We start from the raw sequence: 57,671 nt of genomic DNA, 5'->3' as shown, positions 1-57,671 counted from the left end.
ACCTCTAATCCAATATGAGGTAAAAATTCAGATACAGCAATATTGGCTATCAGTAATAAAAAAAGCGACACTACCACTGTTTCAAGAAACTCCAACAGCGTTAACTTATTAGCAGAGAAAGCTGCCACCCCAACAACCAAGCTAAAAGCGGCAACCTTGACTACCTCCTTTTCTGAACCTCCAAAAAAAACACCTACTAACAACATATAGAAAAACAAAAATGGAAAAAGAAACACCTTAGGACTTAATACAACTCCTCTAACGAAAACTATAACACCAAAAAACACCAATACAGCAAGCATCAAACTGTATTGCTGCCCAAACGTTAGTATTCTGTCATCAATATCTCCACCGCTTAAAAAAAACCAGCCTCCCAGAAACATTAATACAACATTAATCCCCTTCATTGCACCCTCACTCACTGAGTATTTGATTTTCTGGAAGCTGGTCTTTTAGTACTTTATTAACTATTTAAAAACTTTCTTTTGAGCCTTTCAACAAAACTCATTTTCCACCCTTTACCCCAATGATGTATTAAATAAGTATCTTTCTCTATATAGCTATACATAAGCTGCTTTCTATCGTGCACCTTGGCGTAGGGATTATAGGGATAAAAACACGGCCAGGGTAACAGCTTAATGTCTGATGCATCTTTTTTTACACAGATATTCGCCACTTCTGGCGCTATCAGAAAAGGCTTGTTTTCGCGATGACGACTTTCAATAAGCTCAATAGCATCCTGAAAAAAATGGTGGCCCGCTACACCTCCCAACACGGCGGTATTGAGCCGACCTTCATCTTCATAACCTAAAAAACAGTCATGCTTTAACAGAGGTTCCAAGCTGCGCACGGCTTCAATATCTACGTCGAGGTACACCCCTCCATGGTCACGCAACGCCACCATACGCATATAGTCTGAAAGAAACGCCCACTGTTTTTTTTCCAAGCAGAAAGCGATAAATGGATGACTTCGATCAATCGAATTTTCGTTCCACTCTATGATTTCAAAATCAGGCATAGCAAGGCGCCATGTTTCAACGCATTGTTTATACAACGCAGACATTTCACGCCCACCAAACCAACAAAAATGAATTTTCTTAGGTATCATAAATTACTCAATTTTATTGCCGAACTTGATCAAAAAATAAGGATAGTCGCTAAAGTAGCGCTTAGACAGGCGTCGCGGCTCTTTCAATAGGCGATAGAGCCAACGCAGATGAAATTTATTTATGAACTCAGGATAGTAATCATCGCCCCGCGCTTGCACTAGCTGGTCCAAATACCCACCACATGTAAAGCCCGTACCCTGCCACCCCTTTGCACGTGCACTCAACAATACTTTTTCCTGCTTTCCTGCTCCCATACCAACAATCAGAATATCAGCAGACACCGCCTTATCTATACAATTTTGATAGACATCCTCATTATCAAAATAACCTGGCTCGGCAAGCAGTATTCTTATCCCTGGATACTTGCTCTCAAGCAAATCTTTAGCTTGTTGAATATTTTCTTGCGTTCCTCCGATTAGGGCGATAGATAGATCGTTTTGACAGGCGTGGTGAAAGACAACCGGTGCCAAGGAGGTATCATCAAAACTGGTACGCTTAATGACCCTTTTTTTAAACAATCGGACATAGGCAACAATAGCAATACCATCGGCCAGAAAGTTTATCCTCTGGCACTCTTGATAGATCAGTGACTGACATACCACGCCAAGCGAATATGGGTTAATAAAACTATAATCTTCGCCTAACTGAAAGATGAATTCCTCTTCTAACTTTATCATCAAAGCTTTCCTATCTAAAATTAACGTTGCTGCCTGTTAGACGCCAATATACCTCGCCAATCCACAATTAGAAAACCAAACTCCTTAAACACAATATATACAGACATGAAGTTCTGAATAACTAAACATAAAAGCAGTGAGTATGCGGCGCCTTCTGCGCCAAATCGCGGTATTAAAACAACAGAAGCGAGACCTGCTATCAGCACCGAATAAATGAGAATATTTCTTGCTATTTTTTGATGATCTGTCATTAACAAAAACAAAACAACAGAGCCTGTCATTACGTTAATTAACTGAGCCACGACTAAAATGCGCAGCACATTACCTCCAGACTTATACTCTTCTCCAAAGAAAGACAGCACCCACTCGGGCCACACTAAAAAAAAGATAGAAGGAATAAGTGAAAAACAAAACATCTGCATAGCACTTTTTTGTGCCAAGAGACTTAGAGCTTGTATATTATTTTCATGATGCAAACCTGAAAACCGTGGCCCTAAAATACTATCGTACACCGTTAGAATAAACCCGATGACCATTGCCATTCTTAAGCCAAGACTAAATATCGCCACTTCACTTTCGGTCTCGAACAGACCAAGCACAATGCCTAATCCCCACTGAGTATAGAAAAATATAATACCCACTAACAAAAAGTCAGGCAGACTACTATAAAAACTCTTAGAAAATGTTAGTGTATCTGTAAAGACAAGGCTACTTTTCTTATAAACACCTACTACCAACCCAAGCGCCACTACCAAGTATATAGCCAACACAACCGCCAGCATTAATACCAAATGAATAACATTTAATGAAACACCTAGCAATATTGAACACGCTATAATCACGAGACTAAGCAAAATCGAAATACAGCCTATTTCAAATAAACAAGAAATATTGGCCTTACCCCACCCTTTTAAAATGAAATTACATAGATAAATAATGGTATACAAGGGCGCAATAGCTGCCGTTACCCTCAAGCTTGCCACCCCTAAACCGTGATCAGAGAAGAACCACTCGGATACAGCGGGTGCCAAAAACCACAGCAAAGCAGCCAATAGCACACTAAATACCAAATTTATAATAAAGGCTTGCTTATAAACCCAGTACACTTCATCCCTGCTTTTATTTGAAAGTGCCACACCCATAAATTTCAGTGTTGCCCTATCCGTCCCTATACTGGCAAACACCTGCAAACCAATCATAATAGAAAAACATATCATGAAAGCGCCAAAATCTTGAACGCTCACCTGTGTAGCAAGAACATAAGAGAGCAAAAAAGTGCCGCCTGCAGCAACCCCTCTGGCGGCAAATGTTGTTAATAACTGATTTTTAACTAAGCTCATATACACTCTTTAATGAATTTATTAGCAGGCATTAAACCATACCTTCTCTATATAATATTCTTGCGGGCGTCATATCACGGCCTTTTAGGCTATACACAGCACCCGGCACTTCCTGTCGCTAATAATAAGTAGGAATAATAAACTCTTTCTTACCCCTATGCACGCGATAGAAAACCTCTGCCTCAAAACCCTCACTCAACAACTGCCTTCAAGCTTAGGCTGCTTCGTACAAAGCCGAGCGTATAAACGACCCTAAAGAGCTAATATCTCCCTACGAAATTGATTGTTAGCTACAAAAAAACCGGCCTCACAAGAGGCCGGTTCTATTAGGTCTGCTAGGCAGATTACTCTTAAAGCAAGGTTGTTAAACCAGGCTTAGAAGAAGTAACGAACGCCTGTCAGCCAGTATGCATCATCAGTCAGGTTATCAAACTGCTGACGTGTGCTGTCGTTGCCAGCTTTGGCATCGTTATCGTTAACTTCCACGAACACGTCCATAGCGCTGGAAACTTTGTAGTAACCACCCAGAGACCATGCTTTGCTGCTGTCCTGACCGTCGCGGTTGATGTTGTAGAAATCACCCGTGAATGCCCAAGGACCAGTGGTATAGGTAGCACCTAGACCAACCGTGTTGTAGCCATTTTCGTCTTTCGGGCCCATGCTGTCTTTGTAGCTGTCGCCATTATTGTTTTGGCGATTTTCATAGCCCAGACGCGCAGAGAACTGGTCGGTGAACTGGTATTGACCGATCAGGCCATACATCATTTTACCGTTACCACCGCCGCGACGTACGTCTTCAACAAAACCCAGACCTACCGTAACAGGACCGTTCTCATAACGAACACCACCCTGAGGAGCAATAACGTTGCCCTTCTCAGAAGTCCGCTCTTGACCGTCAAATAGGGGAGCGTTTGGATCCTCAACATAACCACGCTCGCTGTAGTTTTTCAGCTGCAAGAAGGCAGTGAAACCTTCTAGGTCAGGCGTGTAGTAACCAATGGAGTCGCCACGCGACTGCTTAGCATGACCAGCGAATTGAAGGCCATTATTGATGTAAACATCGAACGGGCTGGAAACGAACTGCAGGTAGAAGCTGTCGAAGTTACCCGCTTGGAAGGTACCGTACTGCTGGCTCTGAATACCCAGGTAGCTCTGGCGAAGTTCGTCAAAACCGGTACCAGCGTCTTCCTTGCTGTTGGCTTTGAAGCGCCACTCAAGACGACCAAATGCAGTCATGTCGCTAGTGATCGCCTGGCTCATGCGCAGACCAAGACGCGAACCAACGTTTACAAAATCGCCGCTGCGGTTGATGCGCTGTGCTTGGGTATTACCATCTGCATCTTCATAGGTTTTATCGCTGTACTGAGAGCCGCCGCCTTCAATACCCAGACCGATACGGCCATAGATGTCCAGCTTGGTGCCGTCCTGGTCATATACGGTAGCTGCTTGAGCGGCAGCCGTGGCGCTCAGGGCACCGATGATAGCAGTCGCTAAAAGTGTCTTTTTCATGATATAGGTTCCTTAACTAGCTTACTGTTTCGATCGTAGCTGCCGGGCTTATATGGGCCTTCAGCAGTTGGCTTGCGGGCCGTGCTCGTTTTCTCATCCTCTGGTTTTTCCCAGTGGTATGTGGCACGTCCTCAAACAAACCTTGTTATAGTCCAATGCTCGCACGTCAAACTCTATACCGGGATTTCACTTAACGCAATAAAAAAAACAGTGTTTTTTTATGAAATAAGCAATTTCAAGGAACCCCACCAGCGTAATCAGGTCTCAGCGCGCTTTGAACCTTTGCTGCAGGTCTTTTAATTTATCTTCCATGCTCAACGGCTTCTCTTGTCTAACCTTATCCGCCTCTTCACCCTTGGCCTGGAGGGTTTGCGTCGCTATCGCCGGTGCTGATAGGTGGGCGCTCTTTTTTTCTAAAGGCTTTTTTTGTGGCGTGCGCTGTACACGCTCTGTTGTCTCTAATCCTTTTTGTTTCGCCTTACGTTTCTCCGCAGCGTGCAAAGCTGCCTCTTTATCTACCTTTCCGGCCAACTGGCCATCCAGGTCAATACGCTCCCCACCTTCCCGTACCGATTTTAAATAACGCGGTAAATTCACGTAATTAGCCAAGGCGCGGCGAATCAGCTTTCCTGACCAAGGCTCACGTGCTGCCAGGTCTTGATGAATGCCGACTTTTAAGGGCTTCGTGTGGCCTTTGAAAAAGGTATTCGGGTAACGCTGATACCACTCTTTTAGAAGGGCATGAGGCGACGGAGGCTGCGTTTCATGAGTAGCCAAGGCTTCAGCGGCATCGGCTTCGGGATTTGGTTCAACCGCAGGCTGAGCCAGCGCCACCTGTTCTGTGCCTTCATGCACGCCATCCGTGCTTGCTTGTTGACTCGGCGCACTGGGCTCGTCGAGCGTTTGTTGCAGCGTAACTGCTTGCGCTGCGAGCTGCTCTTTTAACTGCGCGTTCTCCCGCCGCTGGGCTTGCAACTCCCTTTGAGCCTGCTCAAGGCGCGACTCCAGGCTGTCTAATAACTGCATTACACTGGCGGCCATACCTTCTCCTTTGACCTTTTTTAGTCAGCAGTGCGCTCATAAACTACAAAATCGTACGCTGGCTTGCCTTCAGAAGGTGTCCCAGCCACACGCTGTACTTCCCGCCACTCGTCGGCAGCCAATTCGGGGAACGCAGCATCACCTTCCACTTCAACATCCACTTCTGTGATGTAAAGCCGCTGTGCGAATGGTAGCGCTTGGCGGTAGATCTCTCCTCCCCCCATCACCATAATTTCTTCAGCCGCATCAATCGTTGCCTGCTGGTCTGCCAGTGCCAAAGCGGCGGGCAAGTCGTGGCAGACTCGAACACCGTCGGGTGCGAACTCTTTATTATGTGTTACGACTATATTAAGCCGATTCGGCAGCGGCTTGCCAATGGAGGAATACGTTTTGCGCCCCATTACCAGCGGTTTTGCCTGAGTCATACGTTTGAAGAATTTAAGATCTTCCGGAAGATGCCAAGGCAGCTTACCATCCACACCAATAACACGGTTTTTGGACATTGCTACAATCATGGCAACAGGGACTAAAGGTTCAAATTCATTGCTGGTAAGGCTCATACCGCTACCTTGGCTTTTATATGGGGGTGGGCGTCATACGCTTCGATGTGGATATCATCAAAGGTAAATGCAAATAAATCCTTCACCTCAGGATTCAGCACCAACCGTGGCGGTACTTTCGGCTCACGCGTGAGCTGCTCTTCCGCTTGCTCAAAATGGTTGCTATAGAGATGTGCATCCCCCAGCGTATGAATAAACTCTCCCGGCTCAAGCCCCGTTACCTGCGCCACCATCGCCAGCAGTAGCGCGTAGCTTGCAATATTGAACGGTACGCCAAGAAAAATATCGGCACTGCGCTGGTAAAGTTGGCAGGAAAGGCGACCGTTTGCTACATAGAACTGAAACAGACAGTGGCAAGGCGGCAGTTTCATTTCATCAACCTGAGCAGGATTCCAGGCGGAGACTATCAACCGACGCGACTGTGGTGTGGTACGAATTTGCTTCAACACGTTGGCAATTTGGTCGACGTTGCCTCCTTTAGGGTCGGGCCAGCTGCGCCATTGATAGCCATAAACAGGGCCAAGATTGCCGTGTTCATCAGCCCACTCGTCCCAAATGCGTACACCGTTTTGTTGTAAATAGGCAATATTGGTATCGCCTTTCAGAAACCACAAGAGCTCATGGATAATAGAGCGCAAATGCAGCTTTTTCGTCGTTATCAGTGGAAAGCCGCGTGATAAATCAAACCGCATTTGATGACCAAACACCGAGCGTGTGCCCACCCCGGTACGGTCGTTGCGGTCAACGCCATGTTCCAACACAGTGCGCATTAGATCCAAATACGGCTGTTCAAGCGCAGGTTGGGCACCGGCATTCATCGTCATATTTGATGTAGGCGTGGTAACAGTCACAGAGTTTCCAAAATTGCAGGCTATATAGAAGCGTATTCTAGGCCGCTTGGCTGCGAGGGTCTAGCGCGAGGGATTAATGGCTGATGAAGCATTCGCAAGGCGTAAGGAACAACGCCCATTGGTACTCTCTGCATCTTGGCACCGCTGCGCGGTGCTCCCGCGGGTGCGCTGCGCTTACCACGCGCTACAAATTCATCTAACGCTTTGATTATTTAAATGTAGCGCGTGGTAACGCGTCGTGAGGAACGAACGGCAAGGCACCCGCGGGAGGCGGCGGAACGACGCCCATTGGTACCTCACTGCATCTTGGCACCTTTCTGCACTTGGCACCGCTACGCGGTACTCTCGCGGGTGCGCTGCGCTTACCACGCGCTACAAATTCATCTAACGCTTTGATTATTTAAATGTAGCGCGTGGTAACGCGCCGTGAGGGACGAACGGCAAGGCACCCGCGGGAGGCGGCGGTACGGCGCCCGTTGGGCACCTCATTCGCCCTGGCACCGCTGCGCGGTGCTCTCGCGCCGGGCCGCCGCTGCGGGTGCGCTGCGCTTACCACGCGCTACAAATTAGCTAACGTTTTGATTATTTGGATGTAGCGCGTGGTAACGCGTCGTGAGGAACGAACGGCAAGGCACCCGCGGGAGGCGGCGGTACGGCGCCCGTTGGGCACCTCATTCGCCCTGGCACCGCTGCGCGGTGCTCCCGCGGGAGGCGGCGGTACGACGCCCATGGGTACCTCCTGCATCTTGGCACCGCTGCGCGGTGCTCTCGCGGGTGCGCTGCGCTTACCACGCGCTACAAATTCACCTAACGCTTTGATTATTTGGGTGTAACGCGCTGTTGCTTTGGCACTTACTTCACTACTAACGTTTAAACCTTGGCATCCACCGGTTGCGAGCGTGACCATGCCATAAGGACTAATCCTAGTGCGATCATGGGCACCGTCAGCAACATTCCCATGGTGACCCATCCGAATGCAAGGTAGCCAATATGCGCGTCGGGCATGCGGACAAATTCAACCAGGAAGCGGAATGCGCCGTAACCGATTAAAAACAGCCCTGAAATGAACCCTCGCGCGCGGGGTTTGGCAGATACCCACCACAAAATCACAAACAGCACCAACCCCTCAAGTAGGCCTTCGTAAAGCGCTGAGGGATGGCGTGGCTCTGGCCCCATCCCGGGGAACGGCATCCCCCACGGCAACGATGTTACTCGCCCAGGAAGCTCATGGTTAATAAAGTTACCTACTCGACCAGCGCCCAAGCCAATGGGAACCAGCGGGGCAATAAAATCCGTCAGGGTAAAAAAGGCAAGCTGCTTGCGGCGTGCAAACCACCAGGCTGCCAGCAGCACACCGAGCAATCCGCCATGAAAGCTCATGCCGCCGTCCCACACACGGAAGATCCATAGCGGGTCAGCCGACCACTGTCCTAAGCCGTAAAAAAGTGCATACCCCAGCCGTCCACCAGCGACCACACCTATCGCACAGTAGAATATCAGGTCACCAATATCGTCTTTAGTAAGCCCTATCCGAGAAGCTCGCCGACAGCCCAACCACCACGCGGCGATAAACCCCACGACATACATAAGGCCGTACCAATGCACTTGAAGCGGCCCAAGGGAGAACACCACAGGGTCAATTGCTGGGTAATTCATCATTGAAATACTCTAATTACGGAGGAAGAGGAAGAAAGTCACTATGGCCATTACTACATCGGTTAAGCCAAAACGAAGCGTAGACCGACCACAGCCAACAGCAGCGCAAAGCACAACCTTAATACATGCGCAGGTAACACATGGGCCAGGCGAACGCCAACACGCGCAAACGGTACGCTGGTGACGACAATGCCGAAAAAAGCAGGCCACATCACAAACCCGGTAGCCCAGTTAGGCAACAGCGGATGCCCCCACCCCATTACCATAAAGGTAATGGCGCCCACTAATGCGATAGGCAGCCCGCATGCAGCAGAGGTACCTACGGCTTGTGTCATGGTAGCCCCACACCGAGACAACCATGGTACCGTCATTGCGCCGCCGCCGATGCCAAATAAAGCGGATATGGCGCCTACTATACCGCCGGCCACGACCATCGCAAATTTGCCTGGGGCAAGAGAGCCAGGCTTGGGCGATAGACCAAAAACCATCTTGGTTGCTAACAGCAGAACAAAGACGCCAAAGAGCGTGCCCAATACGCCACCCGAGAGACTCCCCGCAATAAACACGCCGCCAATGGCGCCCACCATCAAACCCGGGAGTAGCGCTAAAAACCAGGGGCGATAAACACTTCCTTGACGAAAATGCCCCAACGCAGAGGAGGCCCCGGTGATGACAATAGTGGCCAACGACGTGCCTACGGCAAGATGCATGGTGATCTCTGGCGGTATGTTTTGCAGGCCAAATGCAAAAACCAATACCGGAACAATAATAAGCCCACCACCGACACCAAAAAGCCCCGCCATCGTACCTGCCGCCGCGCCCAAGGCTAAGTAACCCAACAAGATAGTCATCACACTCATTGGCCAGGCGCCTTGTGTGGGCTATCGGGCAGCCATTTGGAAATCATGCCCAGTAATTTTTCAGGTTGATATGGCTTGGTGAGCAAGTCATTCATGCCTGCTTTTTTGCACTCGGCAATGCCTGCGTTGTCCGCATTGGCCGTTAGCGCAATCAGGATACTAGGGCGCTTTCCGCTTGCCTGTTCATACGCCCGCCAGCGCCGGGTGGTTTCCAAGCCATCAAGAGTAGGCATAAAAATATCCATAAAGACTAAATCAAACGAGGTAGATTGTTGGCGCTCAAGCGCTTGCTCGCCACTGCTTACGCCCTCGACCTCTAACTCGTGAACTTCCAGCATTTGCCGCGCCAGCATCAGGTTAACCGGACCATCATCAACCACAAGAACGCGTAAAACGTGGTTTGGTACGGTATTAGCAGGTGTCACGTCGCTCTCATTAACACGTTGATAAACCAGATTGGTCAGCAACGTGCGCACATCAGCCAAGTGCTCGCGGATATCCACGACCTGACGACGACACTGCGAACACTCGTCACTTTCCAGGATGCGTCCTAACTGCTCATCCAGGTCATCAGTTTCACGCTGAAGCAGTGTTAAATAACCTGATTTTAAACGTGACTCTTCTCGCGCCCGGTCACGCCCGGCAACAAGCTGCTTTAGCTGCTGCTGTTGATGATGAATATCATCCAATAGTGCCTGATCTTCTTTTACTTGCTCGGTGGGGTGGTGTGATCGCTGAGCACTTTCAATATAGCGCCCAAGCCCTGAAAACATTGCATTGATTTGGGCCAGGCGTCTCAGCGGTCGAACAGGTGCCCTGTTGAGTTCAGGTACGGTGTGCTTTTTGTCAGGTAACATTTGCAAGACACTAAACCGCAGCGACTCACTATGCCGTGCAAGCTCGTCCAGCTCCTGCATAAAATAGGCTTCTTTCTGTTTTGTACGTACTTTAACCAGCATCAGAAAGGCGGATACATTCATGGAACTGCCCAATAGCAGTGCAAACGCCACCCACAAGGTGGTACTCCATGACGCCTGTATAGGCGACATCCACCAAACGGCGAGCCCAACCAGCATGCACAGCACGACTAGTGCGGCCTGAATAAGTAACATTGGCCAGAGAGTAGGCCAAACGATGACGTTCCAGAAATGCTCTTCGCGATTGCGTTGCATGCGTTCGCGCCTTCCTGATTGGCTAGAGACAATTCACCCCGATGAGATGATGAGTGTTACGTTACTCGCACAAGTGTACGACTATGCCCTTAAGCTGTCATGCTGAGTGTGTCGATAATGACCAATGCTGAGGACTCACTATGTGCTTGATGGCATTCGCTTGGCAACCTGGCACAGCACTGCCCTTACGCTTGGCAGGTAATCGTGATGAATTTCATGTCCGGCCAACGGCGCCTTTAGGCTATTGGGATGACGCCCCCGCCCTTTTAGGCGGGCGTGACCTTGAAGCAGGCGGCTCATGGCTTGCTGCCACACGAGGCGGTAGAGTCGCGGCGCTTACCAATGTACGCGACCTTGCGATGATGACACCTCCCGATGCGCCCAGCCGGGGCGAACTTGTCGCCAATGCGCTCCAGTGCAGCGATATTGGGCAGTGGCTAACCGACCTTGCTCACCATAAAGCTCACCGCTACGCAGGGTTTAATTTGTTAGTCGCCACCACCGACCGGCTTTGGTATCTCCATCATAGCCAGCACGGCATTACGCTCAGCGATGTGCCGCCCGGCGTGCATGGCCTTTCCAATGCGGAATTGAACACTCCCTGGCCAAAAGTGCAAAGCGTGCGAGAAGCACTAGCGCAAAGCTCGCCGGATAACTGGCGCTCCCCGTTGGGCCAAGCGCTGCATAACACTCAACAAGCGCCGGACGCCCAGCTACCCAAGACAGGGGTTGAGCTTGCGCTAGAGCGAAGGCTTTCTGCCGCGTTTATTCTGGGCGAGACTTACGGCACGCGCGCCACGAGCTGGTTAACGCTCGATCACCAAGGCCATATAGACATCACCGAGCAACGCTTCGGGCCCATGGGTCGTTTCAAAGGCGAAACGACCCTGGCCATATCGTGAGGCAGCAGCGTTAATCACGTGGAGGCAACAGGTGCGAAAGCTGCCACTCGTCCATGCGCTTATTGAGATGCTCGTGTACCTGGAAAGGCGTATCTAGGCCCATGATCTCAGCCAGCAGTGCATTGGCATCATGAAGTGTCACGCGCCGAATGGCCGCACGCACTTTGGGTAAACTGGGGGCGTTCATTGAAAGCGCGTTAAATCCCATGGCCATTAATAACAGCGCCCCCGCGGGGTCACCGGCCAGCTCGCCGCATAACGAAATGGGTTTATTAAGCCGCTTGGCATCCTGGGAAAGTTCCTGCAGGGCGCCTAACAGTGCCGGGTGCATTGCATCATAAAGACTGGAAACCCGTGCATTGTTGCGGTCAACCGCCAGCAAATACTGGGTGAGATCATTACTGCCCACAGAGAAAAAGTCGATCCGCTTTGCCAGCGCATCCATTTGATAAATAGTTGCTGGTACCTCAATCATCACGCCCACTTTGGGACGCTTTATGATGATGTCCTCTTCCCCCAGTTCGATAATCGCGCGATCCAATAGTCGCAGCGCCTCATCCACTTCCTCGACATTGGTAATCATCGGGAAAAGCACAGAGAGGTTGTTTAACCCATGAGAAGCCTTCAGCATGGCACGCAGCTGCACCATGAGCACTTCTGGATGATCCAGCGTTACCCGCATCCCGCGCCAGCCTAGAAAAGGGTTGGCCTCATCAATGGGGAAGTAAGGCAGGTCTTTATCGCCCCCAATATCCAGCGTACGCATCACCACGGGCAAGGGCGCAAACCCTTCCAACTGCTCGCGATACATGCGCATCTGCTCTTGTTCGCCGGGGAAGCGCTCCGTAATCATAAACGGCACTTCCGTACGATAAAGCCCAACACCTGCAATACGGCTTTTGAGCAGTGTGGTGGCATCTACCGCCAGCCCCGTATTGACCATCAGCGGCATTTCATGGCCATCCGGGGTGGTACTGGGCAGGTCCTGCTCATGCTCCAGAAGCTCGCTTAACGCTTGTTCATCCGCAATTAAGCTTTCATAACGCGACGTCAGCTCAGCCGATGGACGAACAAACAGCCGCCCACGGTGACCATCCAACACAACCGGTGCGCCACTTAAGCGTGGCAAGGGTAAATCCATCATGCCCAGCACCGTGGGGATCCCCATAGCACGGGCGACAATGGCAACGTGCGATGTACCTGAACCTCGCACAGAAACCAACCCCTTGAGCTTCTCTCGCGGCACTTCGCCCAACATGGCGACACTAATTTCATCGCCCACTAAAATGGCGTTATCGGGGTAGGTTTCAGGCGTTGAAGGCGCCCCCTCTTGCAAATGAGCCAATACCCGGCGGCCTAAATCACGAATATCCGCAGCGCGCTCGCGGAGATAATCGTCATCTACCCGCTCCAGATATTGAACGTGGCGTCGCACTACATCGGCAAGCGCACCCGGCGCCCACTGCCCTTCACGAATACGCTTTTCAACCTCTTCAGAAAGGGCTGCTTCACCCAACATCTGCTGGTAAACATCAAAAAGCGCCAGCTCCTGGGAGGAGATTCGGTTGACTAGACGCTCGGCTGCTGCACGAATTTCATCGCGAGTTTTACCGATCGCCTCTTTTAAACGCGCAATTTCATACGCTTCATTATTGGGGATTAGGTCTGGCACACTATTAAGGTCAGCCGGTGGCGTAATAACGACCACCTCGCCCATGGCAACACCGGGTGACGCTGCGACCCCTTTAAACATGGTCTGCCCGCCCGGCAAGGCAGGCCGCGCAAGGTTACCCGTTGCCAGCGCATGAGCCAGCACGCCTGCCAACTGAGCGGCCATGGTGACCAGGAAGGCTTCATCTTGATCATCATAGCGGCGTTTTTCAGCCTGCTGAACAACCAGCACACCCAGCATATGGCGCTGGTGAATAATCGGCACGCCTAGAAAACTGGAATAGCGTTCTTCACCGGTCGATTCAAAATAGCGAAAATGAGGGTGAAGCCGTGCATCTTCCAGGTTCAATGGCTCGCTGCGCTTGGCCACTTGGCCCACCAGCCCCTCCCCTAACGGCAGCACAACGCGTCCTACCGCTTGAGTACGCAGACCAATCGTTTCCATTAAAACGAGCGACTCAAGCTCTTTATCATAAAGGTAGAATGAGCACACATCGGTCTGCATGGCCTTGCGGATACGACGCACCATCGTCGACAGCGCGGCGTCCAGGTTGCGTGCACCGTTTACTTCCTGAATAACACGACGCAATACCTCAAGCATGGACGTTTTACTTTTCACATTGTTTGCCTCGCTGAGGATCTTTTCGACAGACTTTCACCGCTCATCCAGAGCCGTGGAGCACGTTATTTTTCATCATCTTGTGCCAGGCGCTGAACGCGGGGAGAAAGCTCTCTTAGCGCGCGCCGATACACCTCTCGTTTGAACGGTACCACTTGCCCGAGTGGGTACCAATAGCTCACCCACCGCCAACCATCGAATTCAGGTTTGGGCGTTGCCGTCATACAAATTCGATTTTCCTGACAGCGAATTCTCAGCAAATACCATTTCTGTTTTTGGCCAATACACACTGGCCGTGAATGGGTACGAATCATGCGTCGTGGTAGACGGTAGCGCAGCCATCCCCGGGTACAGGCGATAATATCAACATCATCGGCGGTTAGGCCGATTTCCTCAAAAAGCTCACGAAAAAGAGCCTGTTGCGGTGTTTCGCTTGCGTTAATGCCTCCCTGGGGAAACTGCCACGCATTCTGTCCTACACGACGCGCCCAAAGCAGCTGCCCCTGGCTGTTAGCAATGATAATGCCAACATTGGGGCGAAAGCCGTCAGCGTCGATCACGGACATCACCTTATTAAATTTTCAGTTATCCCCATTTTTCCACAAGGGTGACAAGCGTATCAATACAATATAACGCCAAGTCGTGAACACGTGCGCGGCTCGGGTGGGAAAGAACCAAGGACTCTGCGATAATCCGCCCCTTTGTTTTGCCGTTCATACCTATAACTTTCAAACGATAATCGACCATAAGGGGAGCGCCGTGAGCCTGGCTATTTTCGATCTGGATAATACGCTGATATCCATCGACAGCGATCATGCATGGGGTGAGTTTTTGCTCGAGCAAGGCGCCGTAGACCCCGTCGCCTATCGCGAAGCCAACGAGCGTTTTATGGCCGATTACAAGGCAGGCACGCTGGATATGGCGGCGTTTCTGGAAGTGGCGCTTAAGCCGTTAGCGGATAACACGCCCGAACAGTTAGCGGCTTGGCATCAGCAATTTATGGCCAGCAAGATAGAACCGCATATTCTTTCCAAGGCCGAAGAGTTATTGGCGCGACACCGCACCCGGGGCGACACGCTGCTTATTGTGACCGCGACCAACCATTTTATTACCGCTCCCATTGCTGAGCGCTTGGGCGTTGATTATTTGATCGCGGTTAATCCGGAAATGGAGAATGGTCGCTATACCGGGCGCGTCTCCGGCACCCCCAGTTATCGGGAAGGCAAAATTACCCGTTTGCATGAATGGTTAGAAGACAAGGACTTTACGCTGGACGGCGCCTGGTTCTACAGCGACTCACATAATGACCTGCCACTGCTTGAAGAGGTTGATCACCCGGTAGCCGTTGACCCGGACGACACCCTCCGCCAGATAGCCGAACAGCGCCAATGGCGAATCATGAGCCTTCGTGATTAGCGCTTTAAGAGAATCACCGTCAGGTGGCTGCGCACGCCGCCCCGGCTGCGCCACCGCATTAACCCCGGCACCGCTGCGCGCTGCTCCCGCGGGTGCGCTGCGCTTACCACGCGCTACAAGAATCCCCTCAGATGGCTGCACTCATCGTAGCGCGTGGTAACGCGCCGTGAGGAACGAACGGCAAGGCACCCGCGAATGGCGGCGGCACGACGCCTAGAGGCACAGAATCAACCCCGGCAACGCTGCGCGCTGCTCCCGCGGGTGCGCTGCGCTTACCACGCGCTACAAGAATCTCCTCAGATGGCTACACACATCGTAGCGCGCGGTAACGCGCCGTGAGGAACGAATGGCAAGGCACCCGCGAATGGCGGCGGTACGACGCCCCGGCTGTGCCACCGCATTTCAACCCCGGCACCGCTGCGCGCTGCTCCCGCGCCGGGCCGCCGCTGCGGGTGCGCTGCGCTTACCACGCACTACAAGAATCCCCTCAGATGGCTGCACTCATCGTAGCGCGTGGTAACGCGCCGTGAGGAACGAACGGCAAGGTACCCGCGAATGGCGGCGGTACGACGCCCGGATGCGCCACCGCATTAACCCCGGCACCGCTGCGCGCTGCTCCCGCGGGTGCGCTGCGCTTACCACGCGCTACAAGAATCCCCTCAGATGACTACACACATCGTAGCGCGTGGTAACGCGCCGTGTGGAACGAACGGCAAGGCACCCGCGAATGGCGGCGGTACGACGCCCCGGCTGTGCCACCGCATTTCAACCCCAGCACCGCTACGCGCTGCTCCCGCGGGTGCGCTGCGCTTACCACGCGCTACAAGAATCCCCTCAGATGACTACACACATCGTAGCGCGTGGTAACGCGCCGTGAGGAACGAACGGCAAGGCACCCGCGAATGGCGGCGGTACGACGCCCCGGCTGTGCCACCGCATTTCAACCCCGGCACCGCTGCGCGCTGCTTTTGCGCCGGGCCGCCGCTGCGGGTGCGCTTCGCTTACCACGCACTACGAGCCCCCCAAATGGCCGCGCACATCGTAGCGCGTGGTAACGCGCCGTGAGGAACGAGCGGCAAGGCACCCGCGAATGGCGGCGGTACGTCGCCCCGGCTAAATAACAGCAATAAAAAACCCCGCAAGCAGTGCTTACGAGGTTTGCATTAGCTAGCAGTGCCAGCCGAGCGTTTAGCCGAGCAGGTGCTCAACGGCTGCGCGCTCTTCACGCAGTTCTTTCTCGGTTGCTTTCATCTTCTCTTGGCTGAATTCGTCAAGCTCAAAGCCTTGAACGATTTCATACTTGCCGCCCTGGCAACGCACCGGGTAGGAGTAGATGATACCTTCGGCGATGCCGTAGCTGCCGTCAGACGGAATCGCCATGCTGACGATACCTTTGGAGCCCAGCGCCCAGTCGTGCATGTGGTCGATGGCTGAAGAGGCAGCGGAGGCGGCAGAAGACGCGCCACGTGCCTTGATGATCGCCGCGCCGCGCTGCTGTACCGTCGGAATAAAGTCGTTTTCGTACCAGTCACGTTCAACCAGATCAAACGCCGCTTTACCGTCAACCTTGCACTGAGCGATATCGGGGTACTGGGTCGCGCTGTGGTTGCCCCAGATGATCATGTTTTCAACGTCGGTCACGTGCTTACCGGTTTTCTGGGCCAGCTGCGTCAGGGCGCGGTTATGGTCCAGACGCGTCATGGCAGTGAACTGACCTTTGTCCAGGTCCGGCGCGTTGCACGAAGCAATCAGCGCGTTGGTGTTGGCCGGATTACCCACCACCAGCACTTTAACGTCACGGCTAGCGTGATCGTTCAGCGCTTTACCTTGTACAGAGAAGATCGCGGCGTTGGCTTCCAGCAGATCTTTACGCTCCATACCCGGGCCACGCGGGCGCGCACCGACTAACAAAGCGAAGTCGGCATCTTTAAATGCAACGTTGGCATCGTCAGTGGCAACAATATCTTGTACCAGCGGGAAGGCGCAGTCGTTGACTTCCATTACTACGCCGTTCAGCGCGTCCATTGCTTGCGGAATTTCGAGCAGCTGAAGAATGACAGGCTGATCCGGCCCCAGCATATCGCCAGCGGCGATGCGGAAAATAAGAGAGTAACTGATCTGGCCGGCACCGCCGGTAATCGCAATACGTACTGGATCTTTCATCATTGCTCCTTGGTTGGTTCGCCTTCAAATGGGTCGACAGAACTCAAGATGCCAAGATGTTATGCGCAGTCATGCAAAAACTCAATCATCCATACGGTGACTTTGCCTTCATCGGGCCTGCCAATCACTCGCTGCAAGCCGTTGGTTGCGCTATTGTATCGCTGCACCTTTTTTCTTGTTCGTGTGTCGTTGCACACAGTTGCCAGGGATAGATCCCCCTTTATGCGCAAACTTCCCTCTTCTTATATGCTGGCCAGTTTACTGGTATTGGGTCTGGTCATTTGGTTAGTGCTGGGCGATTTCCAGCGCTTTCAATCCGCGCCTCCCGAGGCACAAAGTAGCTCCGTAAGCGGTCCGCGCGTTGAAGTGATGACACTCGACAGCGTGCCCTACATCCCTCAGCAAATGGTTCAAGGCCAGCTAACCGCCGAGCGTGAGGTCGCCCTGCGCGCCAACGTCGGTGGGTTTGTCGTTGAAAAACCTATTGCCCAAGGGAGCCCTGTTGAGGCCGGGGATACGCTGCTTGTGCTGGATAACGACGCCCTGCCGGAACGCCTGCAGCAAGCCCGCGATGAACTTTCGCTCGCCCAAGCTGAATACTCCGGCGCCCAGAATTTACGTGACCGTCAGCTTATTTCCCAGCCCGAACTGCTACGTTTACAAGCGTCTTTAAGCGCGAGTGCAGCGCAAGTCGCTCAGCTTGAAAAACAACTTGCCGACTCACGCCCTCAAGCCCCATTTAGCGGCACGCTGGACCGTATTGAGGTTGAATTGGGTGATCTCGTTCAACCCGGCGAAGAGTGGGGGCGACTGGTAGATGATCGCCGTTTAACCGGCACCGCTTGGGTGTCTCAGCAACAAGTGGGTGGCCTGGCCGTTGGCCTGCCCGTTACGGCTCGCTTGCTCAATGGCGCTCATCTTGAGGGCGAGCTGAGCTTTATTAGCCGCCGGGCCAATGAAGCGACGCGTACGTTCTATGTCGAAGCGACGTTGGATAACCCTTTGCAGTTGCCCATGTCCGGCGGTAGCGCGGAGCTTACGATTACCCTGCCGCCCCGCTCTGTACACAGCCTCTCGCCTGCTCTACTGTCTCTTGGCCATGAAAATCAGCTGACTATCAAGCATATCAATGCCGATAACGAAGTGATTGAGACGCCGGTGGAACTGGTTAGCGCGACGATTGAAAGTGCCTATGTCAGTGGGCTGCCCGATCAGGTGCGCTTAATCACGCTAGGCGCTGGCCTTGTGAATGCAGGCGAGGTTGTCGAGCCTGTTTCTGTTGACGCTGCATCCGAGGCCCGCTAATGCGCCAGTTGATTGATGCCGCGCTTCACCATACGCGCACCACGCTGTTTCTGCTGGTTAGCCTGCTGCTGGCAGGCGTGGTTGCCTGGCAGGTCATTCCCAAGGAAGCCAACCCCGACGTTACGATTCCGCTGATTTACGTTTCGCTAACGCTGGAGGGCGTGAGCCCGGAGGATGGCGAGCGTCTGCTGATTCGTCCTATGGAGCAGGAACTGCGCGGCATTGCAGGACTGCGCAAGTTCACGGCCCAATCCAACGAAGGCCACGCCTCTATTTCATTGGAGTTTGACCCAGGCTTTGACCCTGACACGGCGCTTTCCGACGTTCGTGACCGCGTTGATATCGCCCGCAGCGACTTACCTTCCGAAGCGGATGAACCACGGGTCATGGAAGTCAATGTGTCGGAATTTCCGGTACTAAGTATTGGCCTTTCCGGGCAGTTGGATACCCGGGAACGAATTACCGTGGCGCGCCGCCTAAAGGAGGAGATTGAAGGCATTGCTGATGTGCTGGAAGTGGATATTGGCGGTGAGCAGGAGGACTTGCTGGAGATCGTGGTCGACCCACTGGTGCTGGAGAGTTACGGCATCGATTTCAATGAGCTGTTTAACATCGTCTCCAATAATAACCGGCTGGTAGCGGCAGGCAGCCTGGATACCGGCGCAGGGCGTATGGCGCTGAAGGTGCCCGGCGTTATCGAGTCGCTTGAAGATGTTATGAACATGCCGGTGAAGGTGGATGAGGATCGCGTTGTTACCTTTGGCGACGTCGCCTGGATTCACCCCACCTTTAAAGACCCCGCAGGCTTTGCGCGTATTGATGACCAGCCCGCCGTAGTACTGGAAATATCCAAACGCGCTGGTGCCAATATTATTGCCACCATTGCTGCGGTGCGCGAAACACTCGACCAGGCAAGTGATTTGTTGCCTGAGCAGTTAAATATCACCACCATTCTCGACCAATCGGTCACGGTTGAGGATATGCTCTCAGAGCTTCTCAATAACGTACTGACCGCCGTAGTACTGGTGCTCATCGTGGTGGTCGCCGTGATGGGTTTGCGCATGGCGCTTCTGGTGGGCCTGACAATTCCTGGCGCCTTTTTAACCGGTATTCTGCTGGTCTGGGCATTTGGGTTCACGCTCAACATTGTGGTGCTCTTCGCCTTGATTCTGGTCGCGGGCATGCTGGTAGATGGGGCGATTGTGGTGAGCGAGCTGGCAGATCGTCATCTGCGCGAGGGGCAATCGCCCCATCAGGCATGGCTGAATGCCGCCTCACGCATGAGCTGGCCGGTGATCGCCTCTACCGCCACGACACTCGCGGTGTTTATCCCCCTGCTGTTTTGGCCCGGTATGGTCGGTCAGTTTATGAAGTATCTGCCGGCAACCGTTATTCTCTGTTTACTGGCGTCGCTGGCCATGGCGCTGATTTTCTTACCCACGCTTGGGCGACTGTTTACCCGCACGGCCACCGAGCCAGCGCAGGGCGGAACTCGCCCCGACCAAAGTACTCGGCTGGGGCGCGCCTACCGGCGCTTACTTTCCCGCCTACTGGCTCGCCCTGGCTGGGTACTTATCATTGCCGTGCTGCTGCTGGCATTAATTTACACAGCCTACGGGCGCCTCAATCACGGGGTCGACTTCTTCCCCAACGTTGAGCCGGACAGCGCCCAGGTGTTGGTACGCGCCCGTGGCGACTTCTCTGCCCTGGAGGCGGATGCCATTGTTCAGCGCGTGGAGGCACGACTCTCAGGAATGAGCGAAGTACAGGCGCTCTATGCGCGCTCGTTTGCCGTTCCCAACGAGCAACTGGGGAACGATGTTATCGGCGTACTCCAGTTTCAGTTTATTGATTGGTATGAACGCCGCCCTTCCCGAGAAATTTTGGCCGACATGGCCGAACGCGCCAGCGACATTCCCGGTATTCGCCTGGAGTTTCAGGAGCAGGAGATGGGGCCAGGAGGCGGAAAGCCTATCGTTCTGGAAGTCAGCGCCATGAATCCAGCCGTTGCCGATGCAGGGGTGGACCAGTTACAAGCCATCATGCATGAGCTAGGGGGCTTCGTTGCCATTCAGGATAACCGTAGCCTGCCAGGCGTGGAGTGGCGGATCAACGTTGATCGCGAAGCGGCCGCGCGCATGGGTACTGATATCACGACCATTGGCAGTGCGGTGCAACTGCTTACCAACGGCTTGCAGGTGGCCAGCTACCGGCCGCCTGACGTTAGTGATGAGGTCGATATTCGAATTCGGTTACCGGAAGGTTGGCGCTCACTCGACCAACTCGGCCGCATGACGATAAACACACCGCGCGGGCAGGTGCCTATTTCTCACTTCGTGGAAATTACTCCGGCACCTAAAGTAGGCACGCTTAATCGTATTAATGGGCGCCGAGCCATTACCGTCGAAGCTGATTTGGCGCCGGGGTATCTGGCAGATGAACGTTTAAGGGCACTGCTTCAGGCAGCGCAAGACAAGCTGCCCGATGATTTGATGGTGAATGTGGCCGGTGAGCAGGAGGACCAACTGGAGGCGATGCAGTTCTTGATCAGTGCGTTCTTTGTCGCTATTGGGCTAATGTCGCTGATCCTGGTGACTCAATTCAACAGCTTCTACCAAGCGATTCTAGTGCTTTCGGCCATCGTCTTCTCGACAGCCGGAATATTGATAGGACTGCTGATCACGGGTCAGGCCTTTGGCATTGTGATGGTCGGTATGGGGGTCATTGCGCTGGCCGGTATCGTGGTAAATAACAATATCGTATTAATCGATACCTATAATGAGCTACGTCTTGAAGGGATGGCACCGGCCGAGGCCGCATTGGAAGCAGGCTGTTTGCGGCTTCGTCCTGTGCTGTTAACGGCAATCACCACGGTACTGGGTTTGATGCCGATGGTACTGGGCATGAACGTCAACCTGTTCGCACCGTCACTTGGGTTCAACGCGCCTTCAGCGCAGTGGTGGACACAGATGTCGAGCGCCATTGCCGGCGGGCTTACCTTCGCGACCGCCCTCACCCTTCTGCTGACGCCCTGTATGCTGGTGCTGGGTGGCAAACTACACCGCCACAAGCCGTAGCCAGCCAGACGAACACAGGGGGCCGTTTGAGCGGCCCCCTTTCTCTTATAAAGACTGGCCCTATAAACGCCAGCCCTGTAAACGTCGGCCCTGTAAACCTGGCTTATTGACTCAAGGCCAGCGTGGCATCTTGCGGGCCATGAACCACGTCCTTGAGTTCAACATGACGGATCTCATCAATATCCGTTAGCTCATCCAGATCGAAATGGATGTAGTTAAGGCTATCGTAAGAGCGCAGGTGAAGCGTCCGCTGCTGGAGGTCAATCAGTGACGTCCAGGAGGTATATTCCGAGGTGTAGACACGGTCATTGTTAACTCCGGGGGCCGCAATATTTTCAATCGAGTCGCGGAATCGGTTGTCGATGGTAATACCGCGTGGCCGGTCAAAGTTATTCATGACATGGGCAAGCGTCGTGATGGCGCTGTCTGCATTTTCTGCTTTTTCAGCAAACTGGGAGTAGTAAATAGCGCGCACAAAGCGCCCAACTGACGTATTCGACGCAGGCAGCCCGGCCGTCGCAATTCCTGAGTCAGGCTGAGCAAGTTTTACCCCGCTCAATTCCAGCTTTGACTGGTCAATGTTACTTAAAAACGTGTAGTTATTCAGGTTGGTCATGTGCCAGGAAAATTCTGGCCCGTTGGTCATAACCCCTAGCGGGTTGTCGATAACATTCTGTTCGTGATTGGCAAACTCAATCACGATGGATTTACCCGTGGCATCGTGCAACGTGTAGTGAAACGGCGTATCCAGCACGCCCATCGGCAGTAGCGACGTCACCATAACAGGTTGCTCTTCTAACGCCTGCTTTACTTCGTCAACGGTAGAAAACTGAGAAAGCGCCCAAGCGCCGAGGTCGATAGCTGCCAGCACCGCCTGCGTATTGTTAACCATATCGGCGGGGCCTTCGGTGCTGGCATACGCCAGCAAGCCAAACGTCAATCCCTTGTCGTTAACGCCTTCAGCTACTTTTAAATCCTTTGATACGGGGTCCGGCACCGTAACGGCAACAAAGGCGTTTTGGCCGGTAAAGTCCAGCACGTGGTGTTTATCAGCCTGCGAGCCAAAGCTAGTGCCGGCTGGAAAGTAGGACACTTTATAAGGTAGCTCCATGGGCAATTCCATGGTGCGGCCCGCATAAAATTTATCATTTGCGTCGCTATAAAGAAGGGAGGTACATGCGGCCACTGTGGGCGCGAGAGCAATACTGATCGCCGATAGGCAAAAACCTGCTAAACAAGGCTTGGAAAAACGTCGCATACTACTCTTCCTCATCTTATTAATAGTTAAACCACACTTCAGGCAAACTATAGCTTATTTATTACTAAATCAACTTATGTAAACGTCTCCTTCATAAAAAGAAACAGTATTAGGAAGCCTCAACCAAGCAGCAAGTATCGCCCCATTAAACCAGGGCGCTTGGGAAGATTAGCCGGAATAAAATTCGACAAAAAGCACCTTCAAGGGTGCTTTTATCTGGCGCACAACAACAAGCAATGAAGAGGAAAGGCTTAGCTGGGGGTATTGGCGGCGTGCAAGCGGGCAATGAGCTGATCTTCTAGCGCAAAACGCTCAGTGAGACCTTTTGCCAAGCGGTCAATCCAGGCGGGTAGGCGCACCAAATGCTGCTGGCAACGCACAGGTGACTCGTAATCCTGGTCGAACTCAAGCACCATTTGCGTAGACATCTCAAGGCGCTCCAGAAGCCGTGATGCGATGTGTAGCGCGCTCTCATCATCAAAGGCTTTCGCTTCTTCCGCAAGTTGGGGGTAAATCTCAAAATGCCCCGCGCTAATATAATCCATGAGCGTTTGGCTAAAGGTATCAATGCGCTCTTTGCTAACGGCTTCTAGTTCAGTGTCGCAGGCTTCCTTTAGCTCGATAAAACTCGCCAAAAGCGTGCGGCGCTGCTCCAGCCAGCGGTCAATCAAGCCATGAACGCCTCCCCAGCGCTCTTGGGCGTTTTTGCAATCTTCGAGCATGGGCTTCTCCTTGCTAATAGCCACCTACAACAGAGTAAGGCTCGCGTTTCCACCTTTCTCTGTCAATCCTGTTAGGGGCCGTTTCCTTGATGCTAACGGCCAGCCAAAACGCTGGCCGCACAAACAGCCATCTATCGCTTGATAGCTAGCCACAATATCCGCAGAGGTACAAGCGCCAGGATAACAAAGCCGAGGAATGTCCAGGCAGGCAGAGAAGCCCCCATGAAGGTAACGTCAATCTCGGCGCACTCGCCAGAGCCCGTCAACACCATGGCAACGACATCCTGCATGGGCAGGATATCCATCATGTAGCCAAGACCAGGGCCACAGGACGGTACCTCGTCAGCCGGGAGGGTTTGCAGCCACACATGGCGACCGGCAATAAACGCGCCGATAGCTACCGCTATCACCCCCAACACACCGTAAATGCCTTTTCCCACACAGCCGTTTGGGTTGTGGATAGCCGCAACCGCAAAGATCACGCCTGCGGCAATGACCGCTACGCGCTGAAAAATGCACAACGGGCAGGGTTCAAGACCCATAATATGCTCGAGGCCAAGCGCGACGGCCATCATCAAGACACAAAATGCCAAGCCTGCAAGGGCCACGGGGCGAAGTGCTATGGGCTTCATTGCCTCTCCTCAAGTAGTAACGCAGACAACGCGCGCGATTCACGCGCCTTGGTAAAGTACGTATCGAGGAAGCCAGCAAAACTCTCCTGGTCTGCCGCTTCTATATCTTTCTGCTGCTGATGCGAGGTCTCAATCAACTGATCAAGCAAGGCTTCACGTGAGCGTAGCATGGGTGTATTTTTAAGCTTTTCGCTCTGCTCCTTGGCCAGCCCAAGCAGCGTATCACTTAACGAACCATTGCCCTCTTTCATAAGCGCCAGAAGCTGAGCCGAGGGCGTCAGCGAAGGATCTTGCAAACGCGGGGCCAGCTCATTGAGTGCTGCCGCGTGAGGCGCATCGTCTTCCACAGCATCCAGCAGGCGGGCAACTTCGTGTAATTCTGCAAAAATCTGCTCGCCCCACTCACTAACCGAGGTGGTCTGGCCATTACGAATCAGCGTTAACTCTGGGTCACGGCCGCGCTCCACCACCCAACGACGGTTATCGTCCAGGCGGTCGCACTCATCATCAGAAATCCACGGGCTATCGCTGAGTAAACACCACATTAGGAAAGTGTCGACAAAGCGCATCTGCGTCTCGGTGACACCCAGCGGGTCAAAGGGATTCAGATCCAAACAGCGCACTTCAATATACTCAACACCGCGCGCTTCCAGCGCCTGGCTAGGCGTTTCGTTATGCTTGGCGACGCGCTTGGGACGAATATCGCTGTAGTACTCGTTCTCTATCTGGAGAATATTGGCATTCAACTGCTGCCAGTTACCCTCCACATTAACGCCGAGTTTTTCATAATCCGGCCACGGCGTTGAGATCGCATGGCGCAACGTGTTCACATAATTGGATAGCGAGTTAAAACAAATTTTAAGCTGAGCCTGGACCTTGTTTTGATAGCCTAGATCCGACATACGCAGCGTTGTAGCGAACGGTGCATAAAACGTATCGTCGTTGAGTGGCTTCAACTTTTCAGGCACATTGCCGTTAGGCAAAAAGCTTTTATCTACCGCAGGCGAAGCGCCAAACAGATAAAGCAGCAGCCAGCTATGACGTCGAAAATTACGGATAAGGCCAAAATAGCGCGTCGAACGATAGTCGTTAAACGGGATATTATTCGCACCTTCCAGCTCGCGCAGCGCGTGCCACATATCATCAGGTAACGAGACGTTGTAGTGTACGCCAGCAATTGCCTGCATGATCCGCCCATAGCGTACGTCCAGCCCTTTACGGTAGACGTGCTTCATGGTGCCGACGTTGGAAGAGCCGTAATCCGCAATGGGCACGCTGGCATTACCTGAAAGCCGTGACGGCATACTCCCCGGCCAGACCCACTCCTGGTCAAGGTGCTGATAGGTAAAGGTGTGCAGATCCGATAAAAAGGCCAAGGCTTCACGCGGCTGCGAATACACCGGGGTAATGTATTCAATCAACGCTTCTGAATAATCAGTGGTGATATGCGGGTGCGTTAGCTTGGAACCCAAAGCTCTTGGGTGCGGGGTTTGCGCAATATGGCCGTTTGCATCAACCCGCAGTCCTTCTTTTTCCAACCCGCGGCGTAAGCGTCCCATGCGGCCCAAGCGCGCGCTGGGCAACAGTCGCTCAACCTGGGAGGTCAGCGAAGATGGCACAGTGAGTGGTTCAGGCAAGGTGAACACTCCTTGTCAGTAAGGCTCGTTTTGGACGAGCCCTGGTGAAATCAGGTGGCATCGCCAGCATATCCATCAATCATAAAAGGCAGGATATGGCGGCAGCCCTTATATTTTCAAGCCACGTATTTTCAAGCCACGCAAGCCTTCAAGTTACGTTAGCACTCAACGTATGCGTCTACTTGCCCTGCTTGGCTTTCAGCAATGCCGCCCCCAGCGCCCCCATTGGCGCCGAAGTTTCCGTGCTCTTACTGGCAGGTCGTTGGCTACGAGGTGACTTTTGCGACCCTTTATTAACGGCTGATGACGCGCGCTCTTGCTCACTCTCCGGCTCATCATTCAGGCGCATGGAAAGCCCCACCCGCTTACGGGCAATATCCACGCTCATCACTTTTACCGACACAATATCACCCGCTTTAACCACGCTGCGTGGGTCGTCAATAAAGCGATCAGACAGTGCAGAGATATGCACCAGGCCATCCTGATGGACGCCAATATCTACAAACGCACCAAAGGGCGTTACGTTCGTCACGGTACCCTCCAGCACCATGCCCAGCTTCAGATCCTTGAGCGTTTCCACGCCCTCGCGGAATTCCGCGGCTTTAAATTCAGGCCGAGGGTCACGACCCGGCTTATCAAGCTCGCTCAGAATGTCGCTGACCGTGGGCACACCAAAGCGCTCATCGGCAAAATCAGCGGGCTTCAACGCTTTCAGCGCAGCGCTATCGCCAATCAAGCCCTTAACATCACGACCACTCTGTTTGGCGATGCGCTCGACCAGGGTATAGGCTTCCGGGTGAACGGCGCTTGCATCCAACGGGTTACCCGCATTGCTGATGCGCAAAAAGCCGGCGCACTGCTCAAAGGTTTTGGGCCCCAAGCGGCTAACATCCAGCAGTGCTTTACGACTTTTAAACGCACCAAGGCTATTGCGCTGGGCCACGATATTCTCAGCGATCGCTGCGCTTAGGCCTGCCACCCGAGAGAGCAAGGCGCTGGACGCCGTGTTAAGGTCAACCCCCACGGCGTTAACACAATCTTCAATGACAGCCTCCAGGCTACGCGATAGCTGCACCTGAGAAACGTCATGCTGATACTGGCCTACGCCAATCGACTTGGGCTCAATTTTAACCAGCTCAGCCAGCGGGTCCTGCAACCGACGAGCAATCGACACCGCACCGCGTATGGTGACATCAAGATCCGGCAGTTCACGAGAAGCGTATTCCGAAGCGGAGTAAACAGACGCCCCAGCTTCCGACACCATCACTTTACTGACCCGATACTCGGGCGCCAGTGCTTTCAGTAGCTCCCCTGCCAGCTTGTCGGTTTCACGGCTGGCGGTGCCGTTCCCAACAGCAACCAGTTGAACGCCATGCTGCTTAACGAGCTTAGCCAGTACGTTGAGCGACTCATCCCAGCGGTTTTGTGGCGCATGCGGGTAAATAGTCGCCTGGTCGATAAACTGCCCGGTTGCGTCAATGACCGCCACCTTGCAACCGGTACGCAAACCAGGATCAAGCGCTAGGGTAATTTTTTGCCCAGCGGGTGCGGCCAGCAGCAGGTCTTTCAGGTTAGCGGCAAATACTTCAATGGCAGTTTGCTCAGCCTGCTCGCGCAAACGCCCCAGCAGTTCGGTTTCCAGCGCTGTATAGAGTTTCACTCGCCATGTCCAACGAACCACCTCGCCCAACCATTTATCAGCAGCGCGGCCCTCATCGCTAATGCCGACGTGTTTGGCAATGGCCACCTGGGCGGGATGAATAGGCGCATCATCTTCACCAGGCAAGCGAATAGCGAGGCTCAGCACGCCTTCATTGCGGCCACGGAACATGGCAAGCGCACGGTGTGAAGGCACTTTGGCAAGCTTTTCATCGTGCTCGAAGTAATCCGCAAACTTAGCGCCTTCTTGCTGCTTGCCCTCCAGCACACGGGCACTCAGCTCACCCTCTTGCCAGAGGCGCTCGCGCAACCGACCGATTAGCTCGGGGTCTTCGGCAAAGCGCTCCATCAGGATTTGTTTAGCGCCGTCCAGCGCCGCTTTGGCATCTTCAACGGCGGGAATATCACCCTCTGCCGGGCGCAGGTAGCCGGCCGCTTCCGCTTCAGGGTCAAGCGCGGGGTTCGCCAACAGCGCATCCGCTAACGGCTCAAGCCCCGCTTCACGCGCGATTTGTGCCTTTGTGCGGCGTTTTTTCTTAAAGGGTAAATAGAGGTCTTCAAGGCGTTGTTTGGTTTCTGCCGCGTCTATGCTCGCCTTGAGCGATGCATCCAACTTGCCCTGCTCATCAATGGCTTCCAGGACAGCGGCACGGCGCTCTTCAAGTTCGCGCAGATAGCGCAACCGCTCATCCAACTGACGCAGTTGGGTATCATCTAATGCCCCGGTAATTTCTTTACGGTAACGGGCAATAAACGGCACGGTGGCACCGCCATCCAAGAGCTCTACCGTAGCCGCTACTTGCTGGGTACGCACACCTAGCTCGTCGGCTAAGCGGGAAATAATTCGCTGATTGACATCCATAAATTGCAACTAACTCATGCAGCATTTTTTAGTGCTGACAAGGTATCACAATCAGCCTACTACCGCTGTATCTGCACAAGACCCCCTTTATAGCAATAGGGATAAAAGACCGTTCAGGTAGTGGCCGCCCCCTTAATTGCCGTGAACAGTAACCTTCTTTCTTCAAGGCATTTACTGGCAAGGAGCCTTGAAGAGATTGAGACCCAGCGATGCCGCAGCAGCCTTGACAGCGGCCTGACCACGAATGCTATTGCCAGCCTCATCCAAGCGAGGAGAAAAAGCGGCTATCGCGAGCTGCCCCGGCATGACAGCGAGAATACCCCCACCAACACCACTCTTCGCGGGCAAGCCTACCTCATAAGCCCAGTCTCCAGAAGCCGTGTAAAGTCCCTCCATCATCATTTCAGCCAATATATAATGGACATAACGCGCATCCATGACCTGTCGCTTGGTTAACGGATTAATACCACCTGCAGCAAGCGTTGCCCCCATCGTGGCAAGATCCTTGCAATTAATCAGGGTAGAGCATTGCCGTGTATAGACATCGACAGTGCGTACCGGGTCGCTATAACACGCACCAGCGCTTTCAAGCAGCCATGCGATAGCCCGATTATGGGCGTTGGTAGACTGCTCAGACGCATTAATCTCGGCACTCATGGCAAGATCTCGTCCCGCAAATTCACGCTGGCACTGGAGAATAGCTTCAAAGCATTCGTCTGCACTCTCCCCGGGCACAAGGCTTACCGTCGCGATAGCGCCGGCATTGACAAGCGGAGAGAGCGGTTTGTCGTTATTTAGCTCCAGTGCGATGATGGAATTGAAGGGCAGTCCCGTTGGGCTATCTCCAATTTTATCGCGAACAGCATCAGGGCCAATATGCTCCATGACCATCGCCAACGTAAATACTTTTGAGATCGACTCAATTGCAAACGCGTAGTCGCAATCCCCTTCGGTATAGACTTGGCCATCAGCCGTTATGATGGCAAGTGAAAACAGCTCAGGATCAACAGAGGCTAGATAGGGGATATAATCAGCGTTCTTACCTCCATGCGCTGCTCGCCCCGCCTCCATGCCTGCCTTTAACGCGCTTTCGATATCCGCTTTCATTCCAGTAGATAGCCCCATTCGCCTGCCTCTTCAATGGCATATTTCATTCAGCTCTGGACAGTTATCATGGAAGCCATTTACCAGCTCTGCTTCCATACTGAAGCATGATCATCATGCCAGAACGGTTGGGCGCAATTAGCTACCGTTGATAGCGTGGCTGCGCCTGATACTACTGCGTTAAACATCAGCTCGGAATACTCTTTCATTCTCTGCAAGTCCCATTTATTCCTTGCTTCTAAGCATTTTTTTAACCAGTAGTCTTTGAAAAACTACGTTTAAAAAAATCCGCTGAAGGATTTTTACAGTTCTCGCTAATACGTTACATCGAACTGATAGAGCACTGTCGTTTAAAAACCCATAGAGGCAATTATCGCCGTACGCTGTCTCCCTGCGCGGTATTTCTCTTTACGTTACTACCTCTAGAGACCATCAACGGCATACTTAACCTTAATCATGATTAACCTTATGTCAACAATACACACTAATGGGCACCCAATGTACAGCGATACCGATAACACAATTGCAGTATTCAGGCATTGTTCAGCAAAGGCTTGCTCTTTACCCCCGTTCATCAACGCAGAAAGCCGCCTCAACGTGAGGCGGCTTTCTGGAAGACGTGCTTTGTACCCTACTTAATATCAACCCAACTGCGGGCCTGCCTTGAGGATCGCTTCGCTCACCCCTTCAAACTTCTTGAAGTTATCCACGAACTTAGTCGCCAGCTCTTGCAGGTGCTGGTCGTAGGCAGCGCGGTCTTGCCAAGTATCGCGTGGGTCAAGCAGGCTGGAATCAACGCCTGGCACGGCGACCGGCACGTCAAGGTTCAAGCCTTCGATATGGCGCGTTTCTACATCGCGCAACACGCCTGACTGAATCGCACTGATAATCGCGCGCGTCGTCGGGATAGAGAAGCGTGAACCGCCTTCCCCAAACGCGCCGCCCGTCCAGCCGGTATTGACCAGGTAAACCTGAGCGTCTTTCTTATCAACACGTTTGATCAGAAGATCCGCGTACTCACGCGCCGGGCGCGGGAAGAACGGGGCACCAAAGCAGGTAGAGAACGTAGCGGCCAAGCCTTCTGAAGAGCCCATTTCGGTAGAGCCAACCTTAGCGGTGTAACCGGAAAGGAAGTGGTACGCTGCGGCTTCTTTAGACAGTACGGACACCGGCGGCAGCACACCCGACATGTCGCAGGTCAAAAAGACGATAGCATTGGGCTCGCCCGCCAGGTTTTCCGGCACGCGCTTTTCAATATGCTCAAGCGGATACGCGGCACGCGAGTTCTGCGTCAGGCTGTCGTCGGCGTAGTCAGGCTCGAGGCGGTCATTGAGCACCACGTTTTCAAGCACCGTGCCGAACTTGATGGCGTTCCAGATAACCGGCTCGTTTTTCTCGGAAAGGTCGATACATTTGGCGTAGCAACCACCTTCCATGTTGAAGACGATACCGTCGCCCCAGGCGTGCTCGTCATCACCGATCAAGTAACGTGCCGGATCAGCGGAAAGCGTGGTTTTACCCGTACCAGAAAGACCGAAGAACAGACAGGTTTCGCCATCTTCACCCACGTTGGCCGAGCAGTGCATCGGCAGCACGTCAGACGCTGGCAGCAGGAAGTTCTGTACCGAGAACATGGCTTTTTTCATTTCGCCTGCGTAACGCATACCGGCGATCAGCACTTTTTTCTCGGCGAAATTGATAATTACGCAGCCATCAGAGTTGGTGCCATCACGGCTCGGCTCGCACTCAAAATTTGCCGCGTTGAGAATGACCCACTCATCTTTACCCGCCGGGTTGTAAGCGCTCGGACGTACAAACATGGTGCGGCCGAAAAGATTCTGCCAAGCGGTTTCAGTGGTCGCACGAACCGGCAGATAGTGGGTGGAATCACTGCCCACGTGCAGCTCAGATACAAAATACTCACGACGGCTTAGATACTCTTCAACCCGCGCCCACAAAGCGTCGAATTTAGCGGCATCAAACGGGCGGTTGACGCTGCCCCAATCAATACTGTCACGCGTTGACGGTTCATCGACAATAAAGCGGTCAGCTGGCGAACGCCCCGTGCGTACGCCAGTATTGATCGCCAGAGCGCCATCTGCCGACAGGCGGCCTTCACCACGGGCCACGGCGCGCTCGATTAATTCGGCGCTGCTAAGATTCACGTGGGCTTGGGGAGCGGCTTGAGTCGTGGTCATTTTGATTCCTGGGCCTTGCGGCCATTCTCTCGTTACCGGGCGCTGTTAACGCCACCAAAAAAAGGTCGTCCCAACAACATTACATTGCGCTGGGTGTGCTGAAGTCAGGCGCATTATTGCAAAAAGAAAGCCCCCGGGAAACGGGGGCTTTGAGCAAACATTTTGTAGTTAAACTACTACAAACACACAATATTTCTTATTGCAGCGCAGTAAGTTTTCAACTGTTTCCAGGGTGAAATCGCTACAACCGTTGTCGCTACTGCCCTTTTACGAGCACACCCCGTTAATCAGCGCCTTGATAAACGACTACATAATCAGTGAATAACCGGCGATGGTGCATCCGGGTTCTCCAATAATGTCTCAACATCAGCCGCAGTGTAGTGATATTTCGTGTGACAGAAGTGGCATTGCGTATCAATAGCGCCTTTTTCACGCACAATATCGCGTAGTTCAGCAGCGCCTAACGTGATCAATCCTCCCGCCATTCGCTCCCGCGAACAGGTACAGCCAAAGCGCAGGGCTTTAGGATCAAAGACCCGAACCGTCTCTTCATGATAAAGGCGATAAAGCACTTCGCGCTGCTCTAACCCCAAAAGCTCCTCAGGTTTGATCGTATCGGCCAACGCGACGCTGCGCTCCCACGCGTCAGTATCCTGATTTTGCGAGGCATCAGGCAAACGCTGCAGCAGCAAGCCACCGGCGCGCTCGCCGTCTGCCGCTAACCACAAGCGAGTAGGCAACTGTTCGGACTTGCCAAAATAGGCTTCCAGACAGCCACTGAGCGTTTCGTGATCCAGCGCGACAATGCCCTGGTAGCGCTTGCCTTCACGCGGGTCGAGCGTAATGACAATTTGACCTTCTCCGACCAATTCACGAAAGTCTGCTCGCTCGCTGGGCAAGTGGCTGTCTTGTGCCACACGCGCAATCGCACGTAGCTCGCCGCCGGGGTTGGACTCCGCCATTAGCAGCGACAGCACGCCCTGGCCACGCACTTCAATACTCAAGGTGCCGTCCAACTTAATGGTATCGGTTAGTAGCGCGACAGCGGCCAGCAGTTCACCCAACAGCTCATTGACGGCGGGCGGATACGCGTGGCGCGTGAGCACTTCGTGGTAGGCAGTGGCTAGCGTTACGATTTCGCCACGCACGTTGGTTTGGTCAAACATAAACCGCTGAATTTGATCAGACATAACAAGGTCCTGCAGTAAAAGGGTACTTAAAGTGGGCGCTTAGCGGGCTAGCCTGCCTTAACGGTGAAGGCAGCCCCAGGCAGGAAACGTCGGCTACTCGCCGGGCTGACGCTGAAAGCGCTGTATATCGCGGCGCTGCTTTTTATCAGGCCGTTTGAGGGGGTGCTGCATGGCTTGATTAGTAAGCCTGCGGGCTTCGGTCTCACGGGCGCGGCGCTCGGCACTTTCGGTGGTCTCTGCATAGAGTTTTCGGGCTTCAGGCGCACCGCGACGCTGGTCAGAAAGCTCAATTACTTCGACCTCGTAAATATCCCACCCCTGAGGCACGCGGATAAGCGCCCCCAGCTCGACATTTTTACTGGTTTTGACACGCGCACCGTCATAATGCACCTTGCCACCTTCAATGGCTTTTTTAGCGAGCGCGCGGGTTTTAAAAAACCGCGCTGCCCATAACCACTTATCCAAGCGAACGGTGTCGCTCATTAACGCTCTCCTTGCTACCCAGGTACGTTTTCTGGCAGCAGTTGGGCAAATCGGTCCAGAGCGATAAACTCCTGCAGCTCTTTTTCTGGGCGCTGGCTGTCTGGCTGTTTAATACCCAGCAAATGCCGGATGCCAAATTCGCGGGCGCTTTCCAGCACGCGGGAGTTATCGTCTATAAACAGGGTACGGGCCGGGTCAAAAGGTTCGATGTCTTGCAGTGCAAACCAAAAAGCCTGCTCCTCTTTCGCTGCCCCTACATCTTCAGAGGAGATGATGGCATCCAGGTAGTTTTCCAACCCTGTTAACGGCAATTTAAGCGATAGACTGGCTCTATCAGCGTTGGTGGCCAATATCACTCGGGGATGGGCCTGCTTTAGCCACGCTAAGAAGTCGAGTGCATCGCTACGTAGACCAATTAAATGCTGCACTTCCCGCTTGAGCGCAACAACGTCGACATTCAGCTCTCGGCTCCAGTACGCCAGGCTGTACCAGTTTAGCGTGCCCTGTTCGCCCATAATGCGCTGCTGGAGTGCATTTTGAGATGCTTCATCAAGTTGATGAAGCTCTCTATAACGGCGCGGGAGATGCTCCAACCAGAAGTGGCTGTCAAAGTGTAGGTCCAGTAGCGTACCGTCCATATCCAGCAGCACGGTATCAATTTCGCGCCAATCAATCATTGCCGCTCCAGTCTAAAAGAGTAAGCGTGCTATTGTAGCCTAACCCTTATTTAGCAGCCATGGAGGCCCTTATGTCAGCATCTGATTCTCCCACCGGCTACCTGCGCAAGCCGCAGATACTGGCCCGTGAGAGCGTAGCCAAAAGCCGCTTGTTTCATATTGAGTCGCTGGATTTACGCTTCTCGAACGGCGAGGAGCGCCAGTTTGAGCGTTTAACCGGCGCCGACCGTGGTGCGGTAATGATTGTGGCCATGCCTGACCCTGACCATGTGTTGCTGATACGCGAGTATGCGGCAGGTTTTGAAGACTACGTATTAACGCTTCCCAAAGGATTGGTGGACCCGGGCGAGGATGTTATTACCGCGGCTAACCGTGAATTGATGGAAGAGTGCGGCTTTGGCGCTCACTGCATCGAGCCTTTAGTTGAGCTTTCACTGGCCCCCAACTATATGCGCCATCGCATGCAGGTATTAATCGCGACCGACCTGTATGCCAAACGGCTGCCGGGCGATGAGCCAGAGCCGCTTATTGTCGAGACCCACCCCATCGAAGAGCTACCTGCCCTTTTGCTACGCGACGATTTTCATGAAGCCCGTGCCATAGCAGCCCTGTATATCGCCCGCGATAAATTACGTGACGAGAAGCGCCAGGACGCTGCTGATTTGTTGTGAGGCAATGTCGGCCCCGCTTTTCGAATCCAGCAAAAACCGTAGCGCGTGGTAACGTTTTGCGAGGAACGAACAAATAAGGCACCCGCGAGTGGCGGCGCAAGCCGCCTTGGCTGTGCCTCCGTGCTTATGCTTTTGTACCTCATCACCCGGCAACGCTTCGTGTTGCTCTCGCGGGTGCGCTGGCGCTTACCACGCGCTACGAATTTGCGCTATTTTCGGATCCAGCGAGAATCGTAGCGCGTGGTAACGTTTTGCGAGGAACGAGCGAATAAGGCACCCGCGAGTGGCGGCGCCAAGCCGCCCTAGCTGTGCCTCCGTGCTTATGCTTTTGTACCTCATCACCCGGCAACGCTTCGCGTTGCTCTCGCGGGTGCGCTGCGTTTACCACGCGCTACGAATTTGCGCTATTTTCGGATTCAACGAGAATCGTAGCGCGTGGTAACATTTTGCGAGGAACGAGTAAATAAGGCACCCGCGAGTGGCGGCGCCAAGCCGCCTTGGCTTGTGCCTCCGTGCTTATGCTTTTGTACCTCATCACCCGGCAACGCTTCGCGTTGCTCCCGCGGGTGCGCTGCGCTTACCACGCGCTACGAATTTGCGCTATTTTCGAATCCAGCAAGAATCGTAGCGCGTGGTAACGTTTTGCGAGGAACGAGTAAATAAGGCACCCGCGGGTGGCGGCGCAAGCCGCCTTGGCGTTGTCGCCGTGCCTGTATCCATACTTTGTAACGCACTACCCGGCAACGCTTCGCGTTGCTCCCGCGGGTGCGCTGGCGCTTACCACGCGCTACGAATTTGCGCTATTTTCGAATCCAGCGAGAATCGTAGCGCGTGGTAACGTTTTGCGAGGAACGAGTAAATAAGGCACCCGCGAGTGGCGGCGTAAACCGCCTTGGCTTGTGCCTCCGTGTTTATGCTTTGCACTTCATCACCCGGCAACGCTTCGCGTTGCTCTCGCGGGTGCGCTGGCGCTTACCACGCGCTACGAATTTGCGCTATTTTCGGATCCAGCGAGAATCGTAGCGCGTGGTAACGTTTTGCGAGGAACGAGTAAATAAGGCACCCGCGGGTGGCGGCGCAAGCCGCCTTGGCATTATCACCGTGCTTATGTCTATGCTTTGCACTTCATCACCTGGCAACGCTTCGCGTTGCTCCCGCGGGTGCGCTGCGCTTACCACGCGCTACGAATTTGCGCTATTTTCGGATCCAGCGAGAATCGTAGCGCGTGGTAACGTTTTGCGAGGAACGAGCAAATAAGGCACCCGCGTGAAGCGGGTGCTGACTTTCATGTTGGGTTAAAAGTGGGGTTTAAGCGCTATCCAGCGGCGTTGGCGGTAGCTATCCTGCCCCGCTTCCAAAAGCGTCATCGAGCGTAGCGCGGCTTCGATATCTACCGGTAGCGCAGCACGGCCTTGAAGAGCCTCGACGATTCCCTGGTAATAGGCCAGGTAGTTACCCGGCTGAGTAGGATGCTCATGGCTTGTCAGTGATGCCTGTTCACCCTGCCCTTCGCGCAGCGTCAACGTGCCTGGGGTATCTTCTCCCCAATTAACAGCAGGCACTTCCCCTGCCTTCAGGCGATCTTCTTGAGGGTCCAGACCGTATTTTACATAGCTGCCTTGCGTGCCATGTATCCGAAAACGTGGTGTCGCTTCGGCCACTAGCGCACTGGCGCTTAACTGAACACGCCGGTCATCGTAGGCCAGTAGCGCGAGAAAATCGTCATCGGCTTGCGCGCCATCGCGGCGTGTGCCCAGCTCCAGCAAAATGGCGTTGGGCATCCCAAACAACTCACATGCCTGATCCAGCAGATGTGGCCCCAGGTCAAACCAGAGACCGCCACCCGCCGTGGCTTTCTCACGCCAGCGGTCGCGTACTTCTGGTTTGAACCTATCAAAGCGCGACTCGAAACCGGTCACACGTCCTAGTGTGCCTGTCTCCAGCAAAGCCTTAACCGTTAAAAAATCGCTATCCCAACGGCGATTATGAAACACCGAGATCAAACGCTCTTTCACCACGGCCAGCGATTTTAACTGCTTGGCTTCTGACAGCGTCACAGTAAACGGTTTATCCACCACCACGTGCTTGCCCGCAGAAAGTGCCATTTTGGCAAGCTGAAAGTGGGTATCGTTGGGGGTAGGAATCACAATAAGGTCAATATCGTAACGCTGGCATAATGCCCGCGCCTCGTTCTCGACCTCTACATCAGGCAAATCCGCCTGCACCTTAGCGGCGTCGCTTGAGGACACCGCGACCAAATCCAGGCCTTCCGTGGCCTGAATGAGCGGTACATGAAACGTTTTACTCGCGAACCCATAACCTACCAGGCCCACATTGATCGTTGCTTTCATAATGCTCCTTGCGAACGTTTAATCGAGCTTGGAAAGATCGCGCACCGCTCCTTTGTCAGCGGACGTCGCTAACAGTGCATAGGCCTTTAGCGCAGGCGTCACTTTTCGGGGACGCTGCTCGACCGGTTTCCAGGCCTCTTTTCCTTTGGCATCCATCGCTTCGCGACGAGCGGTAAGCTCAGCATCGGAAAGCTTGACGTTAATCGTGCGGTTGGGGATATCAATGATAATGGTATCGCCCTGCTCCACCAGGCCGATTGCGCCGCCCGCTGCCGCTTCAGGCGATACGTGACCAATGGACAAACCCGAGGTCCCCCCCGAGAAGCGACCATCGGTCAGTAGCGCGCAGGCTTTGCCCAGCCCTTTGGATTTAAGGTATGAGGTTGGATACAGCATTTCCTGCATGCCGGGACCGCCTTTAGGGCCTTCGTAGCGGATTACCACGACATCACCCTCTTTTACCTTGCCATCCAGTACGTTGGCGACCGCTTGGTCCTGCGACTCCACGACGTGAGCTGTGCCTTCAAACAGTAGAATCGAATCATCAACACCGGCGGTTTTGACCACACAGCCGTCCAGCGCGATGTTGCCATAAAGCACGGCCAAGCCGCCCTGGGTTGAGAATGCGTGCTCCAGGTTACGGATACAGCCAGTCGCTCGGTCGCCGTCCAGGCTCGGCCAGCGCGTGCTTTGCGAGAAGGCCGTCTGGGTGGGCACGCCGCCTGGGCCTGCTTTAAAGAACTCAACCACTTCCGGGCTGGGTGAGCGCATGATGTCCCACTCGTCCAGCGCGATTTTGAGACTATCACCGTAAACCGTGGGCACCGAGGTATCCAGCACGCCCGCGCGATCAAGCTCACCCAAAATCGCCATGATGCCACCCGCCCGGTGTACATCTTCAATGTGGTACTTTTGGGTGTTGGGCGCCACTTTACACAGTTGAGGCACTTCGCGGGAAAGCTGATCGATATCCGACATGGTGAAGTCGACTTCCGCTTCTTGCGCGGCCGCCAGCAGGTGCAAAATGGTATTGGTGGAACCGCCCATGGCGATATCCAGGGTCATCGCGTTACGAAAAGCGGCTTTCGAGCCAATCGCGCGAGGCAGCAGGTGCGCCTCATCACCTTCGTAGTAACGCTTGGCCAGCTCAACAATCTTGTAGCCGGCGTTTTCAAACAGGCGACGACGGTCCGAGTGCGTTGCTAGCACAGTACCGTTACCCGGCAGCGCCAGGCCGAGCGCTTCGGTCAAGCAGTTCATTGAGTTGGCGGTAAACATGCCTGAGCAGCTGCCGCAAGTGGGGCAAGCGCTACGCTCAACTTCGGCCAGCGTTTCATCATCCACGCTGTCGTCAGCTGCCATTACCATGGCGTCTACCAAATCCAGGCCATGATTTAACAGCTTGGTTTTGCCGGCTTCCATGGGCCCGCCTGAGACAAAGACGACCGGAATATTCAGGCGCATGGCAGCCATCAACATGCCAGGGGTGATCTTGTCGCAGTTGGAGATACATACCAACGCATCGGCACAGTGCGCGTTACACATGTACTCAACGCTGTCGGCGATAATGTCGCGGCTGGGCAGCGAGTACAGCATGCCGTCGTGGCCCATCGCAATGCCGTCATCGACGGCAATAGTGTTGAATTCCTTGGCTACGCCACCGGCTTTCTCAATTTCACGCGCAACCAGTTGGCCCATATCTTTCAGGTGGACGTGACCGGGGACAAATTGGGTAAACGAGTTGGCGACCGCGATAATAGGTTTGTGAAAATCGTCATCTTTCATACCCGTGGCACGCCATAAAGCGCGGGCGCCAGCCATATTGCGGCCAGCAGTGGTCGTACGGGAGCGATACTCAGGCATAGTGTCCTCTACATCTTTTTTTTTGGCCCGCTGCCAACTCGGCGGTGGGCAGGTGAATCCAGCGCCCATGATTGTGGCATGAGCGCTGCCCACAGCGCCAGATGTAGTGTCCGACGAGATTAATCCGCTGACGCGTTTCTAAAATGCCACCCTGGAGGGTGGCATCAGGCTGCTGTGCGGCGTTTAATAAGTCCCTATTGATACATAAGAAAATATGTTTTAAATCATCACTCCTCGCTCAGCCCTTCCCTGGCTTCTGTTTCAATTCTTAAAGACAACATTAGCCACGTCTTTATAGCGGTTAGCGAAGTGTACCGTCATACCTTTCTTAAGATAATCAGGGAGCTCTTCGTAATCGCGGCGGTTGGCCTCGGGCAGTATCACCTCAAAAATGTCGCTACGCCGGGCAGCAATCACTTTCTCACGAATGCCGCCAACAGGAAGCACCTGACCGGTCAGGGTGAGCTCTCCCGTCATTGCCAGTGGCCGCGTAATGGGCTGATGCTTGGCGAGCGAGAGTAGCGCGGTGGTCATGGTGACACCCGCCGAAGGGCCATCCTTGGGTGTTGCGCCCTCGGGCACATGCAGGTGAACAAACGCTGAATCAAAGAAGTCAGTATCTGCGCCATACTCCTGCAGGTGGCCCAGGGTGTAGCTGTAGGCAATGTTGGCAGACTCTTTCATGACATCGCCAAGCTTGCCGGTTAGCTTGAATCCCCGGTCCAGCGCGTGAACTTTACCCGCTTCAATGGGCAAGGTTGCCCCGCCCATTGATGTCCAGGCAAGCCCTGTCACCACGCCTTCGCCTTTGAGGGCTTTTTCCTTACGGAAAAGAGGCGCTCCCAAAAACTCCTCCAGGTTGTTGACCGAAATCTTGACGGTTTCGATCTCCTCTTCCAAGAGCTTGACCGCCGCTTTACGTACAATACGGTGAAGCTGCTTTTCGAGTTGCCGAACGCCGGCCTCACGGGCGTAGCCTTCAATAACCTGCTTTAACGCCGCCTCGGTTAAGTTGATACGCTTTTTAGGCATGTTATTGCGCTTAAGAAGCTTCGGCCACAGGTGGTGCTTGGCAATCGCCTGCTTCTCTTCCGCGATATAACCTGAAAGGCGAATTTGCTCCATGCGGTCCAAAAGCGGGCCGGGGATCGAGTCCAGCGTGTTGGCCGTGCAGATAAACAGCACCTTGGAAAGGTCCATCCGGACATCCAGATAGTGGTCCAGGAAGTCGACATTCTGCTCAGGGTCTAACACCTCAAGCAGCGCGGAGGCCGGGTCCCCCTGGAACGACTGCCCCAGTTTGTCGATTTCATCCAGCATAATCACCGGATTCTCGACTTCGACTTCTTTAAATGCCTGCACCAGCTTACCGGGCATGGCGCCCACGTAGGTACGCCGATGGCCTTTAATCTCGGCTTCATCACGCATTCCGCCGACAGAAAAACGATAAAACTCGCGGCCCAGCGCCTCTGCGATAGAGCGGCCAATAGACGTCTTACCAACCCCTGGCGGGCCTACCAGCAGTACAATGGAGCCGCCTACATCGCCTTTAAATGTGCCTTCCGCGAGGAACTCGATAATGCGTTCTTTCACGTCCTGCAAACCATCGTGATCGCGGTTTAACACTTCACGCGCATGGCTTAGATCAAGCTTATCCTGGCTGGTGCCCCCCCAGGGCAATGACGTGAGCCAATCCAGGTAGTTGCGGGTCGTGCCGTACTCGGGTGACCCGGTTTCCAGCACGCTTAGCTTATTAAGCTCATCATCGATACGGCTCTGGACACGCTCAGGAACGACCAGCGACTCCAAACGGCCTTTAAAGGTATCAACGTCGTTTTCGCGGTCATCCTTGGAAATACCCAGCTCACGCTGAATGACCTTTAACTGCTCGCGCAGGAAGAATTCACGCTGCCGATCCTGCATTTGCGCATTAACCTGCTCACTGATCTCGCTTTGCAGTTGCGCGACTTCAATTTCCTTATGCAGCAGTGGCAGCACCTTGTGCATCCGCTCTTCTACCGGCAACGTATTCAGCACATCCTGAAGCTCAGGGCCTTTGGCTGACGTAATCGCGGCGGCAAAATCGGTAAGGGGGCCTGGCTGATGAGGGCTAAAGCGGTTCAGATAGTGCTTTAACTCTTCGCCATACAGCGGATTAATCGGCAGCAGCTCTTTGATGCCGTTAATAATCGCCATGGCATACGCACGCGTCTCCTCGTTTTCCGCATCAACAGGTTCTTTGGGATAGGTAACTTCAACGAGATACGGCGGCTCTTTAGACAGCCAGCGCTTGATTTGAAAACGCTGCACACCTTGGGCAATAAACTGAATCTGCTGGTCCTCGCCCTTTAGTTTATGCACTTTAACGGCGGTGCCAATCTCGGGAAAATCGTCGTGACCTAACGACTCCACACCGCCCTCGCCCACAAAGGCAACGCCCAATGTTTTATGGGGCGTATTGCCCACACGACGCATGGTCTCTTCCCAGCGTTCACGGTTAATGACCAGTGGCTGAACCTGGGCGGGGAAAAAAGGGCGGTTATGAATGGGCAGTAAATAAATGCGTTCAGGCAGCATATCACTGGCAGGAACCAACGAGTTTGTCCGCTCGCCATCGGAGCGATGATGCTCTTCTTCACCTATATGGTCAGTCTCAGCAGATGACGGGACATCTTCTCCCAGCCAGCCGAGATTGTCGTCATCGCGGTCGTACTCCTGGTCGCTCATATACCCTCCGGTAAACAGTGACTAGCGGATATACCGCTTAGCATTGCTTATGGAATGCGGGCAACAGGCTTAAACTTCAACCCTTGGCGCCGTCTATTGCGACCAGAGGTCCGGCATGGGACGACCGTTAACACGCCACTTCCCGCGTATAACGTCAAACTGCAGCTCACGGGTTCCTAACGGCAAGCCCAGCCATAAGGCGACCACCGTCGGTGCATCATGCCAAATAAAATCGCCGTCAAGGCGTTCAAGCCAACGGGCACGCTCTTCCTGCTTATCAAGCAAAGTGACATTGAGCTGATCCAGCTTTCGAGCATCGAAGAAGAGCGCGCCATCAGCGTCAACGCGAATCCCCAACAGCGGGCTATCCGCGTCTACGGTGATAACATCCAATCGCGGAGAGTCACTCAATATTTGCAGCAGGTCAGGTTCAAGCCGGGATAGCAGCCCTTCGGCCATCGGCAAGCTGGCATCTCCCCAAGCAGCTTCCTGGCGCAGCCGACGGATAGCCTGACGTATCGCATCAGCGTTAAGGCGTGATAGCTCCATGACAATATGCCCATTAAGCAGCGCCGTATCGGGTGCCTCCGTAGGCACCATAACGTCGCCCATAATGAGTTCGCCAGTGAGACGCAACTCACTTTCATCCAGCACCATGTAGCTGTGTATATCCAGCGGTGCCAGTTTTACGTCATAGGCTGGGTAGTGAAGTGACAAGGCGTCAACATGCAGATGGTCGCGCTGAGCGAAGTGGTGGGCATCTTCAATATAGGTGTAACGGCTTTCAAGCAGCAACGGTCCCAGGGTTAACTGTGCCGCGCCATCGGTTAGCGCCAACTGGTCCATACGAACGCGTAATCGCCAATCGCCAAACACGCCCTCCAACCGCAACCGCCCTCCACGGACCTCAAGTTCCCGCCCGCTTTGCTGAATAATAAACGGCGCCAGCGCCAGCTGCAGCTCACTATGCCCGCTAAGCGTGTGGTAACGGCCTTTCCAACGTGGTGCGGAGGTGGCAGTCACCTCCCCTACCGCCTGCTGTAACGCCGTATCCAACCGGGGCAGAAAAGTACCTTCAACGTCCGTGCTTAAAATACCGTGACGTGCCCGGTAAGTAAGCTCCAATTGCCAGGGGCGTCCCAGCAGTGGGGAAAGCAGCAGGCGACCCTGAGAACTTAACCACCCCTGGCTGCGCTCGACGCGAGACACGCGCCACTCGCCCCGTGCCTCCAGGTCTTCCAGCGCTTGGCGGAGGCTGCGCTCAAACAGCACGCTGGATAGCAGTTGCCCCACCATCCAAACAATGGCTAATGCGGCCAGAATAGGGACAATTAAGCGTTCCTTGCGCATGCCATCTCCTTGAGCAACCGCACGAATAGGAAGTGAGTGTTGCCCAGTGTCACCTGCGGTTGCGTTTTAGTGCAACCAATACCATAAGTGCATGGTGCTCCAAGCATAGATCCCGGCCATGACATCATCAATCATGATGCCAAAGCCACCAGCCACTCGTCGGTCAGCCCAGCGGATAGGCCAAGGCTTAAACACATCAAAAATACGAAAAACAATAACCCCCCACAGCGCCGCCTCCCAGGAGAAGGGAACGGCAGCCATGGTGATCCAGTAGCCGACAAACTCATCCCACACAATGCCGGAATGATCATGCACCCCTAAATCGTGCGATGTTTTATCACAGAGCCAAACGCCAATCACAAAGGCCACGAACACGATGCCCAAATACCAGCCCAAGGGCAGTTCCGCCATAATCCAGTAGAAAGGAATAGCAGCCAGCGTGCCAAAGGTGCCTGGCGCCCAGGGCACCGTTCCACTGCCTAAACCAAACGCAAAAAAATGCGTTGGGCGACGCCACACACTTGGTGGTGCACGGTTCATGGCGCCCCCTCATTAAAATGCTGCCAGCCAGTCCCCAGGTTCGGTGCAATCCCTTTTACACCCAACGTGTCACTGCATTGGCCAATCACGGTTAAGGGTAGCCCCAGCTTGCCAAGCGCGCGCTGCGCACTGGCAACGTTTTCAGCCGGCAGAGTAACCAACAGTTCATAATCGTCCCCCCCCGAGAGCGCAGCGTTGCAGGCAGCGTCACGGCCAAGACTACTTTCCAGCGCCTCCGCCAGCGGCAGCGATGTCATATCGAGCGTCGCCCCAACACCTGATGCCTTGCGTAGATGACCAAGGTCCGCCAGCAACCCGTCAGAGATATCAATAGCGGCGGAGGCTAGCCCTCGAAGCGCTACACCTGCGGCCAAACGCGGTTCAGGCAGGAGATAACGACGCAGCAAGGGGTGTTGAAGATCACGCTCGCCACGTTGCCAAAGAGCTAGCCCACCCGCCCCGCCGCCCAAGGCGCCAGTCACGGCGATCATATCGCCAGGCGTTGCCCCGGCGCGGGTCAAGGCATGCCCCGTCGGCGCCTCGCCCATCACGGTAACGCCAATCGTAAGCGCACCTGAGGTAACATCGCCACCGGCCAAGGTGGTGGCTTGGCGCTGACAAAGCGTATGAAACCCCCTGGCGAACGCTTCAAGCCAGGCATGAATCGCGTGATCATTGGCAAACGTACGCTGATCAAGCGTGAGCGCCATAAAGCACCAGCGAGGGTCTGCCCCCATGGCCGCCAAATCGCTTAATGCGACGGCGAGCGAGCGATGCCCCACCGCAAAGGCGGGCGCATCCTGCGGGAAGTGAACATCAACGACAGAGCTATCAACGCTCACCGCTAGTTGATGACCCGCTTTAGGCACTAACAGGGCGGCGTCGTCGCCACCACCCAGTGCGACACCATCTGCCGGGAGTGGCGCTTGCGAAGGCATCAGATAACGGCGAATCAAATCAAATTCAGCAAGCACAAAGGCCCCTTAACACAGTACCAGACGGCGCGCCGTTACAGGCGGCGGGCGCTGACTTCGGCACTTCGCAAGCGGTTAGCCAGCTTGTCGAGAATACCGTTTACGTATTTATGGCCGTCGGTTGCGCCAAAGGATTTAGCCAGTTCAACGCCTTCATTAATCACCACGCGATACGGTACTTCCATACGGCGAGAAAGCTCGTAGGCACCCAAGCGTAGAATCGCCAGCTCGACGGCATCCAGATCTTCCAGACGGCGGTCCAGCAACGGTGATATTTCGCGATCCAGCTCGATCTTATAGCGTGCCGTGTTGTGCAAAAGCTCATGAAAGAGTGCCTTGTCGGCAATCTCCATTACCTTAACCCAGTTTTCATGATCTTCCAGGTCGTCATCGGCAAGCTGGCTGCGGAACTCGGCTTCAACGGCGGTGATTGATTTACCCGTCATCTGCCATTGGTAAAGCCCCTGGACGGCTAGCTCACGGGCAGCATGACGGCTCTGCTGGGCAGCAGAGGCCTTACGCTCACGGCGCTCGCTCATTGTGACTCTCCTGCCGGTAACGCGCGCAGCAGTGAGACCATCTCCATCGCCGCCATTGCAGCTTCCGTTCCTTTATTACCCGCTTTGGTGCCCGCACGCTCAATGGCCTGTTCGATGGACTCAACGGTTAAAACGCCATTGGCAACCGGTGTATCAAACTCCAGCTGTAAATGGTTGATAGCCGTATTACAGCCGCCCGCCACGTACTCAAAGTGCGGCGTACCGCCACGAATAACCGCGCCCAGCGCAATCACTGCATCAGGTTTCATGACCTTCAGAACACGCTTCACAGCGAGCGGCAATTCCCAGGCGCCCGGCACGTGAACAAGGTGAATGTTTTCGGCGTCTACGCCATGACGTGTCAAACTATCAATCGCGCCTTCCACAAGGCTATCAACCACATGATGATTGAACCGGCCAACCACAATAACGTAACGACCATCGACGTCGACAAACGTGCCTTCTACTTGAGAGAGGGATTGCATCAATTTATTCCTGCTGAGAAATTGGCTCACACGCGATGTCATCAGGCCCCACAAGCTCGACCACTTCAAGGTCGAAGCCCGAGAGCGCTGAAAACTTCCACGGTGAGCTTAGTAGCCGCATCTTACCTACCCCTAGATGGCGTAGAATCTGCGAGCCAGTACCAATCGTTAAATAGTTGCCTGTGCCATCAGATTCACTGGTGCGCGGGGTGCGCACACGATCCAAAAACACATCCAACTGGTCTTTCAAATCCTGATGTGGGCGGCCATCATCAATAAGCACCAGTACACCGGCGGAAGAACCCGCGACCTCTTCCAGGGCGCGATGGGCGTTCCAGCGCCCCTGATCATCTTTCGCCAAACCAAGCACGTCACGCAGCGTATCGGCTAAATGAACGCGTACGGTCGTAGTCTGCTCGGGCGTGGGCTGCCCTTTCACCAGCGCCAAATGATGTGCGCCCTGAATACGATCACGGAAAACATGCAGCGCCAGCTCGCCCAGGGACGTCATGACCGTTGATGTTTCAACATGGTCAACGGTTTGCTCATGAACAATACGGTAATGAATCAAGTCGGCAATGGTACCGATTTTGATACCATGCTGTAGGGCAAACGCCTCAAGCTCTGGGCGGCGCGCCATACTGCCATCATCGTTCATCACTTCACAAATTACGCCGCTGGGGTCACAGCCCGCCAGCGCAGCCAGATCACAGGCCGCCTCGGTATGGCCTGCACGACGCAACACACCGCCGGGCTCAGCCATTAACGGAAAAATGTGCCCCGGCTGAACAAGGTCGGTCGGTTTGGCATAAGGCGCACAGGCCGCTTGAACCGTCCGCGCCCGGTCTGCCGCAGAAATACCCGTGGTCACGCCTTGGGTTGCTTCAATAGAGAGCGTGAATTTGGTACCAAACCCTGAGCCATTGTCGCGCACCATCAACGGCAAGTTAAGCTGCTCGCACCGTTCGCGCGTCATCGGCATACAAATCAGGCCACGGGCAAACCGCGCCATAAAGTTGATATGCTCGGCCTGCACTTTTTCGGCCGCCATGATGATATCGCCTTCATTTTCGCGACCCTCATCATCCATAAGGATGACCATCTTGCCTTGGCGGATATCGTCTACCAGTTCAGCAATAGAGGCTAAGCCCCCCGAGGAAGAATTCACCATGGAAGCTCCTAAATATGAGTTCGCAGCGTATGCGATGCCGCGCAACACTGGGGCTGCGCACTACGTAACCATCGTACCGCCAACATTGATAACAATAAGCGGGCAACCATCAAAAGCCGATAACAGCACTGAATTACAACACAACTAATTGCAATACGGATAATTGCGACACGATCAATTGCGACAGAGTACCTTGCTATCGCCGCCTGCGCTAGTCGGGCTCTGGCGAGGCAATAATACGCCAATCTCGCCCTATCGCTCGTATATCATGAATGCTTAAACGCCGCTGATCCGCCATTTGTGAAAGCCCAGGTAGCGCAAAGAGCGGTTTTGCCTCACCCCCCAATAACGTGGGTGCCACAAAAAGTTGCAACTCATCCACCAACCTGGCATCCAGCAGCGCACCGGCGAGCGTAGCACCTGTCTCCACCAGCAGCTCGTTGACCTGTTCGTTTTCAGCCAGCCAGCCAAGCAATTCGCCCAGCGGAAGACGCCCATCGCTCCCCGCCTCAAACACATGCACTTCTGCGCCAGCCGCCGTTAACTTGGCGCGTTTTTCTGGCGAGTGTGCGGGCGTGGTCATTATTAAGGTACGGCCAGGCTCACGTAAACAGGCCGCCGCTAAAGGCAGGCGCAAACGCGTATCCACAATAACGCGCAGTGGCTGACGTAACGCCACGATGTCAGCGTTCGCTACTTGCAGTTGATCAGCCCGCAGCGTCAACCGTGAATCATCCATAATGATCGAGTCAACGCCACTCAAAATAGCGCTCGAACGCGCGCGCAGGCACTGAACATGGCTGCGCGCTTCAGGACCCGTTATCCACTGCGATTCACCCGACCCCATCGCTGTACGCCCATCCAAACTCATGGCCATTTTTAGACGCACAAAGGGTCGTTTACGCTGCATACGAGCGATAAAACCAGGATTTAACGCCCGTGCATCTTGTTCTAACAAGCCGATTTGCACGTCGATACCGGCCGCCTTTAGTAGCTCAATTCCTTGCCCACTGACCTGCGGATTAGGGTCGACCATGGCGACCACAACACGTGCCACCTGGGCATTTTTAAGCGCCAACGCACATGGCCCTGTCCGCCCTGTATGAAAACAGGGCTCTAACGTGACGTAAGCCGTTGCCCCTTTGGCCTTGTCACCCGCGGCATTGAGCGCATGAACTTCCGCATGCGGCTCGCCCGCCCGCACATGAAACCCCTCCCCCACAATATGCCCGGGTTGGCCAGGCGGCTGCTGTACAATGACGCAGCCTACGCGCGGATTAGGGTCAGTGGTATAAAGCCCTTGCCTGGCTAATTGCAAGGCACGCGCCATATAGCGGTGGTCAGCGTCGCTAAACGCGGCAACGGTACTCATTACGTATCTTCCTTATCACGCTCCGATGGCAAAGAGGGCTCTTGGGAGAGACGATCAATTTCAGCGCGAAACTCGTCTATGTCCTGGAACTTACGATAGACCGAGGCAAACCGGATATACGCTACCTGATCCAGGTTGCTTAATGCCTGCATCACGGACTCACCAATATCACGCGCATTGATTTCACGATCGCCTCGGGCGCGCAGGGTTTGGCGAATACGCTCAACTGCCGCCTCAATGGCTTCTGCACTGACCGGGCGCTTCTCTAAGGCGCGTAACATTCCGGCGCGTAGTTTTACTTCATTAAAGCTTTCGCGCGAGCCATCCGACTTTACAACTCTTGGCATCAAAAACTCTGCCGTTTCATAGGTAGTAAAGCGCTCCTGGCAACTGGCACACTGTCGGCGCCGACGCACCTGATCACCCTCCGCTACCAAACGCGAATCAGTCACTCGAGTATCATTAGCACCACAAAAAGGGCAATGCATAGCGGTCAACCTGTTGTCAGTCCGTGCTGTAAGCCGCACGAGTAAGCATGTTATAACCTGTTATCACTCACTGTTTTTCAAGACTGTTCTCAAACGCGTTTTCATCCATCAATCGACCCAAACGTTATGTCTGCAGCGTTTAAGCGCGGACCATGATGCAATAACAGCAGTGTCTAGCCCGTCATTGTAACGATTTGACACACACGCTGCATTGGTTCAATACATGGGATTAATGAATCCAGAAAACACAATGCATTGTATGCGCTACCGGCATCAACATGGCCACTTTTTCGTAGCGCGGCGTCTCTGTTTCAAGTGCTATGCCCCAATTCCAACAAACACCCCTCAGAGGTGTTTGTGTATGCTTCGGTGACAGGCTCTGATAGGTTAGCGTCACTTATTATGCTCCTTACGCAAGGATGTTGTGATGCCGCTTACCCTCCGTACGCTTAACGTCTCTTTTAAAAAACGCAATGCTTTTAAAACCTCCACAGCCCTCAGCGGCTTGCTACTGTTCGCAGGCTTCAACATCAGCCACGCTAACGCGCTGCCTGCACCGGTGCAGGCATTGGCCGACCAGGGCTGGGAAATTCACGGCCAGTTTGACGCGCCAGGTGGGCTAAGCGGTTTTGGTGCGAGCGCCCAAGGCCAAGAAATAGCCATTTATTTAACACCCGATGGTGAGCACGCGATTGTCGGCACGCTAACGGATCACCAGGGCGAGAACCTGACGGAAGCCCAACTGGACCAGCATGTCCGCGCAGTATTGGAAGCCGAAACATGGCAACTACTCGAAGATAGTCACTGGATACAGGATGGCAGCACCGAAGCCCCCAGGGTGGTATACACCTTCACGGATGCCAACTGCCCCTACTGTCAGGCATTTTGGAAGAAAACCCGCCCGTGGGTAGAAGCAGGCGAGGTACAGTTACGCCATATCATGGTGGGCATTTTAGCGCCTGATAGCCCTGCCAAAGCCGCCACGCTGCTGGCGGCTGATGACCCAAGTGCCGCCCTCAAGCGTCATGAAGAGGGGGAAGCAATAACAGCCAGCGCACAGCCCCGTGATATTGAAGAGCAGGTGTACACGAATAACCAGCTGTTTGACGCATTAGGACTTTACGCAACGCCCACCAGCGCTTTTCAGCGTGAAGTAGCCAGCGGCGTTATGCGCATTGACCGCATTCAAGGAATGCCGGAGGAAGCACAGCTACTCGAACTGATGGGTAGCCCAGCGCCAGAAACACAATAACTTAAGGGGTCGCATGAAAGTGCCTGAACGGTGAATTGGGGAGACACAGCCGCCCTAGACCTCAGCTAATCCCATAACAAAACGCCGAATAAAGCCTGCGCCTGCCTGAAGATCATGCCAGCCAGTATAAAACTATACATTGGCCTGATGGTCCAGCTGTACGGCATCATGCATTCGGGCCAGCGACAGATCACCAAGGCCACAGGTGTTCACAACAGCACAATTAGTCACGAGATAAAGCGTAACGGGCTGCCCAGTGGCTCTCACCCCAGTTGGCCCAATCGACCAGTAATCAGCACCTACGCACCGCTTGGAAAGTGACGAAGCGACTGTTAGGTCTGGTTCACTGGCCAACCTGGATAAATGGAGTCCTCAGCAAATCAGTAGTTTCATGACCAATGCCAACGAGTTAGCCCTTTCTCAACTAACTCTTTTTCAGAATGTGAATAACAGGTACCTTAACGCCTATCCATAGTGATCACTCGTTATTGGTCACCGAGCAAACGTCTTGCTTCTTTCACAGACAACGTCTGTTTTAATCGTTATTATCAGGCCCTGCAGTATGAAGATATGGAAAGATAAATCAGGTTATTTCAAGAAGAAATCACTACAGTGGGCCAACCAAACACGCCACGAGGATATCGAGCGTGTTTTAGTGATACGCCAATGTGCTTTTGGCGACTATATGGCGGCCCGCCCCTTTCTGGTTGAATTAAAAAGGACCTTTCCCAACGCGCACGTGACGCTGGCAACCACTAGTAAATATCGCTATGCCGTGCCTGAAGACCTGGTCGATGACATTTTCATCCATGACACATCAACCGGCATTCAAGAACAGTACACATCGCTTACAACGCTTGGTCAGTTCGATATTGTGTTTGACCTTGCGGATACCTCTCGCTCAAGGGCACTCACACTATTGAGCAGTGCGCATTTAAAAATGGGGTTTCCATATCGCCCCTGGTACAACCGCTGGCTGTATGACGTTACTCTTCCCCGCTCAAACTACCATTACGAAGCCGAGGTCTTACTCGACTTCTTAAGCGTATTCGGCAACCAGCCCTCATACCCGCTCGATTTTGCGCTGCCCGCTCACTCCCCAAGCGAGAGCGCTCGCGCTATCTACTACTTCCCCTTCGCGTCTGGAACCAATAAATCTGTTCCACAGGACGTATGGAAGGCGCTTATGTTACGCGCGGCCTCACAGTTTCCTGATTATCAGCATATTTTGCTGGAAGGGGCCAACGAGAGTGAAAAAGGGGATTTCCTGCTCACCGAGGCCGCGCAGCACGCCAACATTACGATCCAGCACAAACTCCCCCTGGAGGAGCTGACGCACACCATGGCCCAAGCAGATTTACTTGTTTGTGGCGATACGGGCGTAAGAAACCTGGCACTGGCCACGCACACGCCCACCTTAGGCATTTTTTATTCGACGCTGCCTTACCGCTATTGGCCCAGGTACGAGCCACAGCATACGTGTTTATTTAACCAGGATGGGTGCATCCCTGACGTTGATCAAATTCTCGAAGCGATGGCGTCGCTTATCCCCCACCCTGAGTAATCAGGCATCATTTCACTTTTACGCGTCGCTAAAACCAAAAGGCCTACACGATTTAACGTGCAGGCCTTTTTTCAAGCATGGCGTGAATTGGTGAGTCTTACGGACTAACCTGGTACTTCACGCAACCCCTTTATCACAACGTTACTTATAAACCGGGAAGCGGCCACATACTTCTGCCACTTTCTCTGCCACTTGGGCTTCAACGGCGCTAGTGTCTTCGCCTTTGGCCAGCACATCCAGGATGTCACTGATCCAGCCAGCAAGCTGACGGCACTCTTCTTCACCGAAACCACGTGTCGTCACCGCTGGCGTACCGATACGCAGGCCTGAGGTAACAAACGGGCTTTGCGGGTCGCTAGGAACGGCATTTTTGTTAACGGTGATATGGGCACGGCCTAGTGCCGCATCGGCATCTTTACCGGTCACGCCCTGCTTGATTAATGAGAGCAGGAACAGGTGGTCTTCGGTACCGCCGGAAACGATATCAAAGCCGCGCTCCATAAACACACCGGCCATTACCTTGGCATTTTTAACGACCTGCTGCTGGTAGGCTTTAAACTCAGGCGACATGGCTTCTTTGAAGCAGACCGCTTTGGCCGCAATCGCGTGCATTAACGGACCGCCCTGACCGCCGGGGAATACGGCAGACTGCAGCTTTTTCTCAATGTCAGCATCGTTTTCAGCCGACAGAATCACGCCACTACGCGGACCACGCAGCGTTTTGTGTGTCGTTGAAGTGACCACATGAGCATGAGGCAAGGGGCTTGGGTAAACGCCCGCGGCGACCAGCCCCGCCACGTGGGCCATGTCGACTAGCAGGTAAGCGCCTACTTCGTCAGCGATTTCGCGGAATTTGGCCCAATCGACAATTTGTGAGTAGGCAGAGAAACCGGCAATGATCATTTTCGGCTTGTGCTCGCGGGCAAGCTCAGCGACTTGATCATAATCGATCAGGCCTTGCTCGTTTAAGCCGTACTGCACCGCATTGTACTGCTTGCCAGAGAAGCTAGGCTTGGCACCGTGGGTCAAGTGACCGCCTGCGTCCAGGCTCATGCCTAAAATGGTGTCGCCCGGCTTAACCAGCGCTAAAAATACCGCGCTGTTGGCCTGGGAGCCGGAGTGCGGCTGAACGTTAACGTAGGTGGCGCCAAACAGCTCTTTTGCGTAGTCAATCGCGAGGTTTTCAGCGATATCGACAAACTCGCAGCCGCCATAGTAGCGCTTGCCCGGATAACCTTCAGCGTATTTGTTGGTCAGCTGGCTGCCTTGCGCTTCCATTACGCGGGGGCTTGCGTAGTTTTCGGAAGCAATTAACTCAATGTGCGCTTCTTGGCGGGCCACTTCTTTCTGCATGGCGTCAAACAGCGCATCATCAAATCCGGCAATTGTCATATCGCGGCTGAACATTGGCGGGAAACCTCGTAGATAAGGATCGTTCATGAAAGAAATCAGACCGCTATCATAACGCAGCCGAACGCGACTTTCATCGCATCCGCGTCAGGTACTGCATGAATGCCGTTCATGGCGACTGGATGGCTTTTCTGGCTTAAGTGAATGAAAAATGCCCGCGCGGTGGTCTTGAACCGCGCAGGCATTATCAAACAGGTGGTTATGATAATAATATAACGATAACCATGCCCCACAGTGTTAAAAACGTATTACTGACAGCGTAGGGCACCGTATACCCAAGCATGGGCACGTTGCTTTTGGCTTGTTCAGATACCATAGCGACAGATGCCGTGCTCGTTCTTGCCCCACCGCAGCAACCAAGATTAATCGCAGGGTCGAAACGAAAAATATATTTACCAATCAATGGGCCGAGTACCATCGGGACAGCGGTTGCAAATAGCCCCCAGAAGAATATCTCGAAGCCGACTTGTTGAAGCCCAGCAATAAACGTGGGGCCCGCCGTAATGCCCACCACAGCAATAAATATATTCAAACCTACCGAATTCATAAACCAAAGCGTTGCGCTTGGCACTGTACCGAGCTTCGGTATGAAACTACGTAACCACCCAATAAGAATACCCGCAATCAACGCGCCGCCCGAAACAGAAAGCGTGATTGGAATCCCATCGACAGGAACCGATATCGCACCAATTAAACCACCCAAAACGATACCGGCGCCCACTAACACCATATCCGTAACACTGGTAGGACGGTCAGCAAAGCCGTATTCGCCAATTATGTCGTCAATATGTTTCTTCGTACCGTTAATAGTTACGATATCACCACGATGTATTTTAGTTTGCGCGTACAAAGGGATATCTACGCCCATTGAGCCTCGCCGAACACGTGTAACGTAAACACCTCGAGCCATAGGCTGCTGAGCAAGCTCAATGAGTTTTTTTCCATTTGCTTTTTTATTGGTAATAAAAACATCGACCGATTCAACAGGTATATTCAAAAGCTCTGGATCAGCGACTTCCTTAGCCCGATTGCTCCACTCTACTAACGCTTCATGATTACCTGAGACAGCAACAATATCGCCTACTTGTAAAACAGTATCGCCATCAAAGGGAATAATCTTTTCTCCACGGCGCAGGTTTTCCAGGAACAGGCGCCCATCAACACTGGCTTCTGCTTCTGATACCGTTTTACCAGCAATCAAGCCGGGCGTGGCAAGCTCATAAGCTCGAATGATGTATTTATGCCATGCGGAATGCATACCATCTTCGGAAGCGCCGACGGACATCTCTTTTTCGTAGCGCTTACACTCTTCCTGTAGGTTGATGCGTAAAAGCTTTGGCCCCAGAAAAGCGATGATCCACCCGGTGCCCACTGTTCCAAATAAATACGTAACGGCATACGCGACGGGGATAAGATCTAATTGCTGCTGAATTTCCTCCGGTGAAAGATCAAGCTGGCTTATCGCATTAGTCGCAAGGCCTATTGAGGCGGAGATAGTTTGTGTTCCTGCAAGCAAGCCTGCCGCCAAGCCCGGGCCATACCCTGAAATAGAAGCGGCGATATATACAGAAGCCAAGCACAGCATCGATATTACAATGGCAAAAAGTGCCTGGGGGAGCCCATCACTTGCAATACCGCGTACAAATTGAGGGCCAACACCAAACCCGACAGCAAAGAGAAACATAATAAAAAAGATAGATTTAATTTGTGGGGATATATCAATCCCTAGCTGCCCGATAAGCACCCCCGCCAGCAGTGTTCCCGTGACAGCGCCCAAGCTAAAATTACCAAGCTTAATCCCACCTACCCAGTAACCGATTGCCAAGGCTAAAAATATTGCTAGCTCCGGACTTCCTCTTAGAATAGCTACTACCCATTCCCAAGTCGCCATATCAAACAAGCTCCGCACGTTCGCCCCTTTCATCTATTCTGAAAGGGGCGTAGTCAAAGAAATACGTAGAAGAAATGTTAAGGGGTATCAGAAGAAGAAAGCTTTAAAAGCTGAAGACCTCTGCTGGCTTCATAGCCGTGCACCTCTTTAACATCCAGCTTGCGCATGAAAGATATTGTTTCTTTGCTGATAACTTGTCCTGGAACCAATATAGGGAAACCAGGCGGATAAGGGATTACCAGCTTCGCTGACACCATGGGCGGGCCATCTTGTAAACGACGGTCACATTCGTCGCTGAATAAACCGACATATTCGCAATTCTCGGGGCTCCAGCTTTTGAAAAATGCATCACGAATATCTCCCTCAACCGCTACACCTGCAACGTCGTTTCGGTATGTTTCGTGAAAGTAGCTAAAATTAGGCAGATCGGGCACATCACTCATCAAACTATAGACGCGTTCGTTAAAGCTTTTGTTGCCCTCTTCTCCTGAATGACTTAGTTTTTTCCCAAGTTCCGTTACAATTTCAAGTAAAACGTGTACCAGTTGAGCTACATCGCTTCTCGTATTATTGATATTGGTTTGCAAAAGCACTGAGTTACGTGATGTTTTGTTAACCTGAATTTCATATTTATCGGCCAGCAAACCCTTGAACTGTGTTCCATCGAACCCAGCTGTGCCGCAAATTAGAGTGATACGTGTAGGGTCCAAAAAGAATTCATCGTCGCGAATGGCGAGTACGGCATCGCTCCAGTTGATGCCTTGGGCCAAAAAGTCCTCAAAACCGCTCGAGCGAAATTCGCTCGGAATCATTTCATCGGCACCTAGTACGCGGAAGTATTTCGATATTAAGGGATGTTTATTAATTTGGTTGCGAATATCTAACGCCATTTGAATCGAATTACTGACTAACCCGTACCCCTCCAACTCCATTTGCCTGCGCGCAACGTCCATTGATGCAATTAGCTGCTGATTGGGGCTTGTTGTCGAATGCGTAAACACAGCTTCATGCAGCTGGGGTTCAATACCGTAGAAATCCACGTCTTTGACAAGAATCATGGACCCTTGCCGGATCGCTGACATCGACTTATGCGTAGAGTTCGTTTGATAAACACGCAGCTTCACTTTACGAGGATCTGGTATTAAGCGCGTATTGAGCAACGCCTCATCATTAGGTTGCTCTCCTAGTTCCTCCTGCTGTTGCTCGTAGGCGGTGATCGAAGCAGGATCGTCCAGCCATGCTTCAATATTGCTGGCTGCTCCCATCGCCGTGCGCGGGCGCAAGAAAGGCGACCAGTGAGCAAAACCAAACCAGGCTTCATCCCATAGGAACACAAGATCGGGCTTAATGGCGAGACACTCTTCCATCACTCGTCGAGTATTATAAACGTGACCGTCAAATGTGCAGTTAGTCAAATCGACGACACGAACACGGTCCAACTTTCCTTCCGCTTTTAATGCCAACAGCGCTTGTTTGATGGTTCGTAACGGAACAGCGCCATACATCGAATACTCTTTCATGGGAAAAGCTTCGACATAATAGGGCAGTAATCCGCCTAGCACAGCGCCATAGTGATGTGACTTATGGCAATTGCGGTCAACAATAATGATGTCGCCTGGTTGGGCAACGGCCATGAGTACTATTTTGTTTGAGGTGCTGGTGCCATTCGTGATGAAGTAACAGTGATCCGCCCCAAACGCTCTTGCTGCCTTTTCTTGTGCGCGCTTAATATTACCGGTTGGCTCTAGCAAACTATCTAAACCGCCTATTGTTGCCGACGATTCAGCTAAAAACAGGTTGCGCCCATAAAACTGCCCCATGTCGCGAATCCAATCGGAGTGAAACACCGATTTACCTCGTGCAATGGGTAACGCATGGAAAGTGCTAACAGGACGTTGGGCATAACGTTTTAAATTGTCGAAAAAGGGCGTTTCATAGCGAACGCGCACGCCTTCAAGAATGGCTAGATGTAACTCAATAGGCTCTTCGACCGCATAAAGAACGCGACGTATACAGATTGAACGAGGGTCGCTTGCAATATTTTGGGGACGTTGATCCGACATCAGATAGATATCAAGCTCAGGCCGGTGTGTTGACAACGTTGTTGCTAACTGTAGCGCCAAATGATCGTCATCCTCATGTATATTGAGGTCTGACATCATTCTTTCTAGCTGCGGTACAGGCTGGTGGCTCGCAAAATCAAACCCGTCAAAAATAGCGACTGCACAGATATTACTATTTACCGCGATAGCACAAAATGCGTCTTGAAAATTATTGACAACGAGTGGCTCGTAAATAAACTCATCTTCTTTTTGGCGCTGGCTGCGCATCAGCCTGATATTACGATTGATGAGATCGCCGTTGTCAGGCGCTACCACTAAAACTTCAAAATAGGGGCGTTCCGCTGTCGTTGTGGGCGATGTATTCCGGTCAATATCTTTTTCAGTGTGAGGTAAAACCTCCCATTCGTGGGGGTCTTCTTTGTAATATCGAGCTAAAATTGAAAAAGAGATCCGCCCGACTAACGCGTTAAATGCTTCCTTTTGGTCGGTCTCTATATAAGCCGCCAGCGCTTCTATTAATTGCGCGCCTGGGTAGGCATGGAGCATTTCGATAGCGCGCAATTGATCAAACACACCTTTCACTTGATCGACACTCGCTTTTCCTGATGAC

At 53.3% G+C, this 57,671-nt stretch carries 46 protein-coding genes (1 of these 46 running past the window's edge); 8 read left to right on the top strand and 38 right to left on the bottom strand.

Annotated elements, in window-relative coordinates; genetic code table 11:
• From ACT3TC_RS00230 to ACT3TC_RS00195, 8 genes are all read right to left on the bottom strand, one after another.
• Positions 1 to 407, bottom strand: partial view of an O-antigen ligase family protein gene (locus tag ACT3TC_RS00230; protein WP_444638658.1) — the 5' portion only. It extends 880 nt beyond the left edge of the window; the window shows 407 of its 1,287 coding nt (coding positions 1-407); it begins with the start codon at positions 405 to 407; its stop codon lies off the left edge, out of view.
• 56 nt (positions 408 to 463) lie between these two features.
• On the bottom strand, positions 464 to 1,108 hold the full coding sequence (locus ACT3TC_RS00225) for a glycosyltransferase family 32 protein (protein ID WP_444638657.1): 645 nt from the start codon (positions 1,106 to 1,108) through the stop codon (positions 464 to 466).
• Between the two features lie 3 nt (positions 1,109 to 1,111).
• A complete protein-coding gene (locus ACT3TC_RS00220; RefSeq protein ID WP_444638656.1) occupies positions 1,112 to 1,786 on the bottom strand; it encodes a WecB/TagA/CpsF family glycosyltransferase in 675 nt (224 codons plus the stop codon).
• 20 nt (positions 1,787 to 1,806) lie between these two features.
• Positions 1,807 to 3,126 (bottom strand): oligosaccharide flippase family protein, encoded by a 1,320-nt coding sequence (locus tag ACT3TC_RS00215; protein WP_444638655.1) that lies wholly within the window; start codon positions 3,124 to 3,126, stop codon positions 1,807 to 1,809.
• 375 nt (positions 3,127 to 3,501) lie between these two features.
• Complete coding sequence (locus ACT3TC_RS00210) at positions 3,502 to 4,635, bottom strand: porin (RefSeq protein ID WP_444638653.1); 1,134 nt, start codon at positions 4,633 to 4,635, stop codon at positions 3,502 to 3,504.
• Between the two features lie 264 nt (positions 4,636 to 4,899).
• On the bottom strand, positions 4,900 to 5,676 hold the full coding sequence (locus tag ACT3TC_RS00205; protein WP_444638652.1) for a ProQ/FINO family protein: 777 nt from the start codon (positions 5,674 to 5,676) through the stop codon (positions 4,900 to 4,902).
• A gap of 20 nt (positions 5,677 to 5,696) precedes the next feature.
• A complete protein-coding gene (locus ACT3TC_RS00200; protein WP_444638650.1) occupies positions 5,697 to 6,236 on the bottom strand; it encodes a dihydrofolate reductase in 540 nt (179 codons plus the stop codon).
• The gene (locus tag ACT3TC_RS00195; protein ID WP_444638947.1) at positions 6,233 to 7,060 is read right to left on the bottom strand and encodes a thymidylate synthase; all 828 of its coding nucleotides are present in this window, start codon (positions 7,058 to 7,060) and stop codon (positions 6,233 to 6,235) included. The genes ACT3TC_RS00200 and ACT3TC_RS00195 overlap by 4 nt, the downstream gene beginning before the upstream one ends.
• A 626-nt stretch (positions 7,061 to 7,686) precedes the next feature.
• On the opposite strand from ACT3TC_RS00195, the gene ACT3TC_RS00190 reads away from it, so the two are divergent.
• The gene (locus tag ACT3TC_RS00190) at positions 7,687 to 7,920 is read left to right on the top strand and encodes a hypothetical protein (RefSeq protein WP_444638649.1); all 234 of its coding nucleotides are present in this window, start codon (positions 7,687 to 7,689) and stop codon (positions 7,918 to 7,920) included.
• A 37-nt stretch (positions 7,921 to 7,957) separates the two neighbouring features.
• On the opposite strand, the gene lgt is transcribed toward ACT3TC_RS00190, so the two are convergent.
• The 3 genes from lgt to ACT3TC_RS00175 are packed head-to-tail and all read right to left on the bottom strand — an operon-like array spanning position 7,958 to position 10,775.
• Positions 7,958 to 8,746 carry a prolipoprotein diacylglyceryl transferase gene (gene lgt, locus ACT3TC_RS00185; RefSeq protein WP_441680225.1) on the bottom strand — a complete coding sequence of 263 codons (789 nt, stop codon included), beginning with the start codon at positions 8,744 to 8,746 and terminating at the stop codon, positions 7,958 to 7,960.
• A gap of 59 nt (positions 8,747 to 8,805) precedes the next feature.
• Complete coding sequence (locus ACT3TC_RS00180) at positions 8,806 to 9,603, bottom strand: sulfite exporter TauE/SafE family protein (RefSeq protein WP_444638648.1); 798 nt, start codon at positions 9,601 to 9,603, stop codon at positions 8,806 to 8,808.
• The gene (locus ACT3TC_RS00175; RefSeq protein WP_444638647.1) at positions 9,600 to 10,775 is read right to left on the bottom strand and encodes a response regulator; all 1,176 of its coding nucleotides are present in this window, start codon (positions 10,773 to 10,775) and stop codon (positions 9,600 to 9,602) included. Before ACT3TC_RS00175 ends, ACT3TC_RS00180 begins: the two co-directional genes overlap by 4 nt.
• A gap of 140 nt (positions 10,776 to 10,915) precedes the next feature.
• On the opposite strand from ACT3TC_RS00175, the gene ACT3TC_RS00170 reads away from it, so the two are divergent.
• Complete coding sequence (locus tag ACT3TC_RS00170; RefSeq protein WP_444638646.1) at positions 10,916 to 11,677, top strand: NRDE family protein; 762 nt, start codon at positions 10,916 to 10,918, stop codon at positions 11,675 to 11,677.
• Positions 11,678 to 11,687: 10 nt separating this feature from the next.
• Here the strand turns inward: ACT3TC_RS00170 and ptsP are convergent, their stop codons facing one another.
• Both ptsP and ACT3TC_RS00160 read right to left on the bottom strand, forming a co-directional pair.
• Entirely contained in the window at positions 11,688 to 13,949 is a 2,262-nt protein-coding gene (gene ptsP / locus ACT3TC_RS00165) for a phosphoenolpyruvate--protein phosphotransferase (RefSeq protein ID WP_444638946.1), read from the bottom strand.
• 83 nt (positions 13,950 to 14,032) lie between these two features.
• Positions 14,033 to 14,527: an RNA pyrophosphohydrolase gene (locus ACT3TC_RS00160; RefSeq protein WP_172116181.1), complete on the bottom strand. Its 495-nt coding sequence runs from the start codon at positions 14,525 to 14,527 to the stop codon at positions 14,033 to 14,035.
• Positions 14,528 to 14,726: 199 nt separating this feature from the next.
• Here ACT3TC_RS00160 and ACT3TC_RS00155 point away from each other — a divergent pair, with 199 nt between their 5' ends.
• Positions 14,727 to 15,383, top strand: coding sequence for an HAD family hydrolase (locus tag ACT3TC_RS00155; RefSeq protein WP_444638645.1), 657 nt, complete (start codon positions 14,727 to 14,729; stop codon positions 15,381 to 15,383).
• A gap of 1,188 nt (positions 15,384 to 16,571) precedes the next feature.
• Here ACT3TC_RS00155 and ACT3TC_RS00150 read toward each other — a convergent pair.
• Positions 16,572 to 17,546 carry a malate dehydrogenase gene (locus ACT3TC_RS00150; protein ID WP_216657922.1) on the bottom strand — a complete coding sequence of 325 codons (975 nt, stop codon included), beginning with the start codon at positions 17,544 to 17,546 and terminating at the stop codon, positions 16,572 to 16,574.
• A 222-nt stretch (positions 17,547 to 17,768) separates the two neighbouring features.
• Between ACT3TC_RS00150 and ACT3TC_RS00145 the strand changes: the two genes are divergently transcribed.
• Together ACT3TC_RS00145 and ACT3TC_RS00140 are read left to right on the top strand one after the other, a co-directional pair.
• The gene (locus ACT3TC_RS00145; protein WP_444638644.1) at positions 17,769 to 18,851 is read left to right on the top strand and encodes an efflux RND transporter periplasmic adaptor subunit; all 1,083 of its coding nucleotides are present in this window, start codon (positions 17,769 to 17,771) and stop codon (positions 18,849 to 18,851) included.
• Complete coding sequence (locus tag ACT3TC_RS00140; RefSeq protein ID WP_444638643.1) at positions 18,851 to 21,928, top strand: efflux RND transporter permease subunit; 3,078 nt, start codon at positions 18,851 to 18,853, stop codon at positions 21,926 to 21,928. Before ACT3TC_RS00145 ends, ACT3TC_RS00140 begins: the two co-directional genes overlap by 1 nt.
• 103 nt (positions 21,929 to 22,031) lie before the next feature.
• On the opposite strand, the gene ACT3TC_RS00135 is transcribed toward ACT3TC_RS00140, so the two are convergent.
• From ACT3TC_RS00135 to yrfG, 10 genes are all read right to left on the bottom strand, one after another.
• Complete coding sequence (locus ACT3TC_RS00135; RefSeq protein ID WP_193057373.1) at positions 22,032 to 23,186, bottom strand: linear amide C-N hydrolase; 1,155 nt, start codon at positions 23,184 to 23,186, stop codon at positions 22,032 to 22,034.
• 251 nt (positions 23,187 to 23,437) lie between these two features.
• Positions 23,438 to 23,908 (bottom strand): sigma D regulator, encoded by a 471-nt coding sequence (gene rsd, locus ACT3TC_RS00130; protein ID WP_444638641.1) that lies wholly within the window; start codon positions 23,906 to 23,908, stop codon positions 23,438 to 23,440.
• A 131-nt stretch (positions 23,909 to 24,039) separates the two neighbouring features.
• The gene (locus tag ACT3TC_RS00125; protein WP_444638640.1) at positions 24,040 to 24,540 is read right to left on the bottom strand and encodes a disulfide bond formation protein B; all 501 of its coding nucleotides are present in this window, start codon (positions 24,538 to 24,540) and stop codon (positions 24,040 to 24,042) included.
• Positions 24,537 to 26,177, bottom strand: a complete 1,641-nt coding sequence (gene gshA, locus ACT3TC_RS00120) for a glutamate--cysteine ligase (protein ID WP_444638639.1) — start codon at positions 26,175 to 26,177, stop codon at positions 24,537 to 24,539. The genes ACT3TC_RS00125 and gshA overlap by 4 nt, the downstream gene beginning before the upstream one ends.
• A gap of 178 nt (positions 26,178 to 26,355) precedes the next feature.
• Positions 26,356 to 28,698, bottom strand: coding sequence for a Tex family protein (locus ACT3TC_RS00115; RefSeq protein ID WP_444638638.1), 2,343 nt, complete (start codon positions 28,696 to 28,698; stop codon positions 26,356 to 26,358).
• A gap of 171 nt (positions 28,699 to 28,869) precedes the next feature.
• Positions 28,870 to 29,823, bottom strand: a complete 954-nt coding sequence (glsA, locus tag ACT3TC_RS00110; protein WP_444638637.1) for a glutaminase A — start codon at positions 29,821 to 29,823, stop codon at positions 28,870 to 28,872.
• Between the two features lie 620 nt (positions 29,824 to 30,443).
• Positions 30,444 to 32,000, bottom strand: a complete 1,557-nt coding sequence (locus ACT3TC_RS00105) for a phosphoenolpyruvate carboxykinase (protein ID WP_444638636.1) — start codon at positions 31,998 to 32,000, stop codon at positions 30,444 to 30,446.
• Positions 32,001 to 32,314: 314 nt separating this feature from the next.
• On the bottom strand, positions 32,315 to 33,190 hold the full coding sequence (gene hslO, locus ACT3TC_RS00100) for an Hsp33 family molecular chaperone HslO (protein WP_444638635.1): 876 nt from the start codon (positions 33,188 to 33,190) through the stop codon (positions 32,315 to 32,317).
• A gap of 93 nt (positions 33,191 to 33,283) precedes the next feature.
• Complete coding sequence (gene hslR / locus ACT3TC_RS00095) at positions 33,284 to 33,673, bottom strand: ribosome-associated heat shock protein Hsp15 (protein WP_192527981.1); 390 nt, start codon at positions 33,671 to 33,673, stop codon at positions 33,284 to 33,286.
• A gap of 14 nt (positions 33,674 to 33,687) precedes the next feature.
• Positions 33,688 to 34,350 (bottom strand): GMP/IMP nucleotidase, encoded by a 663-nt coding sequence (gene yrfG / locus ACT3TC_RS00090; RefSeq protein WP_172116167.1) that lies wholly within the window; start codon positions 34,348 to 34,350, stop codon positions 33,688 to 33,690.
• Positions 34,351 to 34,421: 71 nt separating this feature from the next.
• Between yrfG and nudE the strand changes: the two genes are divergently transcribed.
• The gene (nudE, locus tag ACT3TC_RS00085) at positions 34,422 to 35,021 is read left to right on the top strand and encodes an ADP compounds hydrolase NudE (protein WP_192527980.1); all 600 of its coding nucleotides are present in this window, start codon (positions 34,422 to 34,424) and stop codon (positions 35,019 to 35,021) included.
• Between the two features lie 1,295 nt (positions 35,022 to 36,316).
• Here the strand turns inward: nudE and ACT3TC_RS00080 are convergent.
• The 11 genes from ACT3TC_RS00080 to nrdR all read right to left on the bottom strand — a co-directional run bounded on the left by ACT3TC_RS00080 (position 36,317) and on the right by nrdR (position 48,881).
• Positions 36,317 to 37,372, bottom strand: coding sequence for an oxidoreductase (locus ACT3TC_RS00080; protein ID WP_444627887.1), 1,056 nt, complete (start codon positions 37,370 to 37,372; stop codon positions 36,317 to 36,319).
• Between the two features lie 18 nt (positions 37,373 to 37,390).
• Positions 37,391 to 39,235: a dihydroxy-acid dehydratase gene (gene ilvD / locus ACT3TC_RS00075; RefSeq protein ID WP_444638633.1), complete on the bottom strand. Its 1,845-nt coding sequence runs from the start codon at positions 39,233 to 39,235 to the stop codon at positions 37,391 to 37,393.
• 261 nt (positions 39,236 to 39,496) lie between these two features.
• Positions 39,497 to 41,962, bottom strand: coding sequence for an endopeptidase La (gene lon, locus ACT3TC_RS00070; RefSeq protein WP_444638632.1), 2,466 nt, complete (start codon positions 41,960 to 41,962; stop codon positions 39,497 to 39,499).
• A gap of 93 nt (positions 41,963 to 42,055) precedes the next feature.
• Positions 42,056 to 43,312, bottom strand: a complete 1,257-nt coding sequence (locus ACT3TC_RS00065; RefSeq protein ID WP_444638631.1) for a DUF945 family protein — start codon at positions 43,310 to 43,312, stop codon at positions 42,056 to 42,058.
• 66 nt (positions 43,313 to 43,378) lie between these two features.
• Positions 43,379 to 43,852 carry a phosphatidylglycerophosphatase A family protein gene (locus tag ACT3TC_RS00060; RefSeq protein WP_444638629.1) on the bottom strand — a complete coding sequence of 158 codons (474 nt, stop codon included), beginning with the start codon at positions 43,850 to 43,852 and terminating at the stop codon, positions 43,379 to 43,381.
• Complete coding sequence (thiL, locus tag ACT3TC_RS00055) at positions 43,849 to 44,826, bottom strand: thiamine-phosphate kinase (RefSeq protein ID WP_444638628.1); 978 nt, start codon at positions 44,824 to 44,826, stop codon at positions 43,849 to 43,851. The genes ACT3TC_RS00060 and thiL overlap by 4 nt, the downstream gene beginning before the upstream one ends.
• A 35-nt stretch (positions 44,827 to 44,861) precedes the next feature.
• Positions 44,862 to 45,365, bottom strand: coding sequence for a transcription antitermination factor NusB (gene nusB, locus ACT3TC_RS00050; protein WP_444638627.1), 504 nt, complete (start codon positions 45,363 to 45,365; stop codon positions 44,862 to 44,864).
• Entirely contained in the window at positions 45,362 to 45,850 is a 489-nt protein-coding gene (gene ribH / locus ACT3TC_RS00045; protein ID WP_193055044.1) for a 6,7-dimethyl-8-ribityllumazine synthase, read from the bottom strand. The genes nusB and ribH overlap by 4 nt, the downstream gene beginning before the upstream one ends.
• A 4-nt stretch (positions 45,851 to 45,854) precedes the next feature.
• Positions 45,855 to 47,021, bottom strand: coding sequence for a bifunctional 3,4-dihydroxy-2-butanone-4-phosphate synthase/GTP cyclohydrolase II (gene ribBA / locus ACT3TC_RS00040; RefSeq protein WP_444638625.1), 1,167 nt, complete (start codon positions 47,019 to 47,021; stop codon positions 45,855 to 45,857).
• A gap of 211 nt (positions 47,022 to 47,232) precedes the next feature.
• Positions 47,233 to 48,393, bottom strand: coding sequence for a bifunctional diaminohydroxyphosphoribosylaminopyrimidine deaminase/5-amino-6-(5-phosphoribosylamino)uracil reductase RibD (gene ribD / locus ACT3TC_RS00035; protein WP_444638624.1), 1,161 nt, complete (start codon positions 48,391 to 48,393; stop codon positions 47,233 to 47,235).
• Positions 48,393 to 48,881 (bottom strand): transcriptional regulator NrdR, encoded by a 489-nt coding sequence (nrdR, locus tag ACT3TC_RS00030; RefSeq protein WP_172116157.1) that lies wholly within the window; start codon positions 48,879 to 48,881, stop codon positions 48,393 to 48,395. The genes ribD and nrdR overlap by 1 nt, the downstream gene beginning before the upstream one ends.
• A gap of 427 nt (positions 48,882 to 49,308) precedes the next feature.
• Here nrdR and dsbG point away from each other — a divergent pair, with 427 nt between their 5' ends.
• Together dsbG and ACT3TC_RS00020 are read left to right on the top strand one after the other, a co-directional pair.
• Entirely contained in the window at positions 49,309 to 50,133 is an 825-nt protein-coding gene (dsbG, locus tag ACT3TC_RS00025; protein ID WP_444638623.1) for a thiol:disulfide interchange protein DsbG, read from the top strand.
• Between the two features lie 562 nt (positions 50,134 to 50,695).
• Positions 50,696 to 51,697, top strand: coding sequence for a glycosyltransferase family 9 protein (locus ACT3TC_RS00020; RefSeq protein WP_444638622.1), 1,002 nt, complete (start codon positions 50,696 to 50,698; stop codon positions 51,695 to 51,697).
• A 141-nt stretch (positions 51,698 to 51,838) separates the two neighbouring features.
• Here ACT3TC_RS00020 and glyA read toward each other — a convergent pair whose 3' ends face one another.
• From glyA to ACT3TC_RS00005, 3 genes are all read right to left on the bottom strand, one after another.
• Positions 51,839 to 53,104, bottom strand: a complete 1,266-nt coding sequence (glyA, locus tag ACT3TC_RS00015) for a serine hydroxymethyltransferase (RefSeq protein WP_444638945.1) — start codon at positions 53,102 to 53,104, stop codon at positions 51,839 to 51,841.
• A 202-nt stretch (positions 53,105 to 53,306) separates the two neighbouring features.
• Positions 53,307 to 54,998, bottom strand: coding sequence for an aspartate-alanine antiporter (gene aspT / locus ACT3TC_RS00010; RefSeq protein ID WP_444638621.1), 1,692 nt, complete (start codon positions 54,996 to 54,998; stop codon positions 53,307 to 53,309).
• Between the two features lie 77 nt (positions 54,999 to 55,075).
• On the bottom strand, positions 55,076 to 57,671 hold a 2,596-nt coding region (locus ACT3TC_RS00005), incomplete at its 5' end, for an ornithine decarboxylase (protein ID WP_444638619.1).

This window comes from Halomonas sp. AOP27-A1-41, assembly GCF_052378605.1.
Classification (GTDB): Bacteria; Pseudomonadota; Gammaproteobacteria; order Pseudomonadales; family Halomonadaceae; genus Vreelandella; species Vreelandella citrativorans.
Note: the sequence above shows the minus strand (reverse complement) of the source record. Positions and strands in the feature narration are given on the sequence as shown.

Excerpts from the sequence above, each read along its gene's own strand:
- ilvD (WP_444638633.1), bottom strand. The coding sequence starts at position 39,235 with ATGCCTGAGTATCGCTCCCGTACGACCACTGCTGGCCGCAATATGGCT.
- glyA (WP_444638945.1), bottom strand. The coding sequence starts at position 53,104 with ATGTTCAGCCGCGATATGACAATTGCCGGATTTGATGATGCGCTGTTT.
- dsbG (WP_444638623.1), top strand. The coding sequence starts at position 49,309 with ATGCCGCTTACCCTCCGTACGCTTAACGTCTCTTTTAAAAAACGCAAT.
- ACT3TC_RS00020 (WP_444638622.1), top strand. The coding sequence starts at position 50,696 with ATGAAGATATGGAAAGATAAATCAGGTTATTTCAAGAAGAAATCACTA.
- nrdR (WP_172116157.1), bottom strand. The coding sequence starts at position 48,881 with ATGCATTGCCCTTTTTGTGGTGCTAATGATACTCGAGTGACTGATTCG.
- ACT3TC_RS00065 (WP_444638631.1), bottom strand. The coding sequence starts at position 43,312 with ATGCGCAAGGAACGCTTAATTGTCCCTATTCTGGCCGCATTAGCCATT.
- ACT3TC_RS00140 (WP_444638643.1), top strand. The coding sequence starts at position 18,851 with ATGCGCCAGTTGATTGATGCCGCGCTTCACCATACGCGCACCACGCTG.
- ACT3TC_RS00200 (WP_444638650.1), bottom strand. The coding sequence starts at position 6,236 with ATGAGCCTTACCAGCAATGAATTTGAACCTTTAGTCCCTGTTGCCATG.
- lon (WP_444638632.1), bottom strand. The coding sequence starts at position 41,962 with ATGAGCGACCAGGAGTACGACCGCGATGACGACAATCTCGGCTGGCTG.
- hslO (WP_444638635.1), bottom strand. The coding sequence starts at position 33,190 with ATGTCTGATCAAATTCAGCGGTTTATGTTTGACCAAACCAACGTGCGT.
- ACT3TC_RS00210 (WP_444638653.1), bottom strand. The coding sequence starts at position 4,635 with ATGAAAAAGACACTTTTAGCGACTGCTATCATCGGTGCCCTGAGCGCC.
- hslR (WP_192527981.1), bottom strand. The coding sequence starts at position 33,673 with ATGAGCGACACCGTTCGCTTGGATAAGTGGTTATGGGCAGCGCGGTTT.
- ACT3TC_RS00135 (WP_193057373.1), bottom strand. The coding sequence starts at position 23,186 with ATGCGACGTTTTTCCAAGCCTTGTTTAGCAGGTTTTTGCCTATCGGCG.
- ribH (WP_193055044.1), bottom strand. The coding sequence starts at position 45,850 with ATGCAATCCCTCTCTCAAGTAGAAGGCACGTTTGTCGACGTCGATGGT.
- glsA (WP_444638637.1), bottom strand. The coding sequence starts at position 29,823 with ATGGGGCTATCTACTGGAATGAAAGCGGATATCGAAAGCGCGTTAAAG.
- nudE (WP_192527980.1), top strand. The coding sequence starts at position 34,422 with ATGTCAGCATCTGATTCTCCCACCGGCTACCTGCGCAAGCCGCAGATA.
- ACT3TC_RS00145 (WP_444638644.1), top strand. The coding sequence starts at position 17,769 with ATGCGCAAACTTCCCTCTTCTTATATGCTGGCCAGTTTACTGGTATTG.
- ACT3TC_RS00220 (WP_444638656.1), bottom strand. The coding sequence starts at position 1,786 with ATGATAAAGTTAGAAGAGGAATTCATCTTTCAGTTAGGCGAAGATTAT.
- ACT3TC_RS00150 (WP_216657922.1), bottom strand. The coding sequence starts at position 17,546 with ATGAAAGATCCAGTACGTATTGCGATTACCGGCGGTGCCGGCCAGATC.
- rsd (WP_444638641.1), bottom strand. The coding sequence starts at position 23,908 with ATGCTCGAAGATTGCAAAAACGCCCAAGAGCGCTGGGGAGGCGTTCAT.
- ACT3TC_RS00180 (WP_444638648.1), bottom strand. The coding sequence starts at position 9,603 with ATGAGTGTGATGACTATCTTGTTGGGTTACTTAGCCTTGGGCGCGGCG.
- lgt (WP_441680225.1), bottom strand. The coding sequence starts at position 8,746 with ATGATGAATTACCCAGCAATTGACCCTGTGGTGTTCTCCCTTGGGCCG.
- ribBA (WP_444638625.1), bottom strand. The coding sequence starts at position 47,021 with ATGGTGAATTCTTCCTCGGGGGGCTTAGCCTCTATTGCTGAACTGGTA.
- ACT3TC_RS00175 (WP_444638647.1), bottom strand. The coding sequence starts at position 10,775 with ATGCAACGCAATCGCGAAGAGCATTTCTGGAACGTCATCGTTTGGCCT.
- ACT3TC_RS00205 (WP_444638652.1), bottom strand. The coding sequence starts at position 5,676 with ATGGCCGCCAGTGTAATGCAGTTATTAGACAGCCTGGAGTCGCGCCTT.
- ACT3TC_RS00225 (WP_444638657.1), bottom strand. The coding sequence starts at position 1,108 with ATGATACCTAAGAAAATTCATTTTTGTTGGTTTGGTGGGCGTGAAATG.
- ACT3TC_RS00105 (WP_444638636.1), bottom strand. The coding sequence starts at position 32,000 with ATGACCACGACTCAAGCCGCTCCCCAAGCCCACGTGAATCTTAGCAGC.
- nusB (WP_444638627.1), bottom strand. The coding sequence starts at position 45,365 with ATGAGCGAGCGCCGTGAGCGTAAGGCCTCTGCTGCCCAGCAGAGCCGT.
- ACT3TC_RS00195 (WP_444638947.1), bottom strand. The coding sequence starts at position 7,060 with ATGACGATGAATGCCGGTGCCCAACCTGCGCTTGAACAGCCGTATTTG.
- ribD (WP_444638624.1), bottom strand. The coding sequence starts at position 48,393 with ATGAGTACCGTTGCCGCGTTTAGCGACGCTGACCACCGCTATATGGCG.
- ACT3TC_RS00115 (WP_444638638.1), bottom strand. The coding sequence starts at position 28,698 with ATGGATGTCAATCAGCGAATTATTTCCCGCTTAGCCGACGAGCTAGGT.
- ACT3TC_RS00060 (WP_444638629.1), bottom strand. The coding sequence starts at position 43,852 with ATGAACCGTGCACCACCAAGTGTGTGGCGTCGCCCAACGCATTTTTTT.
- ACT3TC_RS00080 (WP_444627887.1), bottom strand. The coding sequence starts at position 37,372 with ATGAAAGCAACGATCAATGTGGGCCTGGTAGGTTATGGGTTCGCGAGT.
- ptsP (WP_444638946.1), bottom strand. The coding sequence starts at position 13,949 with ATGCTTGAGGTATTGCGTCGTGTTATTCAGGAAGTAAACGGTGCACGC.
- yrfG (WP_172116167.1), bottom strand. The coding sequence starts at position 34,350 with ATGATTGATTGGCGCGAAATTGATACCGTGCTGCTGGATATGGACGGT.
- ACT3TC_RS00125 (WP_444638640.1), bottom strand. The coding sequence starts at position 24,540 with ATGAAGCCCATAGCACTTCGCCCCGTGGCCCTTGCAGGCTTGGCATTT.
- aspT (WP_444638621.1), bottom strand. The coding sequence starts at position 54,998 with ATGGCGACTTGGGAATGGGTAGTAGCTATTCTAAGAGGAAGTCCGGAG.
- ACT3TC_RS00215 (WP_444638655.1), bottom strand. The coding sequence starts at position 3,126 with ATGAGCTTAGTTAAAAATCAGTTATTAACAACATTTGCCGCCAGAGGG.
- ACT3TC_RS00170 (WP_444638646.1), top strand. The coding sequence starts at position 10,916 with ATGTGCTTGATGGCATTCGCTTGGCAACCTGGCACAGCACTGCCCTTA.